52 protein-coding genes, 1 other RNA gene and 1 other annotated feature (2 of these 54 cut by a window edge) are annotated in these 57,671 nt (G+C 43.8%); of the genes, 5 read left to right on the top strand and 48 right to left on the bottom strand.

Annotated features, from left to right (window positions below):
* The 19 genes from GT589_RS09960 to GT589_RS09870 form a co-directional block, all read right to left on the bottom strand.
* Positions 1–2,106 carry the 5' portion of a beta-propeller domain-containing protein gene (locus tag GT589_RS09960; protein WP_293398532.1) on the bottom strand. Its footprint begins 111 nt before the window's first position, so only the first 2,106 of its 2,217 coding nucleotides appear in the window; the start codon lies at positions 2,104–2,106; the stop codon falls past the left edge of the window.
* Positions 2,107–2,188: 82 nt separating this feature from the next.
* Positions 2,189–2,998: a Cof-type HAD-IIB family hydrolase gene (locus GT589_RS09955; protein WP_293398531.1), complete on the bottom strand. Its 810-nt coding sequence runs from the start codon at positions 2,996–2,998 to the stop codon at positions 2,189–2,191.
* 552 nt (positions 2,999–3,550) lie between these two features.
* Positions 3,551–3,902, bottom strand: a transfer-messenger RNA (tmRNA) gene (gene ssrA / locus GT589_RS09950).
* A 3-nt stretch (positions 3,903–3,905) separates the two neighbouring features.
* Positions 3,906–4,367 carry an SsrA-binding protein SmpB gene (smpB, locus tag GT589_RS09945; RefSeq protein WP_293398530.1) on the bottom strand — a complete coding sequence of 154 codons (462 nt, stop codon included), beginning with the start codon at positions 4,365–4,367 and terminating at the stop codon, positions 3,906–3,908.
* A gap of 218 nt (positions 4,368–4,585) precedes the next feature.
* A complete protein-coding gene (locus GT589_RS09940; RefSeq protein WP_293398529.1) occupies positions 4,586–4,903 on the bottom strand; it encodes a rhodanese-like domain-containing protein in 318 nt (105 codons plus the stop codon).
* 186 nt (positions 4,904–5,089) lie between these two features.
* The gene (gene rnr / locus GT589_RS09935; RefSeq protein ID WP_293398528.1) at positions 5,090–7,222 is read right to left on the bottom strand and encodes a ribonuclease R; all 2,133 of its coding nucleotides are present in this window, start codon (positions 7,220–7,222) and stop codon (positions 5,090–5,092) included.
* A gap of 128 nt (positions 7,223–7,350) precedes the next feature.
* Positions 7,351–9,369 carry a sodium-translocating pyrophosphatase gene (locus tag GT589_RS09930; RefSeq protein ID WP_293398527.1) on the bottom strand — a complete coding sequence of 673 codons (2,019 nt, stop codon included), beginning with the start codon at positions 9,367–9,369 and terminating at the stop codon, positions 7,351–7,353.
* Between the two features lie 87 nt (positions 9,370–9,456).
* Entirely contained in the window at positions 9,457–9,684 is a 228-nt protein-coding gene (gene secG, locus GT589_RS09925) for a preprotein translocase subunit SecG (protein WP_293398526.1), read from the bottom strand.
* 176 nt (positions 9,685–9,860) lie between these two features.
* The gene (gene eno / locus GT589_RS09920; protein ID WP_330582908.1) at positions 9,861–11,150 is read right to left on the bottom strand and encodes a phosphopyruvate hydratase; all 1,290 of its coding nucleotides are present in this window, start codon (positions 11,148–11,150) and stop codon (positions 9,861–9,863) included.
* Positions 11,151–11,170: 20 nt separating this feature from the next.
* The gene (gene gpmI / locus GT589_RS09915; protein WP_293398524.1) at positions 11,171–12,703 is read right to left on the bottom strand and encodes a 2,3-bisphosphoglycerate-independent phosphoglycerate mutase; all 1,533 of its coding nucleotides are present in this window, start codon (positions 12,701–12,703) and stop codon (positions 11,171–11,173) included.
* 12 nt (positions 12,704–12,715) lie between these two features.
* Complete coding sequence (gene tpiA, locus GT589_RS09910) at positions 12,716–13,462, bottom strand: triose-phosphate isomerase (protein WP_293398523.1); 747 nt, start codon at positions 13,460–13,462, stop codon at positions 12,716–12,718.
* Between the two features lie 10 nt (positions 13,463–13,472).
* Positions 13,473–14,663: a phosphoglycerate kinase gene (locus GT589_RS09905; RefSeq protein ID WP_330582905.1), complete on the bottom strand. Its 1,191-nt coding sequence runs from the start codon at positions 14,661–14,663 to the stop codon at positions 13,473–13,475.
* A gap of 160 nt (positions 14,664–14,823) precedes the next feature.
* Complete coding sequence (gene rpoN / locus GT589_RS09900) at positions 14,824–16,155, bottom strand: RNA polymerase factor sigma-54 (protein ID WP_293398522.1); 1,332 nt, start codon at positions 16,153–16,155, stop codon at positions 14,824–14,826.
* Positions 16,156–16,347: 192 nt separating this feature from the next.
* Positions 16,348–17,550: a methionine gamma-lyase gene (megL, locus tag GT589_RS09895; protein ID WP_293398521.1), complete on the bottom strand. Its 1,203-nt coding sequence runs from the start codon at positions 17,548–17,550 to the stop codon at positions 16,348–16,350.
* A 306-nt stretch (positions 17,551–17,856) separates the two neighbouring features.
* Positions 17,857–19,104 (bottom strand): sigma 54-interacting transcriptional regulator, encoded by a 1,248-nt coding sequence (locus GT589_RS09890; protein WP_330582904.1) that lies wholly within the window; start codon positions 19,102–19,104, stop codon positions 17,857–17,859.
* Between the two features lie 13 nt (positions 19,105–19,117).
* On the bottom strand, positions 19,118–19,996 hold the full coding sequence (gene hslO, locus GT589_RS09885) for an Hsp33 family molecular chaperone HslO (RefSeq protein WP_293398520.1): 879 nt from the start codon (positions 19,994–19,996) through the stop codon (positions 19,118–19,120).
* 17 nt (positions 19,997–20,013) lie between these two features.
* Entirely contained in the window at positions 20,014–20,760 is a 747-nt protein-coding gene (locus tag GT589_RS09880) for a class I SAM-dependent DNA methyltransferase (RefSeq protein WP_293398519.1), read from the bottom strand.
* Positions 20,761–20,776: 16 nt separating this feature from the next.
* Entirely contained in the window at positions 20,777–21,688 is a 912-nt protein-coding gene (locus tag GT589_RS09875) for a type II CAAX endopeptidase family protein (protein ID WP_293398518.1), read from the bottom strand.
* Entirely contained in the window at positions 21,685–22,824 is a 1,140-nt protein-coding gene (locus GT589_RS09870) for an amidohydrolase (protein ID WP_293398517.1), read from the bottom strand. Before GT589_RS09870 ends, GT589_RS09875 begins: the two co-directional genes overlap by 4 nt.
* 182 nt (positions 22,825–23,006) lie before the next feature.
* Between GT589_RS09870 and GT589_RS09865 the strand changes: the two genes are divergently transcribed.
* Genes GT589_RS09865 through dapD form a run of 4 tightly spaced genes read left to right on the top strand, consistent with a single transcriptional unit; the run spans position 23,007 to position 26,418 of the window.
* On the top strand, positions 23,007–24,005 hold the full coding sequence (locus tag GT589_RS09865; RefSeq protein WP_293398516.1) for an aspartate-semialdehyde dehydrogenase: 999 nt from the start codon (positions 23,007–23,009) through the stop codon (positions 24,003–24,005).
* Between the two features lie 28 nt (positions 24,006–24,033).
* Entirely contained in the window at positions 24,034–24,912 is an 879-nt protein-coding gene (gene dapA, locus GT589_RS09860) for a 4-hydroxy-tetrahydrodipicolinate synthase (RefSeq protein ID WP_293398515.1), read from the top strand.
* A 15-nt stretch (positions 24,913–24,927) separates the two neighbouring features.
* Positions 24,928–25,686 (top strand): 4-hydroxy-tetrahydrodipicolinate reductase, encoded by a 759-nt coding sequence (gene dapB / locus GT589_RS09855; RefSeq protein WP_293398514.1) that lies wholly within the window; start codon positions 24,928–24,930, stop codon positions 25,684–25,686.
* Between the two features lie 12 nt (positions 25,687–25,698).
* Complete coding sequence (gene dapD, locus GT589_RS09850; protein WP_293398513.1) at positions 25,699–26,418, top strand: 2,3,4,5-tetrahydropyridine-2,6-dicarboxylate N-acetyltransferase; 720 nt, start codon at positions 25,699–25,701, stop codon at positions 26,416–26,418.
* A gap of 55 nt (positions 26,419–26,473) precedes the next feature.
* On the opposite strand, the gene hpt is transcribed toward dapD, so the two are convergent.
* The 5 genes from hpt to GT589_RS09825 form a co-directional block, all read right to left on the bottom strand.
* Positions 26,474–27,013 (bottom strand): hypoxanthine phosphoribosyltransferase, encoded by a 540-nt coding sequence (gene hpt / locus GT589_RS09845; protein WP_293398512.1) that lies wholly within the window; start codon positions 27,011–27,013, stop codon positions 26,474–26,476.
* Positions 27,014–27,145: 132 nt separating this feature from the next.
* Positions 27,146–28,465 carry an L-cysteine desulfidase family protein gene (locus GT589_RS09840; protein ID WP_293398511.1) on the bottom strand — a complete coding sequence of 440 codons (1,320 nt, stop codon included), beginning with the start codon at positions 28,463–28,465 and terminating at the stop codon, positions 27,146–27,148.
* A 268-nt stretch (positions 28,466–28,733) separates the two neighbouring features.
* On the bottom strand, positions 28,734–30,512 hold the full coding sequence (locus tag GT589_RS09835; protein ID WP_293398510.1) for a sigma-54 interaction domain-containing protein: 1,779 nt from the start codon (positions 30,510–30,512) through the stop codon (positions 28,734–28,736).
* Positions 30,513–30,656 (bottom strand): hypothetical protein, encoded by a 144-nt coding sequence (locus GT589_RS09830; RefSeq protein ID WP_293398509.1) that lies wholly within the window; start codon positions 30,654–30,656, stop codon positions 30,513–30,515.
* 49 nt (positions 30,657–30,705) lie between these two features.
* Positions 30,706–31,284, bottom strand: coding sequence for a class I SAM-dependent methyltransferase (locus GT589_RS09825; protein ID WP_293398508.1), 579 nt, complete (start codon positions 31,282–31,284; stop codon positions 30,706–30,708).
* Between the two features lie 187 nt (positions 31,285–31,471).
* Between GT589_RS09825 and GT589_RS09820 the strand changes: the two genes are divergently transcribed.
* Positions 31,472–31,999: a DUF4364 family protein gene (locus GT589_RS09820; protein ID WP_293398507.1), complete on the top strand. Its 528-nt coding sequence runs from the start codon at positions 31,472–31,474 to the stop codon at positions 31,997–31,999.
* A 71-nt stretch (positions 32,000–32,070) separates the two neighbouring features.
* Here GT589_RS09820 and pstA read toward each other — a convergent pair whose 3' ends face one another.
* The 24 genes from pstA to lon all read right to left on the bottom strand — a co-directional run.
* Positions 32,071–32,973, bottom strand: coding sequence for a phosphate ABC transporter permease PstA (gene pstA, locus GT589_RS09815; RefSeq protein ID WP_330582903.1), 903 nt, complete (start codon positions 32,971–32,973; stop codon positions 32,071–32,073).
* Position 32,974: 1 nt separating this feature from the next.
* Complete coding sequence (gene pstC, locus GT589_RS09810) at positions 32,975–33,889, bottom strand: phosphate ABC transporter permease subunit PstC (protein ID WP_293398506.1); 915 nt, start codon at positions 33,887–33,889, stop codon at positions 32,975–32,977.
* Positions 33,890–34,900, bottom strand: a complete 1,011-nt coding sequence (locus GT589_RS09805) for a PstS family phosphate ABC transporter substrate-binding protein (RefSeq protein ID WP_330582902.1) — start codon at positions 34,898–34,900, stop codon at positions 33,890–33,892.
* Positions 34,901–35,072: 172 nt separating this feature from the next.
* A complete protein-coding gene (locus GT589_RS09800) occupies positions 35,073–36,011 on the bottom strand; it encodes a PstS family phosphate ABC transporter substrate-binding protein (protein ID WP_293398505.1) in 939 nt (312 codons plus the stop codon).
* Between the two features lie 193 nt (positions 36,012–36,204).
* Positions 36,205–37,512: a bifunctional folylpolyglutamate synthase/dihydrofolate synthase gene (locus tag GT589_RS09795; protein WP_293398504.1), complete on the bottom strand. Its 1,308-nt coding sequence runs from the start codon at positions 37,510–37,512 to the stop codon at positions 36,205–36,207.
* Between the two features lie 56 nt (positions 37,513–37,568).
* Positions 37,569–40,232 (bottom strand): valine--tRNA ligase, encoded by a 2,664-nt coding sequence (locus tag GT589_RS09790; protein ID WP_293398503.1) that lies wholly within the window; start codon positions 40,230–40,232, stop codon positions 37,569–37,571.
* Positions 40,233–40,276: 44 nt separating this feature from the next.
* Positions 40,277–40,502: a binding site (T-box leader), on the bottom strand.
* 58 nt (positions 40,503–40,560) lie between these two features.
* Positions 40,561–41,214, bottom strand: a complete 654-nt coding sequence (gene phoU / locus GT589_RS09785; protein WP_293398502.1) for a phosphate signaling complex protein PhoU — start codon at positions 41,212–41,214, stop codon at positions 40,561–40,563.
* A 25-nt stretch (positions 41,215–41,239) separates the two neighbouring features.
* Positions 41,240–41,995, bottom strand: a complete 756-nt coding sequence (gene pstB / locus GT589_RS09780; RefSeq protein ID WP_293398501.1) for a phosphate ABC transporter ATP-binding protein PstB — start codon at positions 41,993–41,995, stop codon at positions 41,240–41,242.
* Positions 41,996–42,122: 127 nt separating this feature from the next.
* The gene (gene pepF, locus GT589_RS09775; protein WP_293398500.1) at positions 42,123–43,904 is read right to left on the bottom strand and encodes an oligoendopeptidase F; all 1,782 of its coding nucleotides are present in this window, start codon (positions 43,902–43,904) and stop codon (positions 42,123–42,125) included.
* Positions 43,905–44,007: 103 nt separating this feature from the next.
* The gene (locus GT589_RS09770; protein WP_293398499.1) at positions 44,008–45,999 is read right to left on the bottom strand and encodes a methyl-accepting chemotaxis protein; all 1,992 of its coding nucleotides are present in this window, start codon (positions 45,997–45,999) and stop codon (positions 44,008–44,010) included.
* 281 nt (positions 46,000–46,280) lie between these two features.
* Positions 46,281–46,445 (bottom strand): aspartyl-phosphate phosphatase Spo0E family protein, encoded by a 165-nt coding sequence (locus tag GT589_RS09765; protein WP_293398498.1) that lies wholly within the window; start codon positions 46,443–46,445, stop codon positions 46,281–46,283.
* A gap of 26 nt (positions 46,446–46,471) precedes the next feature.
* Complete coding sequence (locus tag GT589_RS09760; protein WP_293398497.1) at positions 46,472–47,014, bottom strand: Gx transporter family protein; 543 nt, start codon at positions 47,012–47,014, stop codon at positions 46,472–46,474.
* Entirely contained in the window at positions 46,998–47,378 is a 381-nt protein-coding gene (locus GT589_RS09755) for a NusG domain II-containing protein (protein ID WP_293398496.1), read from the bottom strand. Before GT589_RS09755 ends, GT589_RS09760 begins: the two co-directional genes overlap by 17 nt.
* Before the next feature lie 96 nt (positions 47,379–47,474).
* Positions 47,475–47,915 carry a universal stress protein gene (locus GT589_RS09750; protein ID WP_293398495.1) on the bottom strand — a complete coding sequence of 147 codons (441 nt, stop codon included), beginning with the start codon at positions 47,913–47,915 and terminating at the stop codon, positions 47,475–47,477.
* A 67-nt stretch (positions 47,916–47,982) separates the two neighbouring features.
* Complete coding sequence (locus GT589_RS09745; protein ID WP_293398494.1) at positions 47,983–49,335, bottom strand: glucose-6-phosphate isomerase; 1,353 nt, start codon at positions 49,333–49,335, stop codon at positions 47,983–47,985.
* A gap of 27 nt (positions 49,336–49,362) precedes the next feature.
* Complete coding sequence (locus GT589_RS09740; RefSeq protein ID WP_293398493.1) at positions 49,363–50,004, bottom strand: DNA-3-methyladenine glycosylase; 642 nt, start codon at positions 50,002–50,004, stop codon at positions 49,363–49,365.
* Positions 50,005–50,051: 47 nt separating this feature from the next.
* Positions 50,052–51,680: a Na/Pi cotransporter family protein gene (locus tag GT589_RS09735; protein WP_293398492.1), complete on the bottom strand. Its 1,629-nt coding sequence runs from the start codon at positions 51,678–51,680 to the stop codon at positions 50,052–50,054.
* Positions 51,681–51,821: 141 nt separating this feature from the next.
* Complete coding sequence (locus tag GT589_RS09730) at positions 51,822–53,423, bottom strand: NAD(P)/FAD-dependent oxidoreductase (RefSeq protein ID WP_293398491.1); 1,602 nt, start codon at positions 53,421–53,423, stop codon at positions 51,822–51,824.
* Between the two features lie 51 nt (positions 53,424–53,474).
* A complete protein-coding gene (locus GT589_RS09725; protein WP_293398490.1) occupies positions 53,475–53,813 on the bottom strand; it encodes a hypothetical protein in 339 nt (112 codons plus the stop codon).
* Positions 53,800–54,486, bottom strand: a complete 687-nt coding sequence (locus GT589_RS09720) for a DUF881 domain-containing protein (protein ID WP_293398489.1) — start codon at positions 54,484–54,486, stop codon at positions 53,800–53,802. The genes GT589_RS09725 and GT589_RS09720 overlap by 14 nt, the downstream gene beginning before the upstream one ends.
* Positions 54,487–54,521: 35 nt before the next feature.
* Positions 54,522–54,716, bottom strand: coding sequence for a hypothetical protein (locus GT589_RS09715; RefSeq protein ID WP_293398488.1), 195 nt, complete (start codon positions 54,714–54,716; stop codon positions 54,522–54,524).
* A gap of 140 nt (positions 54,717–54,856) precedes the next feature.
* Positions 54,857–55,159 (bottom strand): iron-sulfur cluster biosynthesis family protein, encoded by a 303-nt coding sequence (locus GT589_RS10085; RefSeq protein ID WP_334296569.1) that lies wholly within the window; start codon positions 55,157–55,159, stop codon positions 54,857–54,859.
* A 100-nt stretch (positions 55,160–55,259) separates the two neighbouring features.
* Positions 55,260–55,871, bottom strand: a complete 612-nt coding sequence (gene yihA / locus GT589_RS09705; protein WP_293398486.1) for a ribosome biogenesis GTP-binding protein YihA/YsxC — start codon at positions 55,869–55,871, stop codon at positions 55,260–55,262.
* On the bottom strand, positions 55,861–57,671 hold the 3' portion of the coding sequence (lon, locus tag GT589_RS09700; RefSeq protein WP_293398485.1) for an endopeptidase La. It continues 553 nt past the right edge of the window; the window shows 1,811 of its 2,364 coding nt (coding positions 554–2,364); its start codon lies off the right edge, out of view; its stop codon occupies positions 55,861–55,863. The genes yihA and lon overlap by 11 nt, the downstream gene beginning before the upstream one ends.

Raw genomic sequence — 57,671 nt, 5'->3', positions numbered from 1 at the left:
TTTTATGTTCTTGTCACTTTCATACCAGTAGTCTCCAGCCTTTGCGTAATCTTCCTGCGTGAGGTGCGTAGCCCTCCCCCTCAGTATGAATCCTTTTTGAAGGTCGACTGTATAAGCGTACGCTCCCTGGTACGAGAATCTCACTATACCGTCAGATTCCTTGCTCATTACAGTTACAGGAAAAGCCATAAGAGATTTTTCCTTTGAGAACAAAAGCGCCTTGTGGTTGCCAAGAAGCTCCGAATATGTTCCGCTGTCACCTATCACTATCTTGTGCATTTCAATTGGGTTTGCAACATTACTTACATCAATCATTCCTATTTTCATGCCCTTTGTAACTACGCCGCCTTTAGTCACTTCAGTTTCCTTGCCGAATCCTATTATGTGATTTTCATCATAAGGATGCAGGTAGTCGCTAAAACCTGGTATCTTGAGGTATCCAAGCACCCTTGGAGTTTCAGGGATTGCCAAATCGACAACATAGAACGGATCCACCTGCCTGAACGTCACCATGTAGGCTCTGTCTCCCATAAACCTTACCGAGTATATCCTCTCCGTCGGAGCCAGACCTTCGAGTTTCCCAGCTGTATTCATCGAAGAATCCATCACGTATATATTGTTCTTTGAAGTGCCTTCATCGCTCCTCCACAAGTCCCCCGACGTAGTGGCAAGTCTGAAATAACCATTGTATTCATCCATCGAAAATTGGTTGAGCAAAGTTCCCGGCACCGATCCCTTGGCCTTATATTCAAGTCTGGAATCGCCCAAAGCAAATTTGTATGCTTCTGTGTTAACCTTGTATACGGGATAATATATCTCCTTCTCGCCTGTACTCCCTTCGTAGTCATAGCTGAATCTTGTGGCAGCCACATACAGGTTTTCGTTGGAACAGTAGATGTTGTGTCCCGAACCAAGGTAGGCCGATATGTTTGCCTTTTTCTTCATGTCATCAAGGTCTATACCTGCTGTGACAAGATAATTTGAATCAGGGCTGTCAGGGAAATACTTTATTTGATCATATGGAATCTTGACTTCCCCGCCTGCAGCGCTGTCATACGCCGAAGGCCTCAAATCATTTTGTTCGCCTCCTAATATCGTATACATATTCTTGTTGGCTACGATGTAGAGGCTTCCTCCGGTGACTCTTGATGCCACATAATCTCCGTCTATTCGAATATCCCTTATAAGCTTCGGATAAGCCTTATCCGTAATGTCAAATATCCTAACCTTAACCGTATTTGCAGGGCCCGGCCAGATGCTGGACTTTGCATTGTCTTCCATTATCCTGAAATCGTGCGAACTGCCTATTACTACCAGTATGTCTTTGTACAGGTATAGCTCATTCGAGGAGTATGACTCGTCAAGCTTTATCTCGCCAGCAAGAGAAAGCTTTCCCTCCGATGCCTTTACTATTGCCACGCCGCCGTTTCTATACTCGTAGATATAGCTACCATCAGTTTTTACTATGTCCGATTCGTCAACTCCCAAAACCTGAACATTAGTTTCAGAATAAGCTGAGCTTTGCGATTTACTCTCGGCTCCCCCCGAATTGTCCATGGTATCAGCCGACGGCATAACCTCTCTGATATTGCTGTAGCTCTCAGCATATTTTTTCGAATACTCAAGCAGCGAAAGCAGCTTTTCATAGTTCCCCACTGTTGGCAGCTCTTTTGCCTGTGGTACTTGTTTTGCTCCCGTCGTTATGCTTACAACTTGTTTCTGGCTGTCCCATTTCACTTCACTGCCGAAAGCCTCTGAAATGAATCTTACTGGCACCAGTGTCCTTCCGCCGACAATCTTGGGCAGTACGTCCAACTCGACAATCCTGCCATTTACATATGCATATTTGCCGCCTATTTTTACAGTAGCAGAAGAATCCTTGCTGTATGCAGACGCGGTTCTTTGACCTTCGTTCCAATCCACCTTCAGCCCAAGCTCCTCGAACAGTTTTCTGAAGGGAACCATCGTCCTTCCGTTCTCTATTAGCGGCTGAACATCAAATTCAACCTTTTTGTTGTCGATTACAACACTTATTTCCTGTGCGTTTGCCACCCCTGAGAACATAAAAATCACAAGCATTGCGCCAAGCAATAAAGCCCTCTTCATTGACATCACCCCATTCATCATTCTTAGCTCATATAGGACAAACCCACATCAACGTATGCGCCGTCAGAATCATCTGTTGCTTTTACAGATTTTTCTGCGCCCAGCTTACTACATATTCAATAGCATGCTCGTCATTAGTCGGGCATGTATACGGCGCCGCTTCAAGAAGTTTTTTGTAACCGTTGGCCACACAAAAGCCGTAACCTGACATTGTTATCATTTCGTAGTCATTCATATTGTCCCCTACTGCAATCACATTGCTCATGCTCACCCCTACCAAGCCGCACAGTCTTTCCAGTCCTTTACCCTTTGATACTCCGTCCGGAAGAATTTCAAGGTAATTTTTATCGCTCCTTATGAGGTTGCATTCTCCAAATATGACTTTGAATGTCTTTTCCAAACCGTCAAGCTGGTAGTCCTCGCCTATTATCAGGATTTTGGTCCAGCTTCTTTTCCATGCATACGAAGGCACCTCATAATATATCTTATACCCCTTTTGCTCTAATCTACCTGTAAATCTGCACTCCCTGTATATGAATATCATTTCCTCACAGTAAATTTCTATTCCAAGCGACCCTTCCAACTGTGCAAGCCTTATTATCATGTCCTTTATACGGTCCTCAAGAAATGTTTCATAGATAGTCTTCTCTCTTGAAAAATCATATATTTTTGAACCATTGTAAATCACAAATGGCATTTGCAGAGGGAGACTGTGTGAATATCTTTTAACCGAATCCACAGTCCTGCCTGTTGCTATGGTGAACATTCCTCCCAATTCAATGAATCTGTTTATCGCTTTTATGTTCTCTGATGATATAGTTCCCCTGCTGTCTATCAAAGTTCCGTCCATATCCGAAACAAGCATATAGCCTTCCAATTTTTTCTTTTCCATTAAATCCTCCTTGAAATACCCTAAATCTTTATAATCTCTGCTCAGTTTAATTCATATTATTAATTCTAACTCATAGCTTTATACTTCATCAAGCAAATTGCTAAAACACTCAAAGCATATGGATTTTCAGATGTCGCATATATAAAACTTTCTTATTAAACTTTTTTGTTAATAATATGTTTTAAAATCATTTCTCATGGTATAAATAGTATTAGATATCAAGAAATTAAACGGCGTTTAAAGCATTGTTTCAATCCGTGTTCAAATTAATTATTTATTTTATTTTAGAGAGGGGGAAATTGATATGTCGACTTATGATAGCGGTGGTTTTCACTGGGATGATGCCAAAGAAAGAACTACTTCGATGATTTGTGCAGCTCTAGCGGTTCTTGCGATAATTGGAATGTACTTCATGATGAGATAAATCAAAATATAATTTCTGGAATCATATGAGCGGCTGCAGCTAATGCTAAGTAGCCGCTTTTTCAATGCATAAAAAAAGAAAGGTCATCTGACCTTTCTAATATTTAAAGAGATGCAATTGGGATTTATTGGTGGAGATGAGGGGAGTCGAACCCCTGTCCGAAAGTCCTTTACCTAAAGCTTCTACGAGTGTAGTTGCTGCTTTGAATCTCGCCATACCTGTCTCCCAGCAACAGGATATAGGTCTGGCCAGCCCCGATTGTTCCGCTTACTGGTCGAGACATCCCGGCAAGCAGTGCCCCGCTAATTTGACGCCCTAACTTAGCTCGCGGGAGGCTGAGCAGGACGAGCAGCTACTAGGCTGCTAAAGCGTAATTATCGTTTGCGATTATATTTAATCCCCCGATTTTTTAACATGAACCAGAGTAAACATGACTCGCTACTCTAGACTCCAAACCCCCGTCGAAACCATTACATCCCCGGATTATTGGTGCCTGTCTGAAAGCTCCCTTTGCATCCTTCTTTGCGCATCCTTCTTTGCAAGATCTTCTCTCTTGTCGTAGAGCTTCTTGCCTTTCGCCAGTCCTAATTCAACCTTTACTTTTCCGTTAACCAGATAGACCGAGAGTGGTACTAGCGAATACCCTTTTTCTTTTATTGCTCCTATTAGCTTTCTGATTTCATATTTGTGCAGAAGCAGCTTCCTTACTCTTACCGGATCCACATTGAAAATGTTGCCTTGCTCGTAAGGACTTATGTGCACCTGTCTAAGGAAAACCTCGCCACCCTCTACTGATGCATACCCTTCCTTGAGATTTATCCTGCCGGCTCTTATCGATTTTACTTCAGTACCCTTGAGCTCAATTCCACACTCATAGGTTTCTTCTATGAAGTAGTCATGTCTTGCTTTTTTGTTTGTAGCTAATATTTTTTTGCCGCCTGCCATTGATTTCACCTCTTGGATAGAGACACTGTCGTGACTAGTATTACGGATTATTCTTCATATCTGTCTTCATATATGATTATAGCATACTGCAATAAAATAGTCTAATATATTTTCAATATTTTTACATAATAATCGAACATATTTTCGAACAGCAATGCCCTTACATTGTAGAATATTTTACTTATTTAATGTAAGGGCATTTTACTTTAAATGGAATTTTATGCTTCTATTTCATATGGCCAGCTGGATATCCCGCTGGCAAGGTGGTACACATTTGTAAACTCTAGCTTGTCAAGCAGCATAGCTGCCCTTGGGCTTCTTCCGCCCGATGCGCAGTATACAAGCACTGGCTTGTTGGTCTGCGCTTTAAGTTCGCTTGCTTTTTTCGCCATTTCCGGAACAGGCATGTGTACAGCTCCAGGTATGTGTCCGCCCAGGTACTCCCCTCCGGACCTGACATCTATCACTAATATATCTTTTTTTGTATCAAGCAGTTTCTTGGCTTCAGCCGAAGTTACGTTCTTTATAGCACTCATTCCGATTCCCCCGTTTTCGTTATTATACCCCCCACGGGTATAATAAGATTATAGCAGTCATTTACTAATTGCGCAACATTTTTTTTGAATTATATATATGCTTACAGGGAAAAAAAGCTGCAAGCGCCTTTTAGGCCTTGCAGCTTTTTCAGAACAGCAGTCCGTTTCTTAGTTTTTTGCCTGTTGTTATGCTATTGCAAATTCTATTTCCCTAAAATCCATGTTTACACTTTCAACCCTTACATTGATCTTTTCTCCTATTTTGAATATCTTCTTGGTTCGCTCACCCACAACCATGTATTTTTCACTGTCAAATATATAGTAGTCGTCCTCCATTGAGGAAAGTCTCACTAGTCCTTCTACCGTATTATCAAGCTGCACGAAAATCCCGAAGGAAGTGACTCCTGATATAAAACCCGGATATACCTCGCCTATCCTGTGGCTCATGTATTCAGCCTTTTTAAGGTCGTCTACTTCCCTTTCTGCTTCGTCTGCCTCTCTCTCTCTGAGTGATGACTGTTCTGACGATTTGGCTACTATCTCTTTGAGTTCCTCTATCCTGTTTTGCTTTATTCCGCCGTTTAGGAACTCTTTTATTATCCTGTGTATCTGCAAATCAGGGTATCTTCTTATAGGAGAAGTAAAATGGGAATAGTATTTGGCAGCAAGACCAAAGTGCCCGCTGCTGACAGGTGCATATCTTGCCTGCTTTAGCGATCTTAGCATTATCATGCTTATTGCGAGTTCCTCGTCTTTGCCTCTTATTTCATGAACAAGCTCCTGGAGTGCCTTTGGATGCACGCTTTCCAGATCGCCTTTTATATGGTAGCCGTATGCGGCTATGAATCTGTTGAAGTCGTGCATCTTTTCCAGGTCTGGAGTTTCATGTATCCTGTAGACAAATGGTATTGAAAGCCAGTAGAATTCCTCTGCGACAGTTTCATTGCATACGAGCATGAATTCTTCTATTATCCTGTTTGAAATCCTTCTGTCATATTTTCTGACGTCCAAAACGCCGCCCTTTTCATCGAAAACTATCTTCGCTTCGGGGAAGTCAAAGTCAATGGCGCCCCTTTTCTCCCTCTTATTCATGAGTATTCTGGCAAGCTGCTCCATTCTCTTGAAATCCTCAAGCAGATGAGAATACTTTTCTTCAAGCGGCCTTGTGCCTTCTTCGCCCGGCTTTTCCAATATGTCGGATATATCCTCATACACAAGTCTTGCCTGTGACTTTATAACAGACTCGAATATCTCATGCTTTACAACCTTGCCCTCCTTGTCTATCTCCATAGAAACTGAAAGCGTCAGCCTGTCGACGTTGGGATTAAGACTACATACTCCGTTGGAAAGCTTCTGCGGCAGCATAGGTATAACCCTGTCGGCAAAATATACTGAAGTCCCACGTTTTAACGCCTCTCTGTCAATTTTTGAGCTTTCCTTTACATAATGGGAAACATCGGCAATGTGCACGCCAAGCATATGATTCCCATTTGGAAGCAGCTCAACCGATACCGCATCGTCCAGGTCCTTAGCGTCAGCACCGTCTATAGTAATTATTGTTTTCCCTCTGAGGTCTACTCTCTTTGCTATCTCGCTCTGAGCAACTGCCTCATCAATTGACTCGGCTTCTTTCAGCACTTTTTTGGGGAACTCCTCAGGTACGCCGTGCTGCCTTATTATCGAAAGCACCTCAACCTCTGGAATCCCTTTCTTGCCCAGTATCTCTACTATCTCTCCTTCAGGACTTCTACCCCTTTCAGGCCATTTTGTTATCTTGCATACCACCTTGTCTCCATTTTTGGCCTTCATCTCATCGCCCTTTGCCACGTATATGTCCATATTGAACTTTTTCTCGTCCGGCACGACAAAACCGTACTTCGCACTAGCCTCGAAGGTACCAACTATTGTCGAATATCCTCTTTCAATTACCTTGATTATCTCACCCTCGGATCTCTTGCCCTCCGCTGCACATTTGGTTATACGAGCTGTTACCTTGTCTCCATGAAGGGCGCCGTTCAGGCCGTTTGCAGGCACAAAAAGGTCCTCAAGTCCTTCCTCTTCCGATACTATGAACCCGAATCCCCTTTGCGTAACTTCAAGCCTTCCCACAAACAGGTTCATCTTCCGAGGCAAGCCGTACTTTTTCTTTTTAGTCCTGTAAAGATAGCCCTCATTGACCATCTCGTCCAGCTTCTCGTAGAACATTGGCCTTTCAGAATCGTGTATGTCGAATATGTCTGCAAGTTCCCTGGCCGACAACGGAATGTATGCCTCTTCTCTTATGAGTCCCAGCAGCTTGTCTTTCAATATTTTTTCCATTATTTTGTCCTCCTATGAACATCATCGTTCTTTGCTGTGCCTATATCTATATATATTTATTCACATAATTAGCTGCCGCAAAACAAGAAAAGAGCTTCTCAAATAATGAGAAGCTCTTTGAAATTCTGTTATTTGCCAAGCATGTTCACAAGTAGTCCGCCGTACTTAACGAAAAGCGGAGCAAACACTAGCGATACTATTGTCATAAGCTTTATAAGTATGTTTATTGATGGTCCTGATGTGTCCTTGAATGGGTCACCAACTGTGTCTCCAACTACAGCCGCCTTGTGAGGCTCGCTTCCTTTGCCGCCGTGGTGTCCCGATTCGATGTATTTCTTTGCGTTGTCCCATGCGCCGCCTGCGTTGGCCATCATTATAGCCATAAGCACGCCTGAAACTAGAGAGCCTGCAAGAAGTCCGCCAAGAGCGTCTGTTCCAAGAAGCAGACCAGTAGCAAGCGGAGAAGCTACTGCAAGAAGTCCAGGAATCTGCATTTCCTTAAGAGCCGCAGTTGTAGATATGTCAACGCAAGTCGCGTAGTCAGGTTTTCCTGTTCCTTCCATTATGCCAGGTATTTCTTTGAACTGTCTTCTAACTTCTTCTATCATCTGGAATGCAGCTTTACCAACAGCCTCCATAGTTATAGCCGAGAATAGGAATGGAAGCATTCCGCCTATTAGCATACCTACGATAACATATGGGTTTGTAAGGTCTATTCCGCTAAGCTGAGCAGCCTGAGTGTACGATGCGAAAAGAGCAAGAGCTGTAAGAGCCGCAGATCCTATAGCAAAGCCTTTACCTATAGCTGCCGTAGTGTTACCAACTGCGTCAAGTTTGTCTGTTATTGCTCTAACTTCCTTTGGAAGACCGCACATTTCCGCAATACCACCAGCATTGTCCGCTATTGGGCCGTAAGCGTCAACAGCTATAACCATACCTGCAGTCGCAAGCATTCCAACCGCAGCAAGTGCTATACCGTAAAGTCCAGCCACGATGTATGAGCCTAGTATACCTATTGATATTACTATTATAGGCCAAGCTGTCGAAGTCATTCCTACAGCTAGTCCTGATATTATAGTTGTAGCAGGTCCAGTTTCTGACTGCTGAGCTATCTTCTGAACTGACTTATAGTCTCCAGAAGTGTAAACCTCAGTAATCTGTCCTACTATTGTACCTACCACAAGACCTATCACTACAGCCCAGAATCCGCTAAGGTTTCCAAGAAGCTGATTAGAAAGCAGGAATGCTGCTACTACAGTTATTCCTGATGCCACATAAGTACCCATTTTTAGAGCCTTGTGAGGATCTGAGTTCTCGTCACCTTTTACAAAGAATGTTCCTATTATAGAAGCTAGTATTCCAAGTCCTGCAAGCGCAAGAGGGAAAGCTGCTCCGTTTATTCCATATACTATTATACCTAGTGTTATTGCAGATATTATTGAGCCTACATATGATTCGAATAGGTCTGCACCCATACCTGCAACGTCACCAACGTTGTCACCAACGTTGTCAGCTATAACTGCAGGGTTTCTTGGATCGTCTTCAGGTATTCCAGCCTCAACCTTACCAACAAGGTCTGCTCCAACGTCTGCTGCTTTAGTGTATATACCACCGCCAACACGGCCAAAAAGCGCAAGTGACGATGCACCAAGTCCAAAGCCTGTAAGAGTTGTAGCAATTACTGACGGTTCCATACCCATTGCTGAAAATACAACATAAAGTCCGCCAAGTCCCAGTATTCCAAGACCAACAACTGCCATACCCATTACTGCTCCGCCTGAGAATGCTATGCTAAGAGCCTTGTTCATGCCGCCTTCTTTGGCTGCATTAGCAGTTCTTACGTTAGCCTTTGTAGCAACCTTCATTCCAAAGAAGCCTGCAAGAGTCGAGAAGCCCGCTCCTACAAGGAAGCATATAGCTGTAAGCCAGTCTATACCCACTCCAAGGATAAGGAACAGCGCTGCTACAAACACTACAAGTGTCTTGTACTCTCTTGTAAGGAACGCCATTGCTCCTTCTGCTATGTACGAAGATATTTCCTTCATTCTTTCTGTTCCGACTTCAACAGCGTTAATTTTGTTTGCAAGTGTAAATGCGAAAAACAATGCTATAAGTCCGATGATTGGTGCCAATATGAAATAGTTCATTTCCACTATCTCCTCCTTATTTTATTTTTTTATAAATTTTTTAGATGAATCTAAAAATAAACCATCTAATAATAAACACTTTTATTGCTATTGTATAGCCACTAGAGCCAATGCTACAGCTATGAAAAGTATAGCGCAAACAGAAGTGATCTTTGAGAATGTAGCATCAAGACCTCTTGCCTTTGTTCCCATAACCTGCTCAGCTCCGCCTGCTATAGAACCCGAAAGACCAGCGCTTTTTCCTGATTGCAGCAACACGCTCGCTATAAGCACAAGACTCACAATAAGCATAATAACCATTAGAAACGTTTTCATGTACCCACCTCCCACCTAAAGTCAACATGCATATTTTAACACAAGGATTTTAATAAATCAATAAAAAACTCAGGCGGCTGAAATGTTCTAAAATCTTTACCGCAAGCGAAATCATGGCCCGCGCAAAACCCTGCGCGAGCCGTGATTGTTTATATTGAAAACAGCTAGGAATTATTTTACTTGTTTTTTACATTATAGAAAGCATCCATGCCAGGATACTGAGAAACATCGCCTATTAATTCTTCTATCCTCAGAAGCTGGTTGTATTTTGCAACTCTATCAGTTCTTGCAGGAGCGCCTGTCTTGATCTGGCCTGCATTTATTCCTACAACAAGGTCTGCTATTGTAGTGTCTTCAGTCTCTCCTGAGCGGTGTGATATAACTGCTGTATATCCTGCAGTCTTAGCCATTTCTATAGCATCAAGAGTTTCTGTTATAGTTCCTATCTGGTTTAGCTTTATGAGTATAGCATTAGCAACACCCATTTGTATTCCTTTTTCAAGTCTTTCAGTGTTTGTTACAAAAAGGTCGTCTCCCACTAGCTGAACCCTGTCGCCCAGTCTTTCAGTAAGAAGCTTCCATCCATCCCAGTCGTCTTCTGCAAGAGCGTCTTCTATAGATATTATAGGATACTTGTTAACAAGATTCTCGTAGAATTCTACCATTTCAGCCGAGCTCAGTATTCTGCCTTCACCCTCAAGATGGTACTTACCATCCTTATAAAGCTCTGTAGCGGCAGGATCCATAGCTATCTTTATATCATCACCAGCGCTATAACCTGCAGCAGCTACTGCTTCTAAAATCACCTGAATTGCCTCTTCATTCGACTTAAGGTCAGGTGCAAAGCCACCCTCGTCGCCTATTGCAGTGTTGTATCCCTTAGCCTTAAGAGTGTTTTTAAGGGCGTGGTACACTTCTGTGCACATTCTGAGAGCTTCGCCGAACGATTCAGCTCCCACTGGCATTATCATGAATTCCTGAAGGTCAACGTTGTTATCGGCGTGAGCGCCTCCGTTTATTATATTCATCATAGGAACAGGGAGCTTCTTGGCATTTACTCCTCCAAGATACTGGAACAGAGGAAGCCCAAGTCCCTCAGCAGCTGCCTTTGCAACGGCCATTGAAACTCCAAGAATAGCATTAGCGCCAAGCTTAGACTTGTTAGGAGTGCTGTCTAGCTCTATCAGCATAGTGTCTATTCCCACCTGATCAAGGGAATTCATTCCTACAAGCTCATCAGCTATTATGTCATTCACATTTTCTACAGCCTTAAGCACGCCTTTTCCAAGATATCTTGACTTGTCTCCGTCTCTAAGCTCGACAGCCTCGAAAGCACCTGTAGATGCACCTGACGGCACTGCTGCTCTTCCAACTGCTCCGCACTCGAGCACTACCTCAACCTCGACTGTGGGGTTTCCTCTTGAATCAAGAATCTCTCTGGCGTAAACCTCTTCAATAAACATAATATTCCTCCTATTTATTTGGTTTAATTTTTCTCAATAAGACTTATGCCTGTCATTTCATCAGGCTTTTCCATGCCAAGCAAATCAAGCACTGTAGGGGCTATGTCGCAGAGCCTTCCTCCGCTTCTCAGGCTTTTCTTCTGATCGCATGCCATTATGAGCGGCACCCTGTTGGTGGTGTGCGCTGTAAAAGGCTGTCCTGTCTGCTCGTCTACCATGTATTCCGAGTTTCCGTGGTCAGCAGTTATTATAGCGGTGCCGCCCTTTGAAATCACTTTTTCAACCACAATTCCAAGACACTTGTCCACTGCTTCCAGAGCCTTTATTACTGCCCCCATGTTGCCCGTATGGCCGACCATGTCCGGATTGGCAAAATTCAGCACTGCAAAGTCATAATCCTTAGAATCCATCATTTTCTCGAACTCACCGGCAACCTCGAACGCAGACATCTCAGGCTGCATGTCATAGGTTGCAACCTTAGGTGAAGGGACTAGCTTTCTATCCTCTCCTTTATAAGGTTCCTCCTTGCCTCCGTTAAAAAAGAATGTGACATGCGCATATTTTTCAGTCTCGGCCATCCTCAGCTGGCTTTTGCCGTTGCTGCTCAGATATTCGCCTAATGTATTGCTAAGGCTTTGAGGTTCATATGCGACCTTCACGCCTTTTATTGTGGCGTCATATTGCGTCATGCATACGAAAAAGACTTCCGGTTTTATTCTTTCAAATCCTGTAAAATCTTCATCTACAAATGTCCTTGTAAGCTCCCTGGCCCTGTCAGGTCTGAAGTTGAAAAATATGATTGAATCGCCGTCTTCTATCTTTGCGACAGGCTTCCCATCTTCTTGCACTGCCGTAGGTAATATAAATTCATCATGCTTGCTCTGTGCATATGAATTCTCAACTGCCTCCCTGGCGCTTTTTGCCGTCTCGCCAGCACCGCTCGCGAGCACTTCGTAGGCCTTCTGGACTCTTTCCCATCTGTTGTCCCTGTCCATGGCGTAGTATCTGCCTGATACAGTGGCAATCTTACCTGTTCCAATCCTCTTCATGTACTCTTCGAGCTCGTCAATATAGCCTAAGGCACTCTGAGGTGGGGTATCCCTTCCATCCAGAAATGCATGCACATAAGCCTCCTGCATACCCTTGTCCCTGCAGAGCTTTAAAAGCCCTTTGAGATGGTCTATGTGGCTGTGGACTCCGCCATCTGAAAGCAATCCCATCAGATGCACCTTGCCGCCTTTTTTCTTCGCGCTTTCAATCGCCTCAATTAAGGCCTTGTTTTCGAAAAAAGCTCCTTCTTTAATTTCCTTGGTTATCCTCGTAAGCTCCTGGTATACTATTCTGCCTGCGCCTATGTTGAGGTGGCCAACCTCCGAGTTGCCCATCTGGCCTTCGGGAAGCCCAACCTCCATGCCGCTAGCTCCTATGTCTGTATGGGGATACTTCTCCATATATCTTTTGTAATTAGGCATCTTAGCCTTCATTACTGCATTACCGCAATCTCCATTGCCTATGCCGAATCCATCGAGTATGAAAAGGGCTACAGTCTTATTCAAATGCACCACTCCCTAAAAATTTACAAGCTCCAAGAAGCTTGATGGTTCAAGGCTTGCTCCCCCTACAAGAGCTCCATCTATGTCCGCTTCATTCATTATCTGCTCAACGTTGCCTGGATTAACGCTGCCGCCGTACTGTATTCTTACCTTCTCTGAAACTTCGCTTGAATATAATCCTTCTATTATGCTTCTTATGTATTCAATTACCTCGTTGGCATCAGAACTTGTTGCTGAGCGGCCTGTGCCTATCGCCCATATGGGCTCATAGGCCACAACAACTTCACCGGCGCTTTCCGGAGCTACTCCAGCAAAGGCTTTTTCCACCTGAAGCTTCACTTTTTCCTTTGTGCTTCCAGCTTCTCTTTCCTCGAGCGTCTCTCCCACGCACAGTATCGGCATTATACCATGCTCGATGGCCTTGAGCAGCTTTTTGTTGACACTCTCGTCCGTCTCCGCAAAGTACTGCCTTCTCTCGGAGTGTCCGATTATTACATATTCAGCTCCAATCTCCTTTAAGTGCAGCACGGATATCTCTCCTGTATAGGCCCCTTTCTCCTCGAAATGCATGTTCTGAGCACCTATCTTAATATCTGTACCTTCCGCCGCCAACTTCATATCTTTAAGAAGAGTAAATGGAGCACAAAGCACCACCTCTACATCTGTGCCTTTTATACCCTCTTTTATATCGTTTATGAATGTCTCTGCTTCGGCTATTGTCATGTGCATTTTCCAGTTTCCTGCTATTATTGGGTTTCTCATTCTTTTCCTCCTATTTTTCGTCAAGCGCAGCTATGCCAGGAAGCTCCTTGCCTTCAAGGAACTCAAGCGAAGCTCCGCCCCCCGTAGAAATATGAGTCATCTTGTCTCCAAAGCCCATTATGTTGACGGCGGCAGCGCTGTCCCCTCCGCCTATTACAGTGACTGCATCGGCATCAGCCATGGCTTTTGCAACTCTTAGAGTGCCGTGCGCGAACTCCTTGAATTCAAATACTCCCATTGGTCCATTCCACACTATTGTCTTGGCTTCTTTTATGGCAGCCTCAAACAGCTCTTCTGTCTTAGGTCCTATATCAAGCGCCATCTTGCCCTCCGGCACATCTCCTTCGAACATCTGAGCCTTTTCGTCTTCTGCGAACTTGTCGGCCACTCTGTAGTCAACCGGCACAAGCAACTTGACACCTTTTGCCTCAGCTTTTTTTATCATTTCCTTTACATACTCAACCTTGTCTTCTTCAAGCAGGGAATTTCCGATTCCGTGTCCCTGAGCCTTTAGGAAGGTGTACGCCATTCCACCGCCAATTATAAGAGAGTCAACCTTTTCAAGCAGGTTGTCAATTACATTAAGCTTGTCAGAAACCTTAGCTCCTCCAAGTATCGCAAGAAAAGGCCTTTGCGGCTTTTCAACAGCTTCGCCCAGGAACTTGAGCTCCTTTTGTATTAGATAGCCGCAAACATTCTCTTTCATGAATTTTGTAACACCTGCAGTTGAGCAATGCGCTCTGTGTACAGCTCCGAAAGCGTCGTTTACAAAAATTTCTGCAAGCGATGCCAGTTCCTTTGAAAACTCATCTTCGTTCTTAGTCTCTTCTTTTCTGTATCTTGTGTTTTCAAGAAGAACAATATCGCCTTCACCCATGGCCTTTACAGCTTTTTTGGCATTTTCGCCCACTACGCTGTCATCGGCAGCAAAAACGACTTCCTTGCCAAGAAGTTCAGATAGCCTGACTGCAACAGGTCTAAGAGAAAGTTCCTTTTTAGGCTCACCCTTTGGCTTTCCAAGATGCGAGCATAGGATTACCTTGGCTCCGTTTTCTATAAGATATTTAATAGTAGGAAGCGCACCGACTATCCTGCTCTCATCTGTTATCTTGCCGTCCGAAAGCGGTACGTTAAAGTCACATCTTACAAGAACCTTCTTGCCTTTGACATCTACATCTTCAATAGTCTTCTTGTTTAGCATTATATCTCTCCTCTCATTTTTTCCAAAAACGCCAAATGTGCATCTTTTATGTTTGAAATATGACATATCATATAAGCAATTAATATATATATTATTCTATATCAGCTATACAACTTTTTCAATTTGTTTGTATTTTGTACATAATACCCTTGATATTGGTTTACGGCTGCTTCCTTTGAGACGAGGAGAGTATACCCATTTCATCCCTGTATTTGGCCACAGTCCGCCTTGATATCTCTATTCCCCTGTTTTCAAGCAACCCGCATAAGGACTGATCGCTGAGCGGCTTTTTCTTGTCCTCATTGTCTATAAGCTCCCGGAGTATATTTTTGATGCTGTTGGCCGCAATATCCTCGCAGGAAGGAGCCCCGCTGAAAAAGAACCTTATCTCGAACATGCCATGAGGAGTGAGCATGTACTTGCCGTTGACCGCCCTGCTTACAGTGGATTCATGAAATCCCAGTTCCTGGGCAATGTCCTTCATTATCATAGGTTTCAGATGATTTATGCCCTTTTCAAAAAAATCGCGCTGTCTCTTGAGTATCTCCGTTGATATGCCGAGTATAGTGGCTTTTCTGCTTTCAATGTTCCTTATAAGATTTGCAGCCGAGCCAAGCTTTTGCTTTATATATTCCTTGGCAGCGTCGTCTCCGGCACTTTTAAGCAGACTCTTGTAGTAATCGCTTATCATCAGCTTGGGGGTGGAGTATTCGTTGAGGCGCACCTCAAAATCCCCGTCAGCCTTTTCAACTATCACATCGGGGGTTATATAGCTCGCCCTCTCAACCGAGAAAATTCTGCCAGGCATAGGCTCTAGAGTCCTTATCACGTCTATAAAGTATGTTATCGTCTCCATTTCCAGGCTGTATTTTTTGCATATCTCCCTGTATTTTTTCATAGAAAGCAGCTCAAGGTCGCTGTTTATTATATTTTCAAGCCTATCATCTTTTATACCGTTTTCATGGAGCTGCAAAACAAGACATTCAGAAAGATTCCTAGCTCCAATTCCAGCAGGTTCAAGGCTTTGAACCACGGAAAGCATGCCTAGAACATCCTCCTCGTCAACGCCAAGCCTTGAAGCTATATCCTCGGTGCTATCCGACAGGTAACCTCTTTCATCGAGCGAATTTATTATCTCCAGTGCGACATCCATATCTGCTTCACTTTTAAGCAGACAGCCCACCTGGCCTTTTAGATATTCGTACATACCTGCCTCGTACCCTACAAACTTCTCCATGCCCAAGCCTTCCTCGTCATCCGAATAGGCCGAATATCTGTCGTCACTTGACCCGCTAGATACATGAGCTATGAATTTCTCCCAGTCAATTTCGTCTCTTTTTTCCTCAACCTCGAGCACCGGATTTTCCATGCTTTCTTTGAGTATCTCGACTTCAAGCTCTTGAAGTGTCATATTCAAAATTTGGAGCGACTGCTTAAGCTGCTGGCTTATAACAAGCTTTTGGGACTGTTCTATATTTAATTTAAAATTCATATACATATCAATCAGCCTCTTCCAATAATTCACATAATCAATAGGGCCATATTCTGCAAAGCGTTTTCCCCTATAGCTAATTATATCAGAAAAGGCACCGACTTAACCCGCTCAACCCGTGAAATTAAAATAAAAATCCCCGCCTTCACGTTGCTGTGAGGCGGGGACAACAAAATCTTTTTTGCTATATTTTTATACCAGCTTGTCCAGTGATTTTTTAAGGTCTGCTATTATATCTTCAACGTTCTCAAGACCTACAGAAAGTCTTACAAGTCCGTCAGTTATTCCGGCCTTAAGTCTCTCCTCTGGCTCATATGGCGAGTGAGTCATTGAAGCCGGATGCTGTATCAGCGTCTCTGCATCGCCAAGGCTTACTGCAAGGGTGCAAAGCTCTACGCTGTTCATTAGCGCTATTCCTTCTTCAACTCCGCCCTTTAGCTCGAATGCTATCATTGCGCCAGGAAGCTTCATTTGCTTTTCAGCAAGCGCCTTTTGAGGGAAGCTGTCAAGACCTGGATAATAAACCTTGTCTACCGCAGGATGTGATTCGAGGAATTTTGCAACCTCCATGGCATTGCTGCAGTGTCTGTCCATTCTTATCTCAAGAGTCTTCATTCCCCTTAGCACAAGGTATGCGTCAAATGGGCTTAGAACTGCGCCTGTCATATCCTTAACTCCAAAGAATCTCACAAGGTCGATGAACTCCTTCTTTCCTGATGCGAAGCCTGCTATAACGTCTCCGTGTCCGTTAAGGTACTTTGTTGCCGAGTGAAGCACTACGTCAGCTCCAAGCTCTATTGGTCTTTGAAGGTACGGTGTACAGAAGGTGTTGTCAACCATAACCATGCAGCCTTCAACCTCATGAGCTATTTTTGAAATAGCCTCTATGTCTACTATCTTAAGTGTAGGGTTTGCTGGAGTTTCTAGATATACTACCTTTGTGTTCTCCTTCATAGCATTCCTTACATTTTCAGGATCCGAAGCATCCACAAATTCAACCTCGACTCCGAATCTTGTCATTCCGTGACTTAGGAGAGCATGTGTACATCCGTAAAGAGTCTCGTCGGCAACCATATGGTCCCCTGCCTTTAGAGCTGTCCAAAGCGCCGCAGATATTGCTCCCATTCCCGAAGCGGTAGACATAGTAGCCTCAGCGCCCTCTAGTATTGATATCTTATCTTCAAGAGGAGTGTTTGTAGGATTGCCAAGTCTTGTATATATATAGCCGCACTCTTCCAGGGCAAATCTTCTTCCCCCCTGCTCAGCGGAGTCGAATACGAATGTTGATGTTTGGTATATTGGCGTTGTAAGCGCTCCATGAACCGTATCCTTTTGATGCCCTGCATGTATCGCCTTTGTTCCAAAACCCATTTTAGCCATATCTTCTCTGTTCATGATTCCCTCCTGATATATTAAATATTTGGTTGTATAGTGTAATGATACTCAAAACGCAAAATATTAATCACAAAAAACAATCTCGAGTATAAATAATAGCAATATGCGTGCCAACATCCACTCGATTTATTGTTTTTTTTTGAAAATCAAAAATCCTTTTCATTTATTCTGTGGCAACGTTTTCATGTATTGAAAAAATACTTTTGTGCCTGCCTCCAATTAATTTTTGCACAAATAAAAAAAAACGGCAATAAAAATTGCCATTTTGCAAGCGCAATGGCAATTTTTATTTACAGGTGTAAATATTTATTGCCATTGTATATTGTATTTTTTCACCTTGTTCATTATGGTTGTGTGCGAAACACCCAGTCGCTTTGCAGCCTTCCTCAGGCTGCCGCTTTTCTTCAAAGCCTCTGCTATCGCCTGCTTTTCGCATATACACACTATTTCATCAAGTGTGAGGTCCTCTTTTAGCAGTATTGAGCGCTCTGCTCGTGATATGTCTTTGTTGAAATCGATTATGAGGTGGTCCGTCTTTAGCAGCTTACCCTCGCAAAGATTCATTGCTCTCTCTACCACATTTTCAAGCTCTCTTACATTGCCAGGCCAGTCGTATTCCATAAGCCCATTGAGAAAACCAACTTCGTAACCCTCAACCTGTTTTTTCATGCTGCCGTTGAGCTTTTCTATGAAGAATCTCACCAGAAGGCTTATGTCTTCTTTCCTCTCCCTGAGCGGCGGTATGAATATCGGTATGACATTGAGCCTGTAGTAAAGATCCTCCCTGAAGCTATTGTTCTTTATCATTTCCTCGAGATTCTTGTTGGTGGCGGCTATTATCCTTACATCGACGCCTTCCTCCCTCGTACCGCCAACACGCCTGATTTTGCCCTCCTGCAGAACTCTTAGGAGCTTGGCCTGAAGGCTCATGGAGAGCTCGCCTATTTCGTCAAGAAATATGGTTCCCCCGTTTGCCTTTGTAAAAAGACCGTCCTTTCCAGTCTGAAGTGCTCCTGTAAAACTTCCTTTTTCATATCCAAAAAGCTCGCTTTCAAGCAGGCTGTCAGGAAGCGCGGCGCAGTTGATGGCAAGAAACTCTCTGTCCCTTCTCTCGCTTAGCCTGTGTATGCCCCTTGCGAATATTTCCTTGCCAGTGCCGCTTTCTCCCCTAAGGAGTATCGTGGAGTTCCCTTTGGCCACAGTGGCCGCAATCTTCTTGACCCTTTCTATGGCTATGCTGCTCCCCACTACCTCCCAGAAGCCGTACTTGTCTCCCACTGAAACCGAGTCAATTATTTTAAGCAGCTTCTTTTCCTTCTCCTCGTATGAGAGCAGCTCAATATCTTCTATGTTTATTACTCCTTCTATGGAAAGAAGCTCTTGCTTGAGGCCTTCCTTTTCACTGCTCTTCATCTTCTGTAGCTTAATACATATCCTTTTGGGAAAAACCTCAAGCGAATGCAGGTTTATCTTTTTTTCATACAGCTTGCTCAAAATTGTAAGTGTCATGCCAATCTTGTCATGCGTTATAATCTCAAATCTAACGTGCTCCAAATTAACTCACCTTCTAGATCGTGTCTATGATTTTCTGAAGCTCTTCCCCGCTGAAATTATACTTCTTGTTGCAAAAATGGCATACAAGCTCGGCTCCTCCGTCCTCAAGAAGTATCTTCTCGAGTTCCTCCCTGCCTATTGTGACAAGGGCTTTTTCAAATTTTTCCCTGCTGCAGTCGCACTGATAGTCAACCTCGTATTTTTCAAGCACCTCAGGCTCGAAGCCGTCAAGCACTATGTTCATTACATCCTCGGGAGTCTTGCCTTCTTCTATGAGCGCAGTTATCGGCTTCATGCCCGAAATATTCTCTTCAAGCCTTGATATGCTCTCCTCTGATGCATCCGGCAGCGGCTGAACTATGAAGCCTCCGGCAGCCTTTACTGAATGGTCCCTGTCTATTAAAACTCCCAAGGCAACAGCCGACGGAGTCTGCTCCGAGAACGTAAAGTAATGGGCCAGATCCTCGCCTATCTCTCCGCTTACCAGGCTGTATTGCCCGACATATGGCTCCTTTAGCCCCATGTCTATTATGACGTTTATCTTGCCTTCCCTTCCTATTGCAGCTCCTACGTTCAGCTTTCCGTCTTCCCTTAGCGGAACTTCAACATCAGGATTCGCTATATAGCCTTTGACTATTCCCTGGTAATTCGAGACTACAACTATGCCTCCTGCTGGACCGTCGCCCTTAATCTGCAGAGTAAGCTTGTCGTTTTCACCCTTGATCATGAGCCCCATTATGCTGCCAGCCGTTATGGCTCTGCCTAGTGCCGCAGTTGCAACAGGAGTCGTGTTGTGGAGCGTTCTGGCCTTTTCTGCTAGTCCAGTTGTTACGGCAAAAAATCCTCTTATACTCTTGTCTGCTGATGTCACTCTTAAAATGTAATTATTCATATCTATATTTTCTCCCTTCATTTCACACATACAAAAAATACCCGTTCAGACCTTTCGGAGGCGTCCTCCATGCCAAAATCTCCAAGCGCCTTAATACTCCTGAAGCCGCTGGCACTGAGCATTGCTTTAATCGTTTCATTTCTATACGCCTTCTGAATGTGATATTCTTCGAATCTCTTGTAAAGTCCATTTGTCTTCGCAAAAAAAGTTATTTCCATTTCGACCGTTTCAGCGTCAGGCTCATAATAGTTTTCCCATATATAGGCTATGTCGTCCTCGGCAAGCGTAAATGTATTATCACCAAGAACATTTGAAAGCTTGTAAAATGAGCTCAAGTCAAATACAAGCACTCCCCCCTCTGGAAGAGTGTCATATATTCCGCAAAACAGCCTCAGCAAATCGTCTTCATCTGTTATGTAGTTGAAGCCGTCGCATGCGCACACCACGCAGTCAGGGCTTAGCGACTGAAAATCCAAATTTCGCATGTCGCTGCACAGAAGAATCGATTTTAGATTTTCGTCCCCCAGCTTTTTTTGGGCTTCGCACAGCATCTCTTCAGATATGTCGACTCCCGTCACTTCGTATCCAAGCCTTACAAGCTCCTTTGTTACGCTCCCCGTGCCGCAGCCCAGCTCGAGTATGTTCTTGACATCAATGCCGCCGCTTTGCTTTATCAAACTATCTATATGCTCAGCCCAAGCCGTGTAATCCACATCTTCCATTAGCCTGTCGTAGTAGTGAGCGAATTCTCCGTAAAACTGCATATTATGACCTCCGGAATCAGTTGAATGTTACGTTCAAGTAGATATATATTACAATGCAAACAGCCATAGGGGCGTATATCAGCAATTTTAATCGGCCCTGCCGCGCTGCATGGCCTTCACTTATTTCGGCATTCTCAACACCGAATCTTTCCCTGAGCTTTTTGAATTTTCCCTTTAGCCCCTTTGCGCACGCGAGAGATATTAATCCAAGCACGGCCAGCTGCATTCCCATGGCAAGCATCGTGTCAACGCCTTCCGGCATGGTCTGGGCAGCACCCTCGCCTTGAAGCATGAAATAGCCCAGTGCCGATGCTATTGAGTTGTTGAGCGCATGGCAAAATATAGCCGGCCATATTGAGCCCGTAATAATTGTCATGTAGCCGAATACGATTCCCAGCACCAGCGGCCCCATGAAGTTATATATGTTGTAGTGGAAAAGAGCGAACATAAAAGCAGTAAACAGCACTGCAAACCTCTCGCTTCCCGTGCTGTTCATCCTCAGAAAAAATCCCCTGAAGAGAACTTCCTCGCAGAAACCCGGCAGAATTCCAATTAGCACTATATAAAGCAGAAATTCGTTCAAGCTGGATGCTATAGGCATTTCGGGCAGCTCCACGTTCCCAAACAGACTAAGTATAAATATCACGAGCGAATTTCCAAAAACCGCCAAGGGGTATGTTAGAAGCGTTATGGCAAACGCTGAAACGAACACCTTGGGACTTACAGGCCTCAGCCTTAAAAATTCAAGAATACTGCCTGTCTTATATATGTTCGAAAAAATCACCGCCGGAAGCAGCACTATAACAAGCTCAGTCAGCACTATGCCGCTGTTGAGATCAATGTTTTGGAAATATGATCCCGCCGACAGGAATATGACAGACAGGAACAAAAACACAGCGTTAGCCGACGTCAGCCTCTCTAGCTTCAAGCGATCACCCCTTTATGCCTTAAAAGCCTTATATAGAATTCAAGTCCGAAAATCAGGGCTTTCTCATCAAAGTTAAAGTCAATATTGTGAAGACTTCTGGTAAAGCCCAAATCCTCATTCCTGCTCCCCAGCATGAAGAATAATCCCGGAATTTTCCTTTGATAGTATGAAAAGTCCTCCGCAATCATGAGCGGCTCTAGCAGGCTTATGTTCTCTTCGCCCACGGCCTCCCTGAATTCCTCGAACAGTCTCTCGTCATTATTTACCGGCGGATAATCATCCTTTATACTGACATCTATTTTGCAGCCGTATACGGTTTCAAAGCCTCTGGCAACTTCGTATATTCTTTCCTTTATCTTTTCATATACGTTGTCCTTGAAGGCTCTTATTGTGCCCTCAAGCCTAACATTGCCGCTTATTATGTTTCGTCTGCTTCCTCCCTCTATCCTTCCTATTGTAAGCACGCCCTCGTCAAGCGGTCTTATATTTCTAGAAATTATGGTCTGAAGCGCACTTATGAATCCTGCGGCGGCAACTATTGAGTCGTTCGCATCCTGAGGCATAGCCCCATGTCCGCTCTTACCTGTGATTTCAATATTGACCTCACCCGCACCCGAGAGGAAATACAGCGGCCTGACTCCTGCAAGCCCTTCGCTCACATCGGGATACATATGAAGGCCATATATCTCTTTTATCCCATACTTTTCAATGAGGCCTGCATTTATAAGAGGCAGAGCCCCTCCCGGAGACTCTTCGGCAGGCTGAAATATGAATACTACGTTGTCCTTAAGAAACTCTCTCCTTTTCCAAAGGTACTCCACAAGGCCAAGCAGCACACTCATGTGCCCGTCATGACCACAAAGATGTCGCACAGAACCGTCACCTGCATTGAGTCCGTCCATATCGGCCCTGAAGGCAACCGTCCTTTCGCCTTTGCTTCCTTTTATAATACCTGTTACCGATGTCTCAAGCAGGGCATCGTGCTGTATTCCAAGGCTGTCAAGGCGGTTTCTTATATATTCTGCCGTTTTATACTCCCTTAGGCCCAGCTCTGCAATCTCATGAAGGCTCCTTCGGTGTCCATACACGGTTTCCTGAAATTCCAACACCTCTTGGCTTATATTCTCAAAATTCATACTGTTTTCAGCAAAAACACACAAACTGTTCTTGCTTACTCCTTTCTCTATTAATTTTAATATGCAAAAGCATTCCTGATTTAGCCGTAAAAATTTATTTGCATGCTTTAGCATGTTGAATATATTCATATTTAGTGTTACTATTGTATAAACTTTATGCTAAAAAACAGGGGGTAATCAAAGTGAAAAAGTACAATGTAGCAATTGTCGGCGCAACCGGAAAAGTCGGGGAAACTTTCCTGAAGGTACTCGAGGAGAAAAATTTTCCTGTAGATAAATTATACCCTATGGCCTCAAAAAAATCTGCAGGAATTAATATCAAATTCCAAGGCAAAGACTGGACTGTAGAAGAGCTCAATGAGAACTCATTCGACAAGGACATAGACATAGCTCTATTTTCAGCGGGCGGAAGCATAAGCCTCAAATATGCTCCTATCGCAAAAGCAAAGGGTGTAATAGTAATAGATAACAGCAGCGCATGGAGAATGGAAAAAGATGTGCCTCTTGTAGTCCCAGAGGTCAATCCTGAAGACGTAAAAAAGCACAATGGCATAATAGCTAACCCTAACTGTTCTACAATACAGGCTGTAGTGGCTCTCAAGCCTCTGCACGACAAGTTCAAAATAAAAAGAATAGTATATTCTACTTATCAGGCTGTTTCTGGATCGGGAGTTAAGGGAATAAGAGACTTAGAAGAAGGCTTAAAAGGAAACAAGAACGAATTCTACCCACACCAGATAGCTTTCAACTGCATCCCTCACATAGACGTTTTCCTTGAAAATGGCTATACAAAAGAAGAGATGAAAATGGTGGAAGAAACCAAGAAGATAATGCACGACGATTCACTGAAAATAACAGCTACTGCAGTTAGAGTCCCTGTTATAAGCGGACACAGCGAGTCTATAAATGTGGAGTTTGAAAAGCCTTTCGAAATTTCAGAAGTTTTCAACATAATGGGTTCTGCTGAGGGGATTGTACTGGTAGACGACGTAGCAAACAACAAGTACCCTCTAGCAAGTGACGCAGCAGACACTGATCCGGTATATGTGGGCAGACTCAGAAGAGACGAGAGCTTGGAAAGCGGCCTTAACATGTGGGTTGTTGCCGACAACATTAGAAAAGGTGCGGCTACAAACACTGTACAGATTGCTGAGCTTCTTGTTAAGTACGACCTAATTTAACTTTCAAAAAGAGAAGGAGTGATTCGCAATGATATTCAAAGGATGTGGAGTCGCTATAGTAACACCTTTCAAGGACGGGAAAGTTGATTTTAAGAAGCTTGAAGAACTCGTCGAGTGGCATATAAATGAAGGCACTGATGCGATAATAGTTGCAGGAACAACTGGCGAAGCATCAACAATGACTGACGAGGAACAGCTTGCAGCTATAAAATGCGTGGTTGACAAGGTTGCAAAGAGAGTTCCTGTAATAGCAGGGGCCGGCTCTAACGACACTCCCCATGCCATCAAGCTGTGCCAGGAATCCGAAAAACTCGGAGCTGACGGTCTCCTTCTAGTTACGCCTTATTACAACAAGGCTACACAGGCAGGACTTATTAAGCACTACACTATGATAGCCAACAGCGTTAAAATTCCTATAATACTTTACAACGTTCCAGGCAGAACAGGCGTGAACATCCAACCTAAGACTGCTGTTGAGCTTGCCAAGGTAGAAAACATAGTAGCTATCAAAGAAGCCAGCGGAGACATATCTCAAATAGCCCTGCTAGCAAGCATGGTACCAGAAGGCTTCGACATATATTCAGGAAATGACGATCAGGTGCTTCCTATACTCTCACTAGGCGGAATCGGCGTCATATCTGTAGTGGCAAACATATGCCCTAAGGATACTCATGACATGGTAGTCAAATACCTCGAAGGAGACTTTAAGGCTGCCATGAAGCTTCAGCTTGGAATGAAGGCTCTAATAGACGCCCTTTTCATAGAGGTAAATCCAATACCTGTAAAGACTGCAATGAACCTCATGGGCAGGGATGTCGGCGAACTGAGAATGCCTCTTTGCGAGATGAGCCCATCAAATATAGAGGTCCTTAAGAAAGAACTAGTAAGCTACGGACTTCTAAAATAATCAAGGAGGACATTCATGCTCAATGTAATAATAAACGGAGCTTTAGGCAAAATGGGAAAAGTCCTGATTGACGCTGTAAATTCGGATGAAGAGCTGAATCTTGCAGCCGCCGTTGACAAAGGTGCCCAAGCAATGAGCGAAAAACCTGCTGGCATATATGGCTCTATATTCGACGTCAATGTAAAGGCTGACGTGGTTATCGACTTTTCCAGACCAGAGGCTGCCAAGGATCTCATCAAATACTGCAAGGACAACAAGTGTGCTCTTGTGCTTGCTACAACAGGTTTTAGCGATGAAGAACTGGATTTCATACATGAATCAGCCAAGGAGATTCCAATATTCAACTCATATAATATGTCGCTAGGAGTAAACCTCATGCTAAGCCTTGTAGCAAAAGCTGCGCAGGCCCTTGAAGGCTTCGACATAGAAATCATCGAAAAGCATCACAACGAGAAGGTGGATGCGCCAAGCGGCACAGCCATAATGATAGCAAACGAAATAAACAATGCTCTAGACAACACTATGCAGATGAATTACGGCAGATATGGCAGAGACTGCAAGAGAGCCAAAAACGAAATAGGAATACACGCCGTTAGAGGCGGCACAATAGTAGGCGACCATACAGCCGTATTTGCAGGCAAGGACGAGATAATTGAAATAAGACACACTGCAAACTCAAAGCAGATATTTGCCCAAGGAGCGCTTCGTGCTGCCAAGTTCATTTCCGGCAAAGGCAGTGGGTTCTACAACATGAAAGATCTATTCAGTTTCTAACGGAGGTAATTTATGAAAAAAATGACAGATGCTTATGAAATAGCTAGATATATAAAAGAAGTCAAGAAAAAAACGCCTGTGACACTATATGTCAACGGCGACTTCGACGCTTATTCTTACAAGGAAAAATGCAGCGACCTGAAGGTTTTCGGAAGCTGCAACTCATATATATTGATAGGCGAATATGAGGACATTAAGAACATACTTGCAGACAACAAGGATGCAATAACAGACTACCACATGGAAAACGACAGAAGAAATTCAGCCATACCAATGTTCAATAAACTCAGCACTACTGCCAGAATCGAGCCGGGTGCCGTTATAAGGGACATGGTTTCAATAGCTGACAATGCTGTTGTTATGATGGGCGCTGTTATAAACATAGGCGCTGAAGTCGGCGAAGGCACAATGATAGACATGAATGCTGTGCTTGGCGCAAGGGCCATGATAGGCAAGAACGTTCACGTTGGCGCTGGAGCTGTTGTAGCTGGTGTGCTTGAGCCTCCATCGGCAACTCCTGTAATAGTGGAAGACGGCGTTATGATAGGAGCCAACGCTGTTATACTTGAGGGAGTTAAGGTTGGCAAGGATGCCGTAGTTGCAGCCGGAGCCGTAGTTACAACTGACGTTCCTGAAGGAAGCGTAGTGGCAGGCTCTCCTGCGAAGGTAATCAAGATGAAGGATGAAAAGACTTCAGAAAAAACAAAGCTCATGGACGACCTTAGAGGTTAAGTTCACATTATCAAATCAGGGGTGCCGGGATATATCCGGCACCCCTTTATTAATTTTATCTGTCCTCGTCTGTAACAGCAAACACATATGGTATGTTCCTGTAGTAATCGCTGTAGTCAAGGCCATAGCCTACCACAAACTTATCCTCTATTGTAAAGCCAATATAGTCCGCCTGATAATCCACGGCTCTCCTGCTTGGCTTGTCAAGCAGCACGCACGACTTAACACTTGCAGCCTTCTTGGCCTTAAGATGCTCCACAACATAATTCATTGTTATTCCAGAATCAGTTATGTCGTCAACTATAAGCACGTCATACCCTTCTATATCCTCTTTCACGTCGTGCAGCACACTGACGCTCCCCTTGGATTCAAATTTATCCTCATAGCTCGATGTGGTCATGAAACCAATTTTCACTGGCACGCTTATGCTCCTGACTATGTCAGATGCAAAGATAAAGCTCCCTTTTAGAAGGGATACAACGAATAGCTTCTTGTGCTCATAATCCTGTGAAATCTGTCTTCCCAGCTCCTCAACCCTTGAAGCTATGTCTTCCTTCGAGCAAAGCGTTTCCCACTTTTTATTTGCTATATCCATTATTTACCTCCGGTGTGGATTTTATATTCTAATGCCATATAAAAACTCTGCTGAATTGATGATCGGCGACCATATTTCAACAGAGTTTTCATGAAATTAATTTTAATTTAAAATATCTGTATTGTCAATAAATTAGGCCATAATTATACTGGCAGCCTTATTTTTGTTCATCCTGTCCATAACGTCAACTATTACAGCATCAGTTACGCTCATTCCCCTATCGCTTACCTCGCCTAGATTTCTTATGCTCTGCTCTACGGTTTCTCCCACTATGCCGTTGAACTTTGGAACTATGGAGCCATACTTTACATTTATGGCACTTTGCATTGCCGCCGCCGCTGCACTTGAGAGCTTGTATGCGCAGCCTGCCTTTGCACCGTCGCATATCATTCCGCTCAAATTGGCTATCACATTGCTTATGGCACCTTCTACAGCTTCATACCCCAGTTCCATAAGCCAAGCTATTGCTGCCGCTGAACCGACTGATGCCGCGACTCCACAGCCGCATACAGGCGAAAGTCTTCCGGTATAGTTCTTTACATAGCCTATCACAAGATGGCTTATTGCAAGAGCCTTTGCAAGTCTCTCGTCGCTTTGAGGATACTCTTCATTGTAGGCAACTATAGGAAGTATAGCTGTGAGGCCGTGGTTTCCGCTCCCGTTCGAACTCATCACCGGCAGCTTGATTCCCGACATTCTTGCATCAGAAGCCGCGGCCGTAAGCATCATGGCCATATTTACAAGGTCTGCTGATATGAATCCGTCTTCAATGGCCATTTTCAGGCTGTAGCCAACGCCTGCTCCTAGCTTGTGAGAGAGTCCCTCATTTGCCATTCTCGTATTCATATTTACCCCTTCAAGCAGAAAATCTATGTCACTGAGCTCAAGCCTTTCCACCAGCTGTATTAGCTCCCTTATAGTGAAGCTTGCCACCGGACTATCACTCCTGCTTGAAGCTGAGCCCTGTAGGTTGCTCATGCAGGTATTCAAGAGCACCTGCCCGTCCTTTTTCAACAGCACAAAATTGTCGTGCTTTGTGCTTATGATGGCCTCTGCCACGCTCTTCTCACCCTTTAGCACAGCTCTTGCATATATCCTGTCCCCTTCTTTAAGCGGATACACTCTTATGAAGCCCTCGTCCACCAGCCTTTGGGCCTTCTCAAGCTGGCTTTCCTGGACACTTTCAAGAACGGCGAGCCCAAGCTTTGAATCTCCTCCCAAAAGACCCATGGCAGCAGCTATTTCAAGTCCGACTCCTCCGTTGCTCCCCGGAATTCCTACTCCCATTCCGTTCTTATATATATTGGAGCTTACTTCTATGCTGCATTCTATGCACTCTTCTCCAAGAATTTCTCTCGCTTTCGCAACCGCCAGCGCCACCGCAACCGGCTCCGTGCATCCCAGTGCCGGCTTAACCTCTGATTTTAGAAGCTCTATAATAGTATTTTTCATGACTTATCCTCCATTTTCCAATCCACAAATTTCAACTGTCAATTATGAAAATATATTAAGCATTTTCCGTGCCAACTTTTAATTCTCATCGGGAATATCACGGATTTTTTCATGAAATGCCATTCAATCATATGGAATATGCGGGATGATATACATCCATGAATTTTCTGGTGCACTCAGCTCAGCATTACGCGTTAAAGATGCAATGGTCTTTTTCACATTTTATATCTCAAAAACAAAAAAAATAATCTCATTTTGAGATTTTGTCTCATTTTGAGATTATTTCATGTTCCTTGATTTTTCGATACAGAGTCGCCCTGGATATGCCCAAGGCTTGTGCCGCCTTTTCCTTATCCTGCTTGTAATCCCTGTAAGTATGCAACGCCTTTTGTATTTCAGCCTTTTCGAGCTCTCTCAGAGGCACTATTGCTTCATGCTCCACATGGCTCTGCTTTGACGGCCTTGGCATGCGGAGCTTTTCGGGAAGGTCCTCCGGCGCTATCAAGCCTGTCTTTGTCATGTTGATGCAATACTCAATGACGTTCTGAAGCTCGCGAACATTGCCCGGCCACTCATATGCTTTAATTATTTTCATTACTGAATCTGAAAAGCCTTCCACGCTTTTTCCCAGATTCTGAGCACACTCGCTTGCAAGGTTTCTTACCAGCTCAGGTATGTCCTCCATGCGTTCCCTCAGAGGAGGCACTCTGATTGGAATTACATTAAGCCTATAAAAAAGATCCTCTCTGAATTCTCGCTTTTCAACCATTTCCTCAAGATTTCTATTAGTCGCCGAGAGTATCCTTACATCCACCGGCGTGCTGCTGCTGGCTCCTATCTTGTCTATCTTCTTCTCCTGGAGCACCCTGAGAAGCTTTGCCTGCAGATGCAGACTCATGTCGCCTATCTCGTCCAGAAACAGCGTGCCCCTGTCAGCCAATTCGAATTTGCCGAGCTTTCCGCCTTTTTTTGCACCAGTGAATGCTCCCTCTTCGTATCCGAACAGCTCGCTCTCCAATAGCGCCTCTGGTATTGCGGCGCAGTTTATTGCTATGAACGGATGGCTTTTTCTTTTACTCGAGCCGTGTATTGCTCTTGCGAAAAGCTCCTTGCCTGTTCCACTCTCGCCCGTTATAAGCACTGCCGATGATGAGCGGGCTGCGACCTTAGCTTGCTCTATGGCCTCACTTATAGGCCCACTGCTGCCTATTATGCTTTCAAAATCTATGCCAGACTCAGAGTAGGCTATTTCGTTATAATCGCTTATGGCTGATTTCGCATCCACAAAATCTAGTACAAAGCCTTCTGCCTTGCCGTCTATTATGACGGCATTTATATTGTATATTCCTCTGAATGATTTTTTGCCCCTGCTGTATAAAAAGCCTGCGCTAATTTTGCCGGCAGCTGCACCCTTTAATTCATCCGACTTAATAAAACTTAGGAGATCAAAAATGCTTCTTCCCTCTATCTTGTCAGACTGACTGAATAGATCCACAAACTTCTGATTCCAGATGTTTATATCCCCGGCAAAGCTCACTGACACGACAGCCTTGTCCATGTTGTTTATAAGCGTTTGCATTCTGCTTGTCTCAATCCTTAGCATGCTCGCCTTTTCCTCGGCTCTCAGCTTGCTTGAAATGAGCTCTGACATTCTTCCCAGGAAATTGAGGAGCTGGGCCTTATTTTCAAGAAGGTTCTCCCTTTGCTGCTCATCGAATGCTATGAGGCCTATTACGCCGCAAATCTCCCCTTCAAGCATGATTGGGCAGCATACCTCGCCCCATTCGACGCATTCGTATTTCATACTGCAAAGCCTGCATACCTCGTCCAGCCTCGGATTTTCAATTATGAAACTCCTGCCCGTATCCTTAGAGCTTCCAAAGGCCGACATACTGCTTACCCTCTCGCCTATCTTGTCCACATACGCCCCTGTTCCTGCTATCCTGACAAGTTGCTCATCAACTATCGTCACGTCAACCTTTAATGCACATGATATGGCTTCAGCAATGTTTTGTATGTCTGCTTCGATATTTTTAAGTCCTACCATTTACATCTTGTCCTTTACCTTCATTGTCAGTATGATATTTTTTATTTCCTTGAGCTGCACGAGGATATTGTTTAGAGTAAGTTGGAGAGTTCCAAGTATTATGAAAAGAATTATGATTGCTACAAATTCAAAATGTACAGTCATCAAATCACCCCTGTTATAAATTTAAAAAAAAGACTAGCAGCACTAGTCTTTAATTAAGTTTTTTGCCAACATATATAAATTTTTTGTTTTCAACGTCATTTATTTCCCCGGAATAGCCCAGTCCTTTGAAAAGCCTTAATATTTCACAAGGTGCATAGTATTTGCACTGGAATCCCAGAAGCTTCATAAATATGATGGATATTTTCCTTATTATTCCTTTTGGATTGACTTCCTCAATTATTATATCCCCGTGTAATTTTAATACCCTGTCAACTTCTTTTAACACTTTTTTTTCGTCATCAAAGCTGTTAAAATGATTCAGGAAAACAACCTTGTCGAAACACGAATCCTTAAAAGGCATATATTCAGGCAGTCCGTCAACTATACTGCAATTTGAATTTTTGATTACTGCTGAATTATTGAAATTTTCAGCATGCTCAAATATTGTGACATCTGCTCCTGCTTTTTTCAAATACTTACCATAATAAGACACATCTCCCATAAGTAGTATTTTTTCTCCAAAAGACGGCCTCAAAAAATCCATGAAGTTGCCTATATTTTCTTTACCCTTGCAAGGGCATATGCTATGCTGCGAGCACTCAGATGCCTGTTTAACCAAAATAATCACCTTCTATGTATACTATAATGCCACATGTATCTATATTATAAGTCATGTCTGCCAAATATTCAATATCACAAGTAAATTTTTACATTAATACTTTGATTTTCCACAAGCTTTATATCCCATTGGCCTTTTTTTTTATCTCAAAATGGTTTAATATAATATGAGTAGAGATTTTTCGGAGGTTGATTGAATGTTTGAGAATTCATCTAAAGAGTCGGCAATTCAGAAACTGCTAATTTTATATATTTTTAAAAGCATTGATTTTGGACTTACTAATTCGCAGATCACACAGATAATAATGGAAACCGAGCTTATGAACTATTTTCTGTTCAAGCAGTACATTGCAGAGCTCACTGAAAACGAACTAGTGACAGAAGACAGCGATTCCAACAACCAGCGCTATAACATCACTTCCAAGGGTATGCAGACGCTCAACTACTTCATATCAAGGATACCTTACGCCACGCGCGAAAAAATTGATTTTTACCTCCTGCAAAGCAAGGATCGCCTTGTTAAGGATACACAAATAAAATCAAATTTCAAAAAGGTAAGTGAGCATGAATACACAGTCGAGCTCAGCGTAATAGAAAACAGCACACCGCTTATCGAGCTTAGCATAAGCCTTCCGTCAAACAAGCAGGCCCGGTTGATGTGCGATAACTGGAAGAAGAACGCAAGCAGTCTCTACGGAGACATACTCCAGCTGCTCATAAAATAGAACAGCCAGCTTCATAAACAGCATAAAGTCAGAGAGTTTGCTCTCTGACTTTTTTATTTGCATTAATCGCTTTATTTTTCGTATTTATTCCTTAGGAATATAGCCAAGGCGTTTGCCGAAAGGAGTAGCACTATCAGCACTATTATGCCTGCCGAGGCAACATTTTGGAACTCAGCCTGAGGCCTTGAAGTCCAGTTAAATATTTGTATTGGAAGCACTGTAAATGAGTCCATGATACTTCTTGGGATAAATGCTATATATCCTGCCGCTCCTATTATGATAAGCGGTGCCGCTTCTCCCATCGCACGCGACATTGCAAGTATCGTGCCTGTTAGTATTCCCGGCATTGCATACGGAAGCACGACTCCTGTTATCGTAAGCCATTTAGATACTCCAAGAGCATATGAACCGTGTCTTAGCTCGTTAGGCACAGCCTTTAGAGCTTCCTGAGATGATACTATTATTACAGGCAAGATCAGAAGCGCAAGAGTCAAGGCTCCCGAAAGTATGCTTCTCTCAAATGCCATAAGCCTTACAAAAACCGCAAGTCCCAGAATACCGTAGACTATCGACGGCACCCCTGCCAGGTTTGCTATGTTTATCTGCAGCAAATTGTTGAACCATTTCTTCTTGTCAGAATATTCCTCCAGATATATCGCTGTTCCGACTCCAAGAGGGAATGAGAACAGGAATGTAAGCCCTATGACCCAAACGCTTCCTATAAGGGCCGAATATATGCCGGCTCTTTTCGGAAATCTTGAAGGCAGATTCGTTATGAAATCCAGACTTAGCCAGCCAATACCTGTCTTGAATATGTTTGCCAGCAGCAATATGAGCATTATTATTCCAAAAGCTATGGCCATGAAAAAGAAGCCTTCGAAAATCTTGCTCATCAGCTTCCTGCCTTTTAGGTTGGAGCTACTATTCGCACCTTTGTATATGTTGTTTTCCATATCTGCGTGAGTTCCCTTCATACTAATATTCCTCCCTGTACTTGCTTACAATATGTCTTGCGAGAATATTCATAAGCAGCGTCATCAGGAAAAGCAAGAGTCCGACTGCGAAAACAGTCTTGTATTCTACAGAGCCATGTTGAATGTCTCCCATGCTTATATTAACCATGTAGCCTGTCATAGTCTGTATACTGTTAAGCGGATTGAAGGTGAGTATACTGCTTGAGCCTGCAGCTATTGCAACAATCATTGTCTCGCCAATCGCACGCGATACCGCAAGTACAAAGGATGATATGACATTAGAGATTGCAGCCGGCAGGACAACATTGAGCGCAACTTCAAGCTTTGTAGCTCCAAGCGCATAAGCCCCTTCCCTTAACGCCTTGGGCACAGCCCTCATAGCATCCTCGCTCAGCGATGCGACCATCGGCATTGTCATTATTCCAACAGCTATAGCGGCGCTTAATGCGTTGAACACTTCTATCTGCGGAAAAATCCCCTTCAAAAACGGCGTTATGAAGTTGAGTGCAAAGAAGCCGTACACTATTGAAGGAATTCCGGCCAAAACCTCAAGTATTGGCTTTACAACTTTTCTGACCTTTGCAGGTGCAAATTCACTGAGGTATATGGCGCTTCCGAGTCCCACCGGTATTGATACTATGCTCGAAAGCACAGCAATCATCATGGTTCCAACCACTATAGGTATTACGCCAAAGTGTCTGGGCTCAAGTGTAGGAGTCCATTTTGTAGTGAATAGGAACTCGAATATTGAAACTTCCCTTAAGAATCCCAACGTTTCCCAAAGCAGCGTTGCGACTATTCCTATTGTAACTAGTATGGAAACCGCTGAAAATGCCTGCAGTATAAGTTTCACCAGCTTTTCCTGAAAGTGCATTCTCATTATATGTTTGTCTGGCCCTCTTTTGGCTTTATTCATCTATTTATCCTCCAAAATAAGTTCAAGTTCCTTTGCATATTCATCATCAGGAAGAGCAACATATCCAACTTCCTCCGCCAGAATACCCGCATTTTCCAAATAGAACTTAAGATATGCCTTCACTTCAGGCCTAACCATGGATTCTTTATTCACATATATGAAAAGTGGTCTTGACAACGGCGCATACTGTCCTGATTTAATGCTTTCCAATGTGGGCTCTACAGGGCCGCTTCCATTGTCTACCTTTACAGCTTTTATTTTATCCACATTTGCTTCATAGTATGCAAATCCAAAGAAGCCTATGGCATTCTTGTCTCCGCCTATTCCCTGCGCAAGCACGTTGTCATCTTCACTTGGTGTTATGTCAGCCCTTATGGCGCCACTTTCACCGTTTATGGCCTCAGTGAAGTAATCAAATGTACCAGAGTCGGTTCCAGGTGAATAAAACTTTATCTCTTCGTCCGGCCATTCGGGTCTTACATCGCTCCATGTCTTGACTTTGCTGTCTGGAGACCAAATTTTGTTTAGCTCCTCAACAGTCAGTGAATCCACCCAGTTGTTTTCCGGGTTTACTACAACAGAAAGGCCGTCATATGCTACTCTTAATTCGACATATTCTATTCCGTTTTGCTCTGCAAGCTGTTTTTCTTTGTCCTTTATAGGTCTTGACGCATCATTTATGTCTATTTCATCGGCTGTAAACTTCTTGAAGCCTCCGCCTGTTCCTGATACTCCGACCGGTATTCTTACATATCGGTTTTTGGCCAGGAATTCTTCAGTAATGGCCTCTGTTATCGGAAAGACTGTTGATGAACCGTCAATCTTTACTTCTCCGGTAAGCTCGTTCCCTTTAGAGCCTCCTGTGCATCCTGCAAATAGTGAAATCGAGACTATCATAAACATTGATATTATCCCTGCTGTCTTTATTATCTTCATAATTTCATCCCTTCCTATGTCAACTAGAGGCTTTAACTTGCGCCTTGTCGTCCATTTAACATTTCTATCACACATTTTAAATTATAGCATCAACCGTTGAAACATCACGGTTAACTGTCTGTTAATAGTGTTAAGTCCATGTTAACAGGATTGTCTGGGTATGAAAATACTTATTGAAAAATAAAAGGTCCCGGATATTATTTAATATTCCAAGACCTTTATATGAGCTTATGCTGCGTATATTGATTTATTTTATAAGTTCAAGTCCTGCTGCATACTCTTCATCCGGAAGAGCTACGTATCCTACTTCGCTGGCAAGAGTGCCTGCATTTTCAAGATAGAATTGAAGGAATGATTTAACTTCTGGTCTTGCCATAGCTTCCTTGTTCACATACAGGAATAGAGGTCTTGAAAGAGGCGCATACTGGCCTGACTTTATAGTGTCAAATGTTGGCTCTACAGGGCCGCTTCCGTTGTCTATCTTAACAACCTTCAGCTTGTCTGCGTTCTCTTCATAGTATGCATATCCGAAGAAGCCTATTGAGTTCTTGTCGCCGCTTATGCCTTGCACAAGCACGTTGTCGTCTTCACTTGGAGTTATGTCTGCTCTCATTGCTCCGCTTTCGCCGTTTATTTCTTCAGTGAAGTAGTCGAATGTACCAGAGTCAGTTCCTGGAGCATAGAATTTTATAGGCTCGTTTGGCCATTCAGGTCTTATATCACTCCAAGTTTTTACAGTGCTGTCTGGTGCCCAGATTTTCTTAAGCTCATCTACAGTCAGCGAATCCACCCAAGTGTTTTCAGGGTTTACTACTACTGAAAGACCGTCAAATGCTACTTTAAGTTCTATGAATTCAACTCCGTTTTGCTCTGCTGCCTGCTTTTCTTCATCCTTTATAGGTCTGGATGCGTCATTTATATCTGTTTCTTTTATTGTAAACTTCTTGAAGCCTCCGCCTGTTCCCGATACGCCAACCGGTATTCTAACATCTGGATTTTGAGCCAGGAATTCTTCAGCTATAGCTTCAGTGATAGGAAATACCGTAGATGAGCCATCGATTTTAATTTCCCCTGAAAGTCCTGCATTCTCTGCTCCTCCTTGATTTCCTCCCGAACAACCTGTAAAAAGAGCCATTGATGCTATTAGTACCATTGATGCCAATCCTACGATTTTTTTTAGTTTCATGTTTTTATCTCCTCTCAGTTTTTAATCATTTCCCTTCCACATTTTTAATTATAGCATCAAACGTTGAAATATACCGGTTAACAGTCAGTTAAGTCAGTTAAGTCTGTGTATACTATATTATCAGCATGTTAAGAAAACATAAAAAAGCCCTGGATATCATTGAATATCCAGAGCCTTTTAAGTAAATCGTATTCTATTTAGCTTTCTTGATTAAACTCCTTACAGCGCCAATCATATAAAGCGAACCCGCAAATATTATGACATCCTCCGGGCCTGATTCCTCTACAGCCTCATGGAGCGCCTTTTTTATGCTGTTATGGCTGGCCAGTATCCTTATCTTGTTGTCTATGAGCTTTATCCTGTGGAGCAGCTCATCCGAATCCATAGCTCTTGGATTGTCAGGAGAAGTAGTTACAACTCTGCCGGCCTTTGGAATCAGTTCACGGAGCACCTTGTCCACTTCCTTGTCCTTTAGCATCCCAAGCACGAGGGTTACCCTTTCTTTTGGAAAATTGTCTTCCATGAATCTGGACAGAGCCATGGCGCCATGATAGTTGTGAGCGCCGTCTATTAATATGAGCGGTTTTTCACCCAAAACTTCTAGTCTTCCCGGCCAAGTAGCCTTTTTAAGGCCCTCATATATGGCCCCTTTGTCTATGAAGTAGCCATGCTCCTCACTTAGCTGCCATATGACATTAAGAGCTACTATAGCATTGTTTATCTGATGCTTGCCCAGGAGGCTTATGCTTATATTTTCAAACATGTGGGAGTCGATTTCATAATCAAACACCTGTCCTGTAAGCGTAGAACTCTTGATATTCTTTTTGGAGGTGTCAGCTACGACAAGCTTGACATTGTTGTCGGCAGCCGCCTTTTTTATAACATCCATGGCCTCCTTCTCCTGAGGATGAAGTACTACAGAGCAGCCTTTTTTTATTATGCCTGCCTTCTCCATGGCTATCTTGCCCAAAGTATCCCCGAGCACGTCCATATGGTCCATCTCTATCGGTGTTATAACGCTTATAAGCGGCTTTTCAATTATGTTTGTGGCGTCGCATCTCCCGCCAAGCCCCACTTCAAGCACTACAAAGTCGACCTGCTTTTCCCAGTAATAGTAGAAGGCTATGGCCGTTACTATTTCAAATTCCGTCGGATGCTCATAACCTAATGATATTAGCGTGTCTGCGCTCCTTTTAACTGCACTGGCCGCCTTTGCAAGCTCGTCCTTTCCTATATCCTTGCCGTCAATTTTTATCCGTTCTGTAAAGCTCTCAAGATACGGCGACGTGAAAAGCCCTGTCTTGTAGCCCGACTCTATAAGTATCTGACTGATAAAAGACGAGGTTGAGCCTTTGCCGTTAGTCCCGCCAACGTGTATCACCTTAAGAGTGTCCTGGGGGTTTCCAAGCAGTTCCATGAGCTTTTTTATTCTGGCAAGACCCAGCACGCTTCCAAACTTGAGTGAGCCGTGGATGTAGTCCATAGCCTCATTGTAATTCATATTCTTCCTCCTATGCCCTAATGGCCGAAGGCTTGTTATGCCTTCGGCCACGCAGATTAAGATCTTTTCTTGTTAAGCATATCAAGTCTTTCTATGACTGCATTCATCATCTCCTGGAACTTGTCCTTCTTTGCAGTCTCTTCATCTATTAGCTTCTGAGGAGCCTTTGCCAGGAATCCCTCATTTGAAAGCTTTCCGGCAACTCTTGAAAGCTCGTCTTCAAGCTTCTTCTTTTCCTTTTCAAGTCTTTCTATCTCCTTGTCAAAATCCACAAGCTCCTCAAGAGGCAGGAATATCTCAACGCCATCTATAACGGCCGTCATGGCATCTTCAGGCACTCCCTGTTTTTCGCTTGTTATCCTGACATCCGAGGCGCTCGCCATGCTCATGAAGTACTCGATTCCGCTGTTCATGGCTTCCATCTTCTCGCCTGTACATACAAGTATGACAGATGCCTTCTTTGAAGGCGGCACGTTCATTTCAGCCCTAATGTTTCTTATGCTTCTTACAGCCTCCATTATCATGTCCATGTTGGCTTCCTCTTTTGCAAAGCTGTTTTCTTCGTAAGCCTGCGGCCAGTTAGCCACCATGATGCTGCCGCTTGCAGTAGGAAGATAGCCGTAAATCTCTTCCGTTATAAACGGCATGAAAGGATGCAGCAGCTTTAGTATGCCCTCGAGCACATGCGTAAGAGTCCAAAGCGCAGCGGCCTTGGCCTTTTCATCGCTTCCATAGAGTCTTGGCTTTACCATCTCGATATACCAGTCGCAGTACTCGGACCATGTAAATTCATATGCCTTCTGGAGCGCTATGCCAAGCTCGAATTTTTCCATGTTGTCTGTGATTTCATCAGACACGCGGTTGAGTCTTGAGATTATCCACTTGTCTGCCATCGTAAGGTCTTTTTCTACGTTCTCCCTCTTGAGGCCTTCGAGCATTTCGTCCTCTATGTTCATAAGCACGAATCTCGATGCGTTCCAGAGCTTGTTTGCAAAGTTTCTGGCAGCCTCGACTCTCTCCATGTAGAATCTCATGTCGTTTCCTGGGCTGTTTCCTGTTGTAAGTGTGAATCTTAGGGCGTCTGCTCCGTAGTTGTCTATTATCTCAAGCGGATCTATGCCGTTTCCGAGTGACTTGCTCATTTTTCTTCCCTGCGAATCCCTTACAAGGCCGTGTATTAGCACGTAGTCGAAAGGAATCTTGTCCATGCAGTAAAGTCCTGCAAATACCATTCTTATTACCCAGAAGAATATTATGTCGTAACCCGTAACAAGCACATTTGTAGGGTAGAAGAAGTCGAGCTCCCTAGTCTTCTCAGGCCATCCAAGAGTTGAGAAGGGCCAAAGCGCCGAGCTGAACCATGTGTCAAGGACATCCTCGTCCTGCCTTACGCTGCCGCCGCACTTTTGACACTTTGTAACAGCAGTCCTTGATACCATCATCTCCCCGCACTCGTCGCAGTAGTACGCAGGTATCCTGTGGCCCCACCATAGCTGCCTTGATATGCACCAGTCCCTTATGTTCTCAAGCCAGTTGAAATATGTCTTGTCGAATCTGTCTGGAATCAGCTTGATGTTGCCGCTTCTTACCGCTTCTATTGCCGGCTTTGCAAGCTCGTCCATCTTGACAAACCACTGCTCCGAAACCATAGGTTCTATAACAGTGTTGCACCTGTAGCACTTGCCTACGTTGTGGCTGTGAGGCTCAATCTTTACAAGGTATCCAGCTTCTTCAAGGTCCTTGACGATTGCCTTTCTGCATTCATATCTGTCCATGCCGCTGTATTTGCCGGCTCTTTCGTTCATTGTGCCGTCTTCATTCATAACTACAACCTGCTCGAGATTGTGTCTTAGCCCCACCTCGAAGTCGTTAGGGTCGTGCGCAGGAGTAATCTTAACTGCTCCTGTTCCAAATTCCATCTCCACGTACGAGTCTGCTATTACAGGTATCTCCCTGCCAACACCCGGAAGCACAAGCGTCTTTCCAAGCAGGTGGGCGTATCTTTCATCCTCTGGATTAACTGCAACAGCCGTGTCGCCAAGTATTGTCTCGGGTCTTGTAGTTGCTATTACTATGAATTCATCGCTGTCCTTTACAGGATATTTAAAATGCCAGAAGAAGCCGCTTTGCTCTTCGTGTTCAACCTCGGCATCTGAAAGCGAAGTCTTGCAGTCAGGACACCAGTTGATTATCCTGTTGCCTCTGTATATGTGGCCGTCCTCGTAAAGCTTTACGAAGAACTCTGTTACGGCCTTGTTGCAGCCCTCATCCATTGTGAATCTTTCTCTTTCCCAGTCGCAGGAATCGCCGAGCTTTTTCATCTGGTTGACAATCTTTCTGCCGAATTCGTCTCTCCAGTCCCATGCCCTCTTAAGGAACTCTTCTCTGCCCAGCTCATACTTAGTCTTGCCTTCTTCCTTTTGTATCTTTTCAACAACCTTTACCTCTGTAGCTATGCTGGCATGGTCTGTTCCAGGCTGCCAAAGCACGGCCCTTCCCTGCATCCTTCTCCATCTTACAAGTATGTCCTGGAGCGTGTGGTCAAGTGCATGGCCCATATGCAGCTGTCCAGTTATGTTAGGCGGAGGAAGCGATATGCAGTATGACTCCTTCTTCTCGTCTACTATGCCCTTGAAATATCCGCCTTCTTCCCAGCTTGAATATACCCTATCTTCGAACTCCTTTGGATCGTATGTCTTTGGAAGATTCTTAATGCCCATATTATACCTCCTGTATATTTAGAAATAGAAAAACCCCGTCCTAATATAAGGACGAGGTCGTGTAATCGCGGTACCACCTTACTTCCAAAACGACATTGCCGCCTTGGCTCTTAAGGGTTTTTTAACGGGAAATCCCGTCCAATCCTACTGCTACTTCAGATTGGAAGCTCGGAAGCTACCTTCCGCAACTATCATTTAGGAACCTTTTCAGCCGTGAGGCTCCCTCTCTTGAAAGAATTATTGCGTACTCCTCTTCTTCATCGCCTGTGTATTCAGTCGCTTGTTTATTAAATTATACAGCAATATATGTTTTTGTCAATAATACAGCCTAATTTATTTCCACTCTTTCGCCCTTTACAAGGAATATTATCATCTCGCACACGTTTGTAAGGTGGTCTGCCATTCGTTCTATATATCTGCCCACAAAGAGTATCTTTGTGCCCTGGCTTATATAGTCGCTGTTTTTGTGTATCATTATAAGAACGTCGTTATATATGTCCTTGTACATAGTGTCCACAATGTCGTCATATTCTCCGACTTCCATGGCAAGAGTCACATCCTCAAGAATAAGGCTTGACTTGACCTTGTCTATCATGTTGATTACTATCTCAGCCATTCTAACTATGTCAGCCCATTTCTTAATGTGCTCTTCCGAACCTATTTTTATGACCTCTTTGGCTATGTTTACGCCAAAGTCGCCCACCCTTTCAATGTTGGTTATCATCTTTGTTATGGCGAAAATCATGCGCAGATCCTTTGCCATGGGCTGCTGAAGTGCTATAAGCTCTATAGCCTTCTCCTCTATATGGTACATTATCTGGTCTATTTCATTGTCCAGAGTTATGACTTCCTTTGCAAGCTCCACGTCCTTTTCAGCCAGCGATTTCACAGCAGTCTTTATTGAAAACTCAGTTTTGTCAAGCATGTCTACAACCTCTTGCTTGAGTGCCTTGAGCTCGTTTTCAAATCCCATCCTAACCATGACGCACCTCCATTTGTCCTTTTGTTTAGCCGAATCTTCCTGTAATATAGTCCTCTGTCCTCTTGTCCTTAGGATTAGTAAATATCTCTTTTGTGTTTCCAAACTCTATGAGCTCGCCCATGAGGAAGTAGGCAGTGTTGTCTGAGATTCTTGCCGCCTGCTGCATGGAGTGGGTTACAATCACTATTGTGTAATCCTTCTTGAGATCCTCTATAAGCTCTTCTATCTTTGCAGTTGCAATAGGGTCAAGCGCCGAGGTCGGCTCGTCCATTAGTATTACCTCCGGCTGCATGGCTATGGCTCTTGCTATGCAAAGCCTCTGCTGCTGGCCACCCGAAAGCTCCCATGCCGACTTGCCCAGCTGGTCCTTAACCTCGTTCCAGAGCGCAGCACCCTTGAGACTTCTTTCGACTATCTCATCAAGCTGGTTTTTCTCCTTTACTCCATGTCTTTTAGGCCCGAAAACTATGTTTTCATATATTGTCTTAGGAAATGGATTTGGCTTTTGAAAAACCATTCCAACCTTTTTTCTGAGTTCCTCTACCATGAGTTCTTTTGAATATATGTTTTCGCCGTCAAGAAGTATTTCTCCGTTGACCCTTGTGCCGTCTATAAGGTCATTCATCCTGTTGAGCGTTCTTAGAAATGTGGATTTGCCGCAGCCCGAAGGACCTATAAGAGCAGTCACATTGTTTTCTTCCACTTTTATGTTAATATCCTTTAGTGCCTTGAAACTGCCATAGTAGAAATCAAGACTCTTCGCTTCTATCTTTATAGACATACATTAGCCTCCATATCATGCTATTCAACTCTAATTTGCGATATTCCTGCAAGACTAAAGATAACATTTTTACCGAAAAATAATGTTAAGCCAATGTTAAATAAGTGTTATTTTTCTGTAAATCCCGCTAGTTCGAGACTTCCTGCTCCAGCATATCAAGTATGCTCTCAAGCCTGTCCAACGCCCTTACTATTGACTCTTTCTGCTCCATATCAACGCCGGCGCTTCTTAGCTGATCAAGCGGATACTGCGAACCTCCGCTTTTGAGGAATTCTATATAATTTTCCTTTGACTGTGAGCCGCCATCGAGTATGAGACTGCTAAGCGCTGCCGCCGCCGAAAAGCCTGTGGCATATTTGTAGACATAAAAATTCGAATAGAAATGAGGCACTCTTGCCCACTCCATGGCTATCTCCTTGTCTATGCTCATGCCTTCGCCGTAATACTTTCTGTTAAGCTCGTAATATACTCCGCACAGGTCATCGTTTGTTAGCGACTTACCCTCCTCTGCCCTGGCATGTATTATCTTCTCGAACTCGGCAAACATAGTCTGTCTGAAAAGAGTAGTCCTGAACTGTTCCAGGTGATAATTGAGCAGATACATCCTCTCGTTTTTATCCTTTGAGTTTTTCAGCATGTAATCCATCAGCAACAGCTCATTTAGCGTCGATGCCACTTCAGCCACGAATATCTTATAATGCGAATATATATAAGGCTGGCTCTTTCTTGAATAGTGGCTGTGGACAGAGTGCCCCAGCTCGTGCACTAGCGTGAAGAGCGAATTTATGTCATCCTTGTAGTTCATCAGTATGAAGGGCTTGGAATCAAAGCTTCCCCAGGAGTAGGCGCCTCCTTTTTTGCCCTCATTTTCATAAACGTCTATCCACCCTTCGTCAAATGCCTTTCTTATCATATCAAGGTATTCGTCTCCTAGTGGCTGCAGTGCGCTTATGATTATATCCTTTGCCTGTTCATACGTGATTTTAATGTCTGCCTCCTCAACTAGGGGAGTATACAAGTCATACATGTGCAGCTCCTCAACTCCAAGCAGGCGTTTTTTGACGTCCATGTAGCCGTGCATGTACCCTATCTTGGAAGACACGGCATCAATGAGGTTGTCATACACTTTAAGGCTTATATTGTCCTGGAAAAGTGAAGCCTCTATGGCAGATGAATATCCCCTTGATTTCGAGTGGAATATCTCCCTTTTCACAGAACCGGCGAGCATTGCGGCATAAGTGTTTTTATAATCTGAATACGTAGAATATACCTTTTCAAATGCGTCCTTCCTTATGCTCCTGTCTTTGTTTTTCATGAAGCTCATGAAATTCGCATGTGTGAGCCTCACCTGCTCGCCTTTTTCGTCCTTTATCATAGGGAACTTGAGGTCCGCATAGGAAAGCATCTCATAGGCATTTTCCGCAGTGTTTGAGATATCTCCGGCAAGCGCCAATATCCTCTCTTCGTTTTGCGAGAGTGTGTAGGGTTTTTTTCTTATTATTTCATCTATGTGCCTCTCATACAGCTTAAGCCTTTCATCCTTAAGATACCTTCTTAGCAGGGAATCCTTCATCTGTATTATTTCAGGCACCATAAACGAGGTGACAGTCGAAATTCTGGTTGAGAGCATTTCGCTTCTTCCCGCGAGTGCCTGGTATTTCGAATCCCTGCTGTCTTCATCCTTTTTCATGTGCGAATATACATAGAGACTTTCAACGCCTCTCATTAGTTCCTCATAAAGGGCCATGAATTCGCAGAATACATCCTCGCCGTCTGACAACCTGCCCTTGTAACCCTCAATCTCAGCCAGTTTCCCCTCTATTCTGCCAAAATCAGCTTCGAATCGCTCATCCTCGTAAAAGCTTTCTATATCCCACTTGTATTTTTTATCTATGTCTTTTCTGTCCAAGCTCCGCAACCCCTTTCGCACATAAAAATAATCTTTACATATAACAATTATACCTAAAGAGAGGCGGTATTAAAGCACAAAATGCCCAATACCGCCTCTTTTTTTATGATCTGAACTTTTCTATCTCGCTTTGAAGTCCTGCAGCCAGCTTCTTGAGCGTTTCAGAGTGCGAACTGAACTCCTCAAGCGCCGCCAGTATTTCTTCAGTGGAAGCCGATACCTCTTCTGTACCAGCCGAATTCTCCTCAGCCGTTGCAGATATGTTTTGCATTGTTTCCATTATTTCGTCCTTATTTTTCACCATTTCGCCATTGAGCAGCTGAATTTCATTTACCTTGCCTTCAAGGCCTTCTATTGTCTGCGATATCTCCTTGAAAATCACTTCAGTGTCATCAACGCAAGACACCTGCTCCTTGAGCGCATTCGAAGCATCCTTCATCCCGAGCACAGCACTCTTTGACTCGTGCTGTATCTGATCCACAATGCTCTTTATCTTTCCAGTGGACTGGGCTGTCTCTTCGGCAAGCTTTCTTATCTCGTCAGCCACGACCGAGAAGCCTCTTCCCGCCTCTCCGGCCCTTGCCGCCTCGATAGATGCGTTCAGAGCCAGCAGGTTCGTCTGCTCTGCTATCTGGTTTATGGTCTGAATAATTATCCCTATTTCCTGTGAGCTCTTTTCAACCTCGTTTATTATGCCGCTTACCCTGTTCTCTGACTCTATAGTATTGCTAGTGGAATCGGCGAGCTTCTTGACTGAAAGAAGTCCCTTGTCGTTTAGCTCTGTTGATTTTTTGAACATCTCAACTATCTCACTGATAGAGGATGAAACCTGCTGCACACTCTTGCCCATATAAGTAGCCTTGTCAACCCCGACCTCAGTCTCCCTGGCCTGCTCGTTTGTAACCTCGGCTATTTCAGCAATAGCCCTTGCAGCCTCCTGAGTGGCGCTGCTCGTCTGGAGCGCCATTTTATTGAGCGAATACGCTGTTTCAGACACAGTGTCTGAAGATGCCTTGATGTTGCTTATAAGGAATACTATGTTTTCGAGCATAGTATTGAAATTTGAACCGATTTTTCCAAACTCATCTTTAGTTTCTATTGATACGCTAGCTGAAAGATCTCCTTTTGAGGCCTTGTTGAAAGCTGTATCGAGCTTTTGGAGATTCCTTGTAATCCATGTGGATATCATAAGCGATACCACAACGCCTATCACAGCCGCAGCTATGAGAAGTATTATTATAAAAATCCTTAGGCTCTTCACATCCACATCAAGCTCGTTACCAGCATAGTCTGCTGCTATCTTGAAACCCGTATTGCCGTTTGTGGCATAAGATACGTAGCCTTTGTCGTACTTTGCAAATCCAGCATTCCCGGATGATACATCTTTCCATACGCTCTCCTGTGCCAAACTGTCTCCCAAGCGTTCTATGTCCTTGTGGGATACTATTACTCCGGCTTTATCTGTTATGAAAAGATAGCCCGTATTGCCTATCCTTGTGTCCTTGAAGTTAGCAGCAAAATCCTCGAGGCTTATGTCAAGGGCCGCAACCCCGATCACATTTGAGCCGGATTCCACAGTCTTGCATACAGTTATAACCATTTTGCCGGTTCCCGCGTCAACGTATGGCTCAGTCCAAACGACCTTGCCCTTATTTCCTAGTGCCAGCTTGTACCATCCCCTTGAAGTTGGATCGTAACCTTCAGGGGTATTGTTGACAGGATACATGTAAGTCCTCTTGTCCTGTGTTCCCATGTAAGCTGACATTATGTTCTCATTTACAGCTGCCGTCTGTATGAATATGTCGCTTGCATAGCCAAGCAACGCCGGCGATTCAGTGCCTCCTGCCGCAGCTGCCAGCTCTACGACCGCCTTGTTTTCAGAAATCGCTCCTATGCTGTGCTCAAATCCCTTTGCGAATTCACTTATTGAATTGTCAATTTGCGTCAAAGTTCCCTTTGAATTGTCCTGAAGCTTTTGCTCCAGCGTCTTGTAGGTCTTCTGATAGGACAAGAATCCCAGTGTCAGAACGGGTATGATTATTGCTACTATAAGTACTGCCGAAAGCTTTCCCTTCACGCTTGAAAAAATGTTCATTCATTACCTCCTGTCATTTCTTGATATTGTCGTATGTATTTTATTTATTATACTCTTTTTCCAACTAAAAAAGTTCAAATCGAGTAAATATTCGCCATTTCCAGTCATATTTTTTTATTTATATATATCTCAACTTTCCAACTTCATAAAAATCTTGTTATCATTGAATTCATGCGGCTTGCGCATCCGATACCCCGTATGAGTTTTTATTGGTCAATTTCACCAAATGAGAATAAATGCATCAAATCGAAAGAATATAAATAAAAACATGCCGTAGATTCTTATGACGGCATGCTTTTCCTCATGTATTCATTTGTATACTTGTCGAGTTGCCTGCTCGTTTTTAGCAGCTCCTTCTCAAATATGTCAGGATATTCAATATATCTGTTTATACTCTCTCTTAACTCCTCTATTTCTTTTTTTATAGCCTTGATTTCGTCAGTCATCAAAAAAATCACCGCTTCACAAATAATTATTTATCCGAAAGTCTGCCTCCGTATATCTTTCTAATATGCATAGTCATGAAGTGAGTGCAAATCCCAACCAGAATGCCTGTTGGAACAGCAGCCAGCAAAAGCATGGGCAGATAGTATATTATCCTTAGATTTTCTATAACAACAGCCGCAGCCATAAGCTGTCCGATGTTATGAAACACTGCGCCCGCAACACTCAGGCCCGGTATGCCTATTTTTTCTTTAAATGCGCTCTTTAATGCATGCATGGCAAATAGGCTCAGCATGCCTCCGCATATGCTAAATAGGAACACCGACATGCCTCCCCAAAAAAGCGAGGATATCGTGATTCTCATTAATGTAACCAGAAAAGCATCGCCGATTCCAAAGAGCAGGAGCGTTGAAAGCCCTATTATGTTGGAGAGCCCCAGCTTGGCCCCCGGAACCGCAAAGCTGAGTGGTATCAAGGATTCAACGAGATAAAGCACTAGTGATTGCGATACAAGGAGACCCAGAAACACAAGCCTTCTTGCACCAAAAGGCCTCCTACTGAGAAACTGCATCTGCATCACCGCCACTTTCGGATTCAGCCGATATTGTAACAACCAGTTTGTGCGGAAGACATACTATGGTCTGCCCCGTCTTCGAAATGAAGCCGGTTTCTTTGCATATGAGATCTCTGCAGTCGGCATCGATCACCTCAGCCCCGCCGTCATGTATGTATATAATGTTGCTTCCATATTCGGTTTTGACTTCTAATTTTTTTACGGTTCCATTTTCAACCATTATATCGTTGTGAATTTCCCCGTCAACGCTTATTATGACGTGCTTTGCTTGCTTGTCCTGCTGCATTGATTTGACAGCATATATCCCTGCTGCAGAAAGCAAAAGAACTGCTGCTATTATATAAATGTCTGTACGTTTCATACATTCCCCCAAAATGGCCTTGTTCGTCAGCTACAGCTTAATAATATTCCAAGCCTGCTGCTTTGTCAACAAGCCATCCCCAGGAGAGCATCACTGTTACGGAATTACAAGCACCGGCTTTTTGGCGTGATGCACAACGTTGTTTGTCACCGAACCCATGAGATATTTTTTAATGCCTGTCATACCCCTTGACGCCATAACTATCATGTCGACCTCTTCTTCCTCCGAAATTCTGAGTATTTCATCCACGGGATATCCCACAAAGCTAAGCGTAGTAACCTCTAAGCCCTCAAGCAGCTCCTTGGCGTTGTCGAGTATCTTTTGAGATATGTTCTTTAGATTTTTCAGGTCCTCGTCAGTATACGAGTACTGCACATATGAGTATTCCACCTGAAGAGCGCTTGGCATGTTGAGCTCGATCACATGAAGCAGTAAAACTTGCGCCGGAAAACTCTTGGCCATCTGGCCTGCAAGCTCTATGGCCTTCTTGTTAGCTTCAGAACCATCAACTGGAACAAGTATTTTTTTGATCTGCATGTCAATTCCTCCTATAATATGATCTACTTAACCCTTTATTGATTTTATGACTCTAATTTTTAATCATTTATTCCGAAAGCCTTTCAAGCATTTTCCGCTTCTGCTCTTCATAGCCTGGTTTTCCAAGGAGTGCAAACATGTTGCGCTTGTATTCTTCAACGCCGGGCTGGTCAAACGGATTGACTCCAAGAAGATAGGCACTCATGGCACATGCCTTTTCGAAAAAATAAACCATGTATCCAAAGCTATGTTCATCCATGCCCGGAATGTCTATTGCAATGTTCGGCACCCCGCCGTCTATATGGGCCAGCATGGTCCCCTCCATTGCCTTTTTGTTTATGTAGTCTACTCCTACTCCCTCAAGATAATCAAGTCCGTCAAGGTTGCCCGGATCAGAGGCTACGTTTACGTCATAGCGCGGAGACTCTACATTAAGCACAGTCTCAAACAGCATCCTTCTCCCCTGCTGTATGTACTGCCCTAGCGAATGAAGGTCTGTAGAAAAGCTTGCTGATGATGGATATATTCCTTTTCCGTCTTTGCCTTCGCTCTCGCCAAAGAGCTGCTTCCACCACTCGGCTATGCTTGTAAGATGCGGCTCATAGCTTACAAGCAGTTCCACAAGCATCCCCTTGTTGTAGAGTATGTTCCTTATTGCAGCGTACCTGTAGGCGTCGTTTCTGGAAAGCTCCTTTTCAGATAATAGCTCCTGGGCTGTTCTTGCACCTTCTATCACCCTGTCTATATCTATTCCCGCAACGCACATTGGCAAAAGTCCTACTGGAGTCAGCACCGAATAGCGACCGCCAACATCATCCGGTATGACAAAAGTCTTGTATCCGCTAGAATCAGCAAGCTTTCTAAGGGCTCCTTTTTCTCTGTCGGTCGTTGCAATTATTCGGCTTGCAGCCTCTTCCTTGCCATATTTTCTTTCCAGCATTCCCTTGAGCACCCTGAAGGCAACAGCGGGCTCTGTAGTAGTGCCGGATTTAGAAATTACATTTATGCAAAAATCGTTCTCCTCAAGCAGGTCTGCAAGCTCCTTCAAATAAGTAGAGCTTATGTTGTTGCCTGCAAAGACGACTCTTGGTGATTTACCATTTCCCTTGTCAGTGAAATTCCTGAAATAGCCGGTTAGCATTTCAATGGCTGCTTTCGCGCCAAGATAAGATCCACCTATTCCTACGACCACAAAAATGTCGCACTTGCCTGATATGTGCCTGGCCGTCTCTTTTATTTTATCAAGCTCTGATTTTTCAATGTTTCCAGGCAAATCAAGCCATCCAAGAAATTCCGAGCCGGGCCCGCTTTTTTCGTGAAGCATCTCATGAGCCGCACTTACAAAAGGCTCCATGCAGCTAATCTCGTATTCCGTTACAAACCTTTCAATCCCCCTGCAGTCAAGCTTTAACTCGCCCATCCCTTGTCCCCTTCCTAGCTGCCTATACTATTTTTTCGAAACGAATTTGTTGTCCCTTATATAGAATCTGTACAAAAAATCTGCGGCTTCCTGCGCATAATCTATGTTTACCCTTTTTGCCTCGATAATATTCTCTTTTTCGATTTTTTCCCCTTGTGCTATGAACAGCTCATTGCTTTCTACCAGGTCCTCACCATAAAATCTCCTGTCTATGTTCATAGCCATGCAGAGCTTGCCTGGGCCGTTCGTCAGGTTCCTTAAATTTCCGGATGCAAGCTCATAGCTGCCAAACCTGTTCCTGTGCATGCACTGAATCCCATCAATAGGTTCGGCGGCTCTTATGAGCACCGCCCCTGCTTCTCCGCTTTTACCTGTGACTATGTTGAAACAGTTGTACATTCCATATATAAGATATATATATGCAAGCCCTCCATGGTCGTATACGACCTTTGTCCTTTGAGTGACCTTATTGTCGTTGAAATGGGCAGCCTTGTCGCCATCTCCCAGATAGGCTTCGCACTCTACTATTTTTGCGACCATTGTAGTCCCTGAGTCATTTCGGACTATCAGCTTGCCCAGCAGTTCCTTAGCTACCTGCACCGGCTCTGCCTCAAAAAAAGCTCTTTCGAGTCTCCTGTATGCCACAAAATCATCTCCCAGCATAATCATATACGTTTATTATAATAGAAAAAGGGCGGAAAATTCCGCCCCTTGCTTTATGCGCTCTTTGAACCTACTGAATCAAGCACCGCCTTTGCAATGTTTGATGCATGGTCGGCAATCCTCTCGAGGTTGCTTATCATGTCGAGGAATATTACCCCTGCCTCTGGATTGCACAGACCTTTGTTGAGCCTGTATATGTGGTTCATCCTGAATGACCTTTCCATGACATCTACTTGCTCTTCCATGCTTATAACTGTCATCGCTATATCCTTGTTGGCAGTCTTCATGGCCTCAAGGGCTGCCTCGTAGGCATGCATTGTCTTTTTGTAGATGGACTCGAGATCGCCTATTGCCTCATTTGAAAACACGAGATTCTTTTCAAGCACTTCCATTGCAAGCTCTGCAATGTTCTCTGCATGGTCTCCTACTCTTTCCATGTCATTTACAGTACTGAAAAGTCCATCCACCAACTCCCTGTTCTCGTCTCCCAGCTCCTTGTTGGATAGCTTGACCAGATAGTCTACCAGCGCCTTTTCAAGTTCGTTTACTTCCTTTTCGATTATGAATGTGGTTTTAACTTCACTTATATTCCTGTTGAAAAAACCATTCATAGATGCTTCGAAGGATTTCTTGGCAACATTCCCCATGTGAAGGCATTCTCTTATCGTGTTGGCCAGAGCAATGCTAGGGGTTTCGAGTATCCTCGAATCTATATACTTTGTAACCTTGAATTCCTCTTCGCCCTCTTTTTCAGGTATCACTGTATTGGCTATTTTCACTAGCATCATGGCAAACGGAAGCTGTATGACCACGTTTATTATGTTAAAAAATGTATGTGCGTTTGCAATCTGCCTTGTCACATTTGACGGATCAAGCATAGTGACTACGTATGTTATAGGTTTTGTGAATATGAATATGAACAGCAATGTTCCTATGACGTTGAAACTAAGGTGCATTATAGCCGCCCTTTTGGCATTCTTGCTCGCACCGATGCTTGAGAGCATCGCAGTTATACATGTTCCTATGTTGTCTCCGTAGAGTATTGGCAATGCTGCACTAAGCGGCACAAGGCCTTCTGACGCAAGCGCAAGCAGTATTCCCATAGATGCGCTTGAGCTTTGTATTATTACAGTAAGCCCGAATCCTATTAGTATTCCAAGCAGCGGATTGTTTGAGAATCTTACAATCATGTCCGTAAAGCCAGGGTAATCCCTGAGGGGCTTTACTGCATCCTTAAGGAACTCCATACCGATAAAGAGTATACCAAAGCCTATCATTATTTCTGCAATCTGCTTTGTCTTTTCATTACTTGAGAACAGATAGAATATCATACCTATACCAACTGCAATAGGCGCAAGATCGGTGAGACTGAATGAGACTAGCTGTGCCGTCACGGTCGTACCTATGTTGGCACCCATTATGACACCAACCGCCTGTGTAAGGTTCATTATCCCCGCATTTACAAAACCTACGACCATTACCGTAGTGGCACTCGAGCTTTGAATTATAGCCGTTACAAAAAGTCCCACAAGAGCTCCCATATATTTGTTGCTTGTAAGCAGCTCAATAATTTTTTTCAGCCTGTCACCTGCAGCCTTCTGTAATCCCGCTCCCATAAGATTCATTCCATACAGGAAAAGCCCCAGACCGCCTATTACGCCAAAAATTATCTTTAAGGCCATATGTATCCTCCTAAACATAACAATATTTTTAACACACCCGTAACATTCTATCAAAATTATACCCGCCTTATGTTAAGAATATGTTAAATATATTAAAAAGATTAAGAACATGTTAACTCGCAGTAATTTTTTTGTTAATTTTTATTCTGGAGAATACATATTTATTATTTTTTCTGCAACTTTCATGCCATCGACAGCAGCCGATACAATCCCGCCCGCATAACCTGCGCCTTCGCCTGCAGGGTAGAGTCCTTTTACTTTAGAAGACTCAAGCGTTTCTTGGTCCCTTACAATCCTAACAGGGGCAGACGATCTTGTCTCAACGCCGGTAAGCACCGCTTCCTCCATTGAAAAGCCCCTCAGCTTTCTGCCCATTGCCTGTATTCCTTCGCTTATTGCTTCGGCTGCAAAATCCGGCAGGCACTTTCTCAGGTCGGAATATTCTGTTCCCGGCCTGTAGGTAGGTCTGACTCCGCCTAGCGAGCCTGATTTCACTTTATTTATGAAATCACCTGCTTTTTGCACAGGTGCATTGTAGTTTGAGCCGCCCAGCTCGAATGCAAGCCTTTCGTATTTTTGCTGGAAATGCATTCCAGCAAGTGGGTGGGCGCTCCCAAAATCAGCAGGATCGACATTGACTATAAGCGCGCTGTTTGAATTCTCTCCATTTCTGGCATGATAGCTCATTCCGTTCACAACAAGCTCGCCCTTGCTTGAGCTTGAGGCTATCACCTCACCTCCCGGACACATGCAGAAGGTATACACGGACCTACCGTTTGCGCAGCTGTGCGTCAGCTTGTAGTCGGCCGCCCCTAGTCTTGGATGATTGTAGCTTTCGCCGTACTGGGCCTTGTTTATGACTATCTGCGGATGCTCAATCCTGACACCCATGGCAAAGGGCTTTTGCATGAGCTCTGCGCCGGCAGCATGAAGAGCCTCATACGTGTCCCTGGCGCTGTGCCCTATTGCAAGTACAGCGCAGGAACATTCAAGCTCTTCTTCATCGTTTATTTCAAGAGCCTTGATGGCTCCATTTTCAGTACTGAAGCCGCTGACTCTCGCTCCGAATCTGATTTCTCCGCCCAGTTCAAGTATATTGAGCCTTATATTCTTAACAACTTCCTTTAGTATGTCCGTACCAACATGCGGCGTATGTGAATATATTATTTCCTCCGGAGCACCGGCTCTTACAAGCTCACTAAGTACCCTGCCGCATCTTGTATCCTTTATTCTTGTTGTCAGCTTGCCATCTGAAAAAGCTCCCGCACCGCCTTCCCCAAACTGTACGTTTGAATCCTCGCAAAGCTCTCCTGTGCTCCAAAAATGCTCAACATCAACAGTCCTCCTGTCGACATCCCGCCCCCTCTCGAGCAGCACGGGCCTGTACCCGTTTTGTGCAAGGGTGAGCGCCGCAAACAGTCCCGCAGGACCCATGCCTATTACAACTGGTCTTTTTTCAAGCGGCATGCTTCCCCTTGCAATTACAGCTTCCGCATCCGGTTTCAGCGGTGACACATCCCTGTCTCCCGCAAGTCTTTTGAGCACTGCTCCCTCATTTTTTACTTTCGCATCGACTGTGTATACAAAGCTTATTTTGCTTTTTTTTCTGGCATCGACAGATTCCCTTACTATGTTGTACTCTAGCAGCTCATCCGCTTTGAGCTTGAGCTTTCTAAGTATCTTCCCTTCAATGCTTTCGAGTTTTTCGTCTATTCCCAGCTTTATGTTTGACACTCTTATCAAATAAAACACCTCTTTCTTACCTGGACAGTAGAAGACCAAATCTCGCCGGCTCTATTCAAAAGCCACGCGGATTTGGTCATTTTCTTCAATGCCTGCGGTTTCAGTTTTTACAAATTCTATTATGTCAGCTGCCAGCTTCGCCTTGTCGCCTGCCGCATCCTTATTTACATTGTTTACAATAGCCCAAATTTCCCTGCCTATCTCAAGCCCTCTGGCCTTCAGAGCTTCCTCCGGCTCGAGGATAACCACCTTTACATCGCATATGTGCGATTCCCTGTCTCCGAGCATTACCTCGCAGTCGAACCTGTATAGGCTGTAAAAGCATGTATTCTTATATGGCGTAACTTCCTCAACATGCGAAAACTTCAAAGCTCCATCATCTCCTGACATATTTTAATTTTTTTTCATCCTCAAGCCTTGGAATAGTTATTTTGCCTGATTTCTTTATTGAAATGTCCATATCATATGCTTTTCTCATGCTCTCAATCAATATGTTGTCATCGTTTATATACTTATTTAGTCGTTCGATGTCGCCAATCACCCTTATATCATAGGGCTGCACTATTGGCACAGAATTAATGTTAATGTGATTTCCGGCAAGCACAATTTCAGTATAGGGACTTATTCGCTGGCCATTTATGGATATAGCCTCTCCACCATAATATCTTATATCGTTAATTAGCAGAAGAAACCATTTTTTCTCTTCCATAATGAATCCCAGATTCTCATCCCGCTTGGTATCTATCTTTATCGACAGACCGCTTCCTGAGGCTTCAAGATATCCAAGCGTCAGCTTCATGTCTTCAACCTCTTTTTTGAGCTTTTTTATCTCAGGGCTTTCATCCTGCGCCGAGTTCTCATAGAGACTCACCCTGTGCTTTGCAGTCCTTATGCTGTCGCCCAACTGCGTATTTTCTTTTCTTATCTGGTTAACCTGCGCCGTAATCTCCCTGTCTATGAAGGACGACTCAAACCTTTCATTGTACCCCGCTTTGAATTGTATCCCCATCATTATACCCAGCAGCACTAACATGAGCACCATAAGGTTAATCCTATTCTTCATAATTCATCATCCTTGTGAGTTACTTTTTGATTTGCCTATCTGAAAGAATCATTTATGTAATTTTCAAGCTCCTCCACCTTTTTTTCAAGCACAGCAATTCTGCCTGAAAGTTCGCCATTTTCAGATGTTCTGAGGTTGAGCCTTTTAACAACATAAAGGCATGCAACTACGGGCAAAGCAAGCATGACCATGGCTATTATGATATTTATTCCCTGAAAAAGCAAAAACATAGTATATTCCCCTTGCTTTTTAAATTTTGCAGATATTTAGATTATACCAAATACCACGGCAATATGCTGAACAATATGTCATTTTTGGCATAAAATAAGCCCCGGAATCCAGTTAAGACTCCAGGGCTATTTGCCATCTTCTAGCAGCTGCTCGATATGTTGGATTCAACTGTGAATCCCTTGCTGTACCACTTGTTGGAATAATCTATATCTACCGAAGTCAGATTGCTTGCAAGGTCGTTGTCTATTAACACTTTGAAACCAGCAACCTCTACAGCTTCGTCATCTTCTTTTTGCTCATCCAGAGCAATTGAGAGCACTGGGCCGCCTCAGCCAAATCTCGAGATGTAGACTCTCACAAAATCCTTGTCCTTCGACTTGCTGTTTTTGCTGTAATACGATTCAAGCTGTTCTCTTGCCGAGTTGCTTACATTAACTATCATTATTAATTCCTCCCCTTGCATTTGTTTTTGTAATATCATTATACCCTGCAGGGGTATAATTGTAAACAAAAAAATTCCGGGGTTAACCGGAATTTTTTTGTTATTCTACTGTTATCTCATATCCATTACGCGCGTAGGAGTCGATTATTTCGTCCCACACCTCATCAACGCCGGTTTTTTTAAGGGAAGAAAGGAGTATTATCTTTTCGTCCGCAGCTAGTCCCAGCTTTTTTCTTATCATGGCCATGTGCTTCTGATACTGGCCTCTTGTTATCTTGTCTGATTTTGTTGCTATTACAGTGCAGTCATAGCCGAAATGTTTTATCCACTCGTACATTATCCTGTCGTCTTCCTTGGGCTCGTGCCTTATGTCAACAAGCAGGAATATACTGCAAAGCTCCTGTCTGTCGGCGAGGTATTTTTCCATAATGCCTCCCCACTTGCCCTGCTCCTCCTTTGAGACCTTTGCATAGCCATACCCTGGAAGGTCCACGAAATAAAACTCTCCGTTTACCTTGTAAAAGTTGATTGTCCTGGTCTTGCCCGGATTCTGGCTGATTCTTGCAATGCTTCTTCTGTTGAGCAGCGTATTGATTGAAGACGACTTTCCAACATTGGACCTTCCGACAAATGCTATCTCAGGCAGTCCTTCGGCTGGATACTGATGTTTTTCAACTGCGCTTGTTATAAACTCTGCGTTCTTAATTTTCATTATTATCTTCCTTATCATCCTTTGCTACAAGGATATTCTCTAGCACCTCGTCCATGGTCTGAACAGGAATTATCTTGAGGGCTCTTCTGACATTCTGAGGTATCTCATCGATATCCTTCTCGTTTTCCTTAGGGATTATGACTGTTTTTATGCCTGCCCTGTGAGCGGCAAGCGCCTTTTCCTTAAGTCCGCCTATCTCAAGAACTCTTCCTCTTAATGTTATCTCTCCGGTCATGGCAACATCGCTTTTTGCGGGAACTCCTGTCAATGCGGATATAACGGCAGTGGCCATTGTTATACCGGCTGAAGGTCCGTCCTTTGGTATGGCGCCTTCAGGTATGTGTATGTGTATATCCATGTTCTTGTGGAACTCCTCGTCAATGCCGAGTTCCTTAACCTTTGACCTTATGAAAGAAAGTCCTGCCTGCGCAGATTCCTTCATGACGTCACCAAGCTGTCCTGTGAGCACGAGCTTGCCTGTTCCCGGCATAAGCGCCACCTCGATTGAAAGCGTATCGCCTCCAACCGTAGTCCATGCAAGGCCCGTCACGATGCCTACCTGTGGCTTTTCCGCAACAGTCTGGTAGCTGTATCTGTGTTTTCCAAGATACTTTTCGAGATTTGCGCTTGTCACCTTGACCATGTTGAGCTTTGGATTCTCGACATAGCTTTTGGCAGCCTTCCTGCAGAGCTTGCCGAGCGTCCTCTCGAGCGTTCTAACACCAGACTCTCTTGTGTAGTAGTTTATTATATCAAGCATTGTCTTGTCAGGTATCTTTACAAAACCATCAGCAAGGCTATGCTCCTTTATCTGCTTTGGAAGCAGGTGCCTTTTGGCGATCTCCAGCTTTTCCATCTCAGTGTATCCAGAAAGCTCTATTATCTCCATTCTGTCCCTTAGTGGTCCAGGTATTGTGCTCAGGCTGTTGGCCGTAGTTATAAAGAGCACTTTCGAAAGATCAAAAGGAATCTCCATATAGTGGTCTGTAAACTCCTTGTTCTGCTCCGGATCTAGCACTTCTAGCATAGCTGAAGCAGGGTCGCCCCTGAAATCAGACGCCATCTTGTCTATCTCGTCGAAAAGGAAAACTGGATTCTTCGTCTTGACTTCCTTTATAGCATTTATTATTCTTCCAGGTATTGCGCCCACGTAAGTTCTTCTGTGGCCCCTTATCTCGGCTTCGTCTCTGACGCCTCCAAGCGAAACCCTTACAAACTTTCTGTTCATGGCTCTGGCTATAGACTTTGCTATAGAAGTCTTGCCTACTCCCGGAGGTCCCACAAAGCAAAGTATCGGCCCCTTCATGGATTTGGCGAGTTTTCTTATTGAAAGGTACTCGAGTATCCTCTCTTTGACCTTTTCAAGGCCGAAATGGTCCTCATCAAGTATCTTCTGGGCTTCCTTTATTTCAAGCTTGTCCTTGGTCTCCTTGTCCCATGGCAGAGAGAAGAACGTATCAACGTAATTTCTGATTACAGCCGCCTCTGCAGAAGATGAAGACATGCTCGTCAGCCTTTTGATCTCTTTTTCAATTTTTTCCTTTACTTCCTTTGGAATCTTAAGCTTGACGAGTCTCTCCTTATATTCGTCTATTTCGTCAAGGGCTTCTTCGTCTTCACCAAGCTCCTTTTGTATTGCCTTGAGCTGCTCGCGCAGATAGTATTCCTTCTGCAGCCTGTTAACCTGTTTTTTGACTCTCATGTTTATGTTTTTTTCGATTTCGAGTATCTCGATCTCCTCAAGCAGAATCTCATAGAGCTTTTCAAGCCTTTCCTTCGGATCGAAAATCTCAAGTATGT

Source organism: Peptoclostridium sp., from assembly GCF_009881055.1.
Taxonomy (GTDB): Bacteria; Bacillota; Clostridia; order Peptostreptococcales; family Peptostreptococcaceae; genus Peptoclostridium_A.
Note: the sequence above shows the minus strand (reverse complement) of the source record. Positions and strands in the feature narration are given on the sequence as shown.

What these genes read in the sequence shown, in the direction of transcription:
- GT589_RS09760 (WP_293398497.1), bottom strand. Translation starts at nt 47,014, where the DNA reads ATGCAGTTTCTCAGTAGGAGGCCTTTTGGTGCAAGAAGGCTTGTGTTT.
- GT589_RS09715 (WP_293398488.1), bottom strand. Translation starts at nt 54,716, where the DNA reads ATGTTTTTGCTTTTTCAGGGAATAAATATCATAATAGCCATGGTCATG.
- dapD (WP_293398513.1), top strand. Translation starts at nt 25,699, where the DNA reads ATGAAAAAAATGACAGATGCTTATGAAATAGCTAGATATATAAAAGAA.
- pstA (WP_330582903.1), bottom strand. Translation starts at nt 32,973, where the DNA reads ATGAAGGGAACTCACGCAGATATGGAAAACAACATATACAAAGGTGCG.
- GT589_RS09940 (WP_293398529.1), bottom strand. Translation starts at nt 4,903, where the DNA reads ATGAGTGCTATAAAGAACGTAACTTCGGCTGAAGCCAAGAAACTGCTT.
- GT589_RS09820 (WP_293398507.1), top strand. Translation starts at nt 31,472, where the DNA reads ATGTTTGAGAATTCATCTAAAGAGTCGGCAATTCAGAAACTGCTAATT.
- yihA (WP_293398486.1), bottom strand. Translation starts at nt 55,871, where the DNA reads ATGAAAATTAAGAACGCAGAGTTTATAACAAGCGCAGTTGAAAAACAT.
- GT589_RS09955 (WP_293398531.1), bottom strand. Translation starts at nt 2,998, where the DNA reads ATGGAAAAGAAAAAATTGGAAGGCTATATGCTTGTTTCGGATATGGAC.
- secG (WP_293398526.1), bottom strand. Translation starts at nt 9,684, where the DNA reads ATGAAAACGTTTCTAATGGTTATTATGCTTATTGTGAGTCTTGTGCTT.
- hpt (WP_293398512.1), bottom strand. Translation starts at nt 27,013, where the DNA reads ATGGATATAGCAAATAAAAAGTGGGAAACGCTTTGCTCGAAGGAAGAC.
- GT589_RS09835 (WP_293398510.1), bottom strand. Translation starts at nt 30,512, where the DNA reads ATGGTAGGACTTAAAAATATCGAAGCAGACATACAAAACATTGCTGAA.
- GT589_RS09905 (WP_330582905.1), bottom strand. Translation starts at nt 14,663, where the DNA reads ATGCTAAACAAGAAGACTATTGAAGATGTAGATGTCAAAGGCAAGAAG.
- phoU (WP_293398502.1), bottom strand. Translation starts at nt 41,214, where the DNA reads ATGGTTAGGATGGGATTTGAAAACGAGCTCAAGGCACTCAAGCAAGAG.
- hslO (WP_293398520.1), bottom strand. Translation starts at nt 19,996, where the DNA reads ATGAATAATTACATTTTAAGAGTGACATCAGCAGACAAGAGTATAAGA.
- dapB (WP_293398514.1), top strand. Translation starts at nt 24,928, where the DNA reads ATGCTCAATGTAATAATAAACGGAGCTTTAGGCAAAATGGGAAAAGTC.
- GT589_RS09805 (WP_330582902.1), bottom strand. Translation starts at nt 34,900, where the DNA reads ATGTGTGATAGAAATGTTAAATGGACGACAAGGCGCAAGTTAAAGCCT.
- GT589_RS09790 (WP_293398503.1), bottom strand. Translation starts at nt 40,232, where the DNA reads ATGGGCATTAAGAATCTTCCAAAGACATACGATCCAAAGGAGTTCGAA.
- megL (WP_293398521.1), bottom strand. Translation starts at nt 17,550, where the DNA reads ATGAACAGAGAAGATATGGCTAAAATGGGTTTTGGAACAAAGGCGATA.
- GT589_RS09840 (WP_293398511.1), bottom strand. Translation starts at nt 28,465, where the DNA reads ATGAAAAATACTATTATAGAGCTTCTAAAATCAGAGGTTAAGCCGGCA.
- GT589_RS09930 (WP_293398527.1), bottom strand. Translation starts at nt 9,369, where the DNA reads ATGAACTATTTCATATTGGCACCAATCATCGGACTTATAGCATTGTTT.
- GT589_RS09830 (WP_293398509.1), bottom strand. Translation starts at nt 30,656, where the DNA reads ATGACTGTACATTTTGAATTTGTAGCAATCATAATTCTTTTCATAATA.
- rpoN (WP_293398522.1), bottom strand. Translation starts at nt 16,155, where the DNA reads ATGAATTTTAAATTAAATATAGAACAGTCCCAAAAGCTTGTTATAAGC.
- GT589_RS09880 (WP_293398519.1), bottom strand. Translation starts at nt 20,760, where the DNA reads ATGCAGTTTTACGGAGAATTCGCTCACTACTACGACAGGCTAATGGAA.
- GT589_RS09720 (WP_293398489.1), bottom strand. Translation starts at nt 54,486, where the DNA reads ATGAAGAATAGGATTAACCTTATGGTGCTCATGTTAGTGCTGCTGGGT.
- GT589_RS09750 (WP_293398495.1), bottom strand. Translation starts at nt 47,915, where the DNA reads ATGCAGATCAAAAAAATACTTGTTCCAGTTGATGGTTCTGAAGCTAAC.
- dapA (WP_293398515.1), top strand. Translation starts at nt 24,034, where the DNA reads ATGATATTCAAAGGATGTGGAGTCGCTATAGTAACACCTTTCAAGGAC.
- GT589_RS09770 (WP_293398499.1), bottom strand. Translation starts at nt 45,999, where the DNA reads ATGAACATTTTTTCAAGCGTGAAGGGAAAGCTTTCGGCAGTACTTATA.
- GT589_RS09725 (WP_293398490.1), bottom strand. Translation starts at nt 53,813, where the DNA reads ATGTCAGGAGATGATGGAGCTTTGAAGTTTTCGCATGTTGAGGAAGTT.
- GT589_RS09795 (WP_293398504.1), bottom strand. Translation starts at nt 37,512, where the DNA reads ATGAATTACAATGAGGCTATGGACTACATCCACGGCTCACTCAAGTTT.
- GT589_RS09755 (WP_293398496.1), bottom strand. Translation starts at nt 47,378, where the DNA reads ATGAAACGTACAGACATTTATATAATAGCAGCAGTTCTTTTGCTTTCT.
- tpiA (WP_293398523.1), bottom strand. Translation starts at nt 13,462, where the DNA reads ATGAGAAACCCAATAATAGCAGGAAACTGGAAAATGCACATGACAATA.
- GT589_RS09800 (WP_293398505.1), bottom strand. Translation starts at nt 36,011, where the DNA reads ATGAAACTAAAAAAAATCGTAGGATTGGCATCAATGGTACTAATAGCA.
- GT589_RS09870 (WP_293398517.1), bottom strand. Translation starts at nt 22,824, where the DNA reads ATGAATTTTGAGAATATAAGCCAAGAGGTGTTGGAATTTCAGGAAACC.
- GT589_RS09745 (WP_293398494.1), bottom strand. Translation starts at nt 49,335, where the DNA reads ATGGGCGAGTTAAAGCTTGACTGCAGGGGGATTGAAAGGTTTGTAACG.
- pstB (WP_293398501.1), bottom strand. Translation starts at nt 41,995, where the DNA reads ATGTCTATAAAGATAGAAGCGAAGAGTCTTGATTTCTACTATGGCAGT.
- GT589_RS09765 (WP_293398498.1), bottom strand. Translation starts at nt 46,445, where the DNA reads ATGACTGACGAAATCAAGGCTATAAAAAAAGAAATAGAGGAGTTAAGA.
- GT589_RS09735 (WP_293398492.1), bottom strand. Translation starts at nt 51,680, where the DNA reads ATGGCCTTAAAGATAATTTTTGGCGTAATAGGCGGTCTGGGGCTTTTC.
- GT589_RS09740 (WP_293398493.1), bottom strand. Translation starts at nt 50,004, where the DNA reads ATGATTATGCTGGGAGATGATTTTGTGGCATACAGGAGACTCGAAAGA.
- rnr (WP_293398528.1), bottom strand. Translation starts at nt 7,222, where the DNA reads ATGGAAAAAATATTGAAAGACAAGCTGCTGGGACTCATAAGAGAAGAG.
- smpB (WP_293398530.1), bottom strand. Translation starts at nt 4,367, where the DNA reads ATGGCAGGCGGCAAAAAAATATTAGCTACAAACAAAAAAGCAAGACAT.
- pstC (WP_293398506.1), bottom strand. Translation starts at nt 33,889, where the DNA reads ATGAATAAAGCCAAAAGAGGGCCAGACAAACATATAATGAGAATGCAC.